Raw genomic sequence first — 57,671 nt, forward strand, 5'->3', positions numbered from 1 at the left:
CTCGGCGTCACGACCGTCGTTCTTGTTGCGCTTGACATAGGGCTTCACATACGCCGGCGGCATCAGCCGCACCTCATGGCCATAGCGGCTGATGACGCGGGCCCAATGATGAGCGCTGCCGCAAGCCTCCATGCCCACCAGGCAAGGCGGCAACTGCGCGAAAAACCTCTCGACCGCGGCTCGCTTAAGCTGGCGCCTTACCACCACAGCTCCCGACGCATCAACCCCATGAACCTGAAAAACGTTCTTCGCCAGATCCAAACCAATTGTGCTAATCTTCGACATGGACGGCTCCCTTTGTCTGGTTCGACTCAACATCACCAGTCTGGCACATCGATGCCGTTCGGGGGCCGTCCACCCCATCATTGCGAGGAGCCCTTGCGACGAAGCAATCCAGACTGCCGCTGCGAAAAGACTCTGGATGCTTCGCTGAGCCTGTCATCGGACCGCGCTTCGCGCGGGCCCGTGGCTCGCAATGACGGAGAATGCGGCGCTCTCACAGGCCGCGCTTCGCGCGGCATCAGTCCCCTACCGCGCCATCTTGATCTGCCGCACGACCGGGATCGTGGGCAGCGAGCCGGTGTGGTCCGTCTCGTCCTTGGCCTGCGGCGCGCTAGGTGCGCGGGCGGTGGCGTCGGGGAAGCGCTGCTTCATCTCCCGCAGGAAGCCGTCGAGCGTATCAACGCTGGCGGCAAGCTTGGCGATCTCGGCGAACTCGGCGCTCGAGGCCGCGGCGGGCTTGCTGGCGATATCGAAGGCGAGACGGTCGGCGCTCTCGCTCATCAGCGGGGCGTATTTCTCGCGGAAGCGCGACAGGCCGATCGAATCGTCGGCGAGCGCGTAGCCGACTGCGGCACGGATGATGTCGCTCTTCTCGACCGCATTGAGCGGCTTGAAGTCACGGAAGCGCTCGCCGTAATAGAGCTCGATCTGCTCGGCGGATTCGCGCCAGCGCCGCGCGGCCCAGAAGATATCGGAGCGCAGGCGCAGCACTTCGCGCCCGGAGACATTGGAGACGATGTCGAGCGCGAGATCGTGACGGCCGACGTCGCTCTGCGCCCGCCCTTCGAGGAGGAGGCGCTGCTGCCTGAGCTCACCGGCGAGATCGCTGATGCGGCTCGCGCGCAGCGCGGTGATCGCCATGTCGGGCTTGCGGTTGGCGAGATAGATCATGGCAAGGCGCGCGGCGACCTGGGCGCGGGCGGCGCCTTCGAGGCGGTGATCGACCTGGTATTGCAGAAGCTCGGCGGCCTGGTCGAGCAGATCGACCGAGGCGAGACGATCGGCGAGACGGCGGATCAGCTCGTCGCCGCGGCGGCCGATCGGTGTGAGCTCGCGGAACTCGTAGAACATCCCGAGCGCCTCGACCGGCGGCAGATCGTCGCCCTTTGGTCCTAAGAAGATCTGCGTGAACAGGTCGGAGGCGAGATCCTGCGCCTGGCGCGAGGCTTCCGCGTTCGGCTGGAGCTTCGTCGCGGTGCGCGCCGCCGTGAGCGCGTCCCGGTAGCGCCCGTTCTCGGCATAGAGCTGCGACAGCATCTGCAGCGTCTTGACCTCGATCGCATCGCCGCGCCAGGTCATCGATAGCGTCTCGAGCTCGCGCAGCGCTTCTTCCTTGCCGATCTCGTCACGCTTCTGGCGCAGCGCGACCTCGAGCTGCTTGGCCTCGGCCGCTGCCGGTCGGTCGCTCGAGGCAACCGCGTATTTGTAGTCGTCGAGCGCATCCTTGTCGTGGCCGAGTGCCTCGGCGAGCCGGCCCCGCAGCACGGCGAAGCCGGGCGCAGCTTCGGGCGAGACGCCGACCACCTCGAGCTCGCTGCGGCGCTTGGAGGCGCCGGCATAGTCCTTCACCTCGAGCGCGGCGCGCATCGCGTCCATCGTCACGATGCGCTGGATGTCGAGCGGCAGCGAGGCGATGGCGAACTCGACGTTCTTGAATTTCTCGCGCGCGTCCGCCCATTTGCCCTGGCGCGCATAGGCGAGCGCCTTCCAGAGCTGGGAATCGTGGCTGTTGCCGATCACGGGACTGGCGAGGTCCTTCAGGCCCTGCGCCGGCCGGCCGATCAGGATGCTCGCGATTGCATGCATGATCAGCGCGCCGCTCTCCTCCTTGTTGAGGGGATCGCTCAGCATCAGGTCCGTCACGGCCTTGGCTTCGTGATACATGGCCCGCGACATGTAGAACTGCGCGAGGTCGAGCCGCGGCAGCGAGCGCAGCCCGGGCTCGACCGCCGAGATCGCCGTCGTCAGCTCGCTCTGGCGGGTCCAGAAATTCTCCGACTGGCCCTTGCGCCAGCCTTCAGGACTGAAGATCGGGCGCACCGCGGTCGGGGCGCGCTCGGCCGAGATGTCCACCGGCGACAGCGTCAGCCCGCCCTTTTTGCCCAGAATGACCTTGTCGGCGCCGACCTCGACGCCGACCTCGTCGGAGTTCGGCCGGATCGCGATGCCGTGCGCGGATTCCAGCAGCGAGAGATCGACGAGGTCCTGCCGCTTGATGAAACCGCGCACCGGCCGCTGCGCGGTGACGACATAGAGCGTATCGCCGGCATCAGGGTCGGTGAGCTTGTGGAGCAGGCCCGGATTGGCGAAGGGGATCGCGATGTTGGCAAGCGCAGGATCGGTGATGTTGCGCGACATCATCAGCGGCAGCGGCGTCGCCTGGATCTTGTCGGCGAGCGTCAATAGCCAGTTGGTCTCCTTGCCGACCTCCTCGCTCGTCAGCGAGTAGACCAGCGGACGGGTGAGGCGGATGCGAACCGCCTGCCCCTTGTCGAGCGGCACGCAACCGACCTCGCCAATCATCGCCCCGCCCTTGCTGCGGATCGGCTCGACATCGATCGGCCTCAGTGTATCGAACACCAGCCAGACCGTATCGCCGCGGCGGAACGCCGCCGCAGGCGTTGCGACCTGAAGCGGGAACGTGACGCGCAGGCCGTCGCTGTCACGGCGCACATCGACGCCGGCAATACCGGGCTGCACTGCCGCCGGCGCCTGCGCAGCAGCAGCTTTCGGAGCTTCCTTGACGGATTCCTTGGCCGGCTCTTTCGCAGCTTCCTTTACAACCTCTTTCGGTGCTTCGGCAGGGGCGGCTTCGGCAACGTGCGGCGCCGGCTTCGAGGCTTCCATGGGCGCTGCAGGAGCGTGCGCAGCCTCAGTCGCGTGCACCGGTTTCGGCCCTTCGACCGTCGGCATCGCGGCGAGCGCTTCCGGCTTCACCTCGGGCTTGACGTCGGGCTTTGCCTCTATTCTGGCTTCAGGCGCGATCGTCTCGGACGTCGGCGGCGCGATCTCGCGATGAGCGTCCTTCGGCTTCTCGGCCGCCGGCTTTTCAGGCGCAGGCGCAGGTCCGTGAGGTGCGGGCTTGACCTGCGCGATCGCCGCCTCGGGGGTCGCCGCCGCTCTGCCCCTGTCCGGCTGGAAGGCGATGTCGACGATATAGTTCTTCTCGTCGCGGAACGAGTGCACGTCGGAATCGCCGATCAGAGCGATCTCGACACTGGTCTGGTCGATGTCGGCCTTCTGCTTGATCGAGGCGACGTTCGGCGGCGCAGCAACGACCGCATCCGCCAGATCGAAATTGAGGTTGGCGTTGAACGCGAGCGTGAGCTTCTGCTCGTTGAGCACGGAGGACACGCCGACGCCGTCGGGCATCTCGAACACGAAGCGGACGAAGGTCGGCTGCACCGAGGCGCGAACGCGGATCTGCGGACGCTTCTTGGCCTCGGCCGCGGCGCGCTGGGCGCGCAGCGCACGTTCGGCGACGCGCGCGCGCTCGGCCAGCTCCTTGACCACCTCCATCGGCAGGCTCGGCGGCGGCCCCTTCCAACCCTCCGGCAACAGGTCGATGAAGGTGCGCTCGCCGGCATTCATGGTGTTGACGGTGACCCGGCGCGCCAGCGACAGGCGGATGGCGCCGCCATCGGGATCGCGCCGGGCGGAGTTGACGTAGTCGGGCGCGCCTTCCGGAACGCGGTCGACGGGAACGTCGACGGACCGGTCGAAACGGATCACGAGAATGGAGCCGGCCGTCGTCACCTCGGAGGGAACGTCCTCGCCGAGCTTGATCACGAGACGGGCAAAACCGCCACCGGCCGAAAAGCTCGCTTCGCCCCTGACAGGATCGGCCGCCCGGGCGGGCGCAGCGAAACCGATCAGCAGGCAGGCCGCGAGCACCGCGTTGCGGATATGACGCGACAGCCCCAGCGCCAGGGCGCGGGCTCGCGATACAAATCCAGCGGCAGCCTTTCGCGCCATTGGCGGCATTTCTTCCGGTCTGACAATCCATGCCGGCAATCGCGCCGGCCGGTGCCGTCGACTGTAGGTCTCGCCAATTAAGGACTTGTTAATGCTATATCTTGATTTGCTCTGGAGAGAGCACGCCTCGTCAAATCGAGCGTGGGCGGTCCGCCAGCTTTGGATTTGAGACGCAGGCGGTTAAGGAATTGTTCACACCTGCACAACTGCGCTGCCGCCACCAGTCAATCGTTCGAGGGCACTCCATAGCGGGCAAAGTCCTCGCGGACTCCAGCGTCGATTCTTCTTGCCGCCGAAATATCGCTATCGCCGCCAGCTCTGTCGCCGAGCTTGAGTCTGGCAACCCCGCGGCCGTAGAGCGCGCTCGCAAGCTTGGGCATGAACCGCAGCGCCGAGTTGTAATCATCGATCGCCGCGGAGAGTTGCCCCATTTTCAGCTTTATCAGAGCTCGCGAATCGTATGTTGCGGCGTTGTTTGCTTCGAATCGAAGCGCTCTGTTGCAGTCTTCCAGCGCAGCCTGCAAAGCCCCGAGGACGGCCCGGGCCCAACAGCGTCCGCTCCACATCGCCTCGAGATTCGGATCGAGGCGAATTGCCTCGTCATAGTCCTGCGCTGCACGGTCGTACGCATTCCTCTTCAGGTAGGCCGCCGCACGGTTGGCAAAAGCAGCGGCATAGTTCGGGTTGAGCTTGAGCGCCTCCTCAAAAGCGCCAAGGGCCAGGTCGTACGCGCCCGTTCTTAGATAGGCCACGCCGAGGTTGTTGAAGGCTTTCGCATAATTCGGGTTAAGCCTGGTCGCTTCAACGAAATCCTTGATCGCGCGTTCATAGTTGTTTTTGGCGCTGTAGGCATTGCCCCTGTTGTTGTGGGCGACAGCGAAGCCGTTCGCGGTCCCATCGCCCGCATCGATAAAGGCCGTGCAAGCATCGATCCGAGCTTCGGGCGACACGCGGTCTGAGCCGTTACACAGTTCAACATTCTTCAGGGAGCTGCCCTTCTTCGGCTTCTGCGCCCAGCCCGACGAACCGGACAGCACAAGAATAACAATGAGCATCACGGCCTTGATGAAACTGGCTCTTGCGGTCATTTCCACACCAGGCGTCCGACTCCGACAGCGAGCGAAGCGCTAATCCTGATCTCTCTGCCCGGCCGGCGCTGCGCGCGCATTACGCGGCCTCGGGCCAAGCAAAGTTCTCAGCATCCCCGACAGATGTTGAGCCTGCGATTGCTGCTTCGATCAGGCTCCGGCGCCGCGGATGTCGCCGGCTTCTTCAGGAGCTTACTTTTGCCCTCTTCGATCAGGGTCGAAAACTTGACCGACCCATCATCCGAAATCTCGATATGCGGCGTCGTGCCTCGGATTCCCAGCGTGGCGACGGGGGTCTCGACCTTCATGTCGCCGGTCTTTGCGACACTGCCAGCAACGAACGTGAACGTGCCCCTGGCGAGATTGAACAGGGTTGCATTGGAATTGCCGGCCGGCTCATACACATAATGATCCAACACCATACGGGCGTTGCTCGATAGATTGAACGAGCTGCCGTCGGTGAAGTTGATTCCCACTCGGCCATCGGCCCCGGTCAACACCACATCACCGAGATATACAGGATCACCGGTGTTGGCCCGGCCGGGCTCACTCGAGACATTCGCCTGAACGACCACTGCGCTCGCATGCTCGATGGTGACCGAGCCTGTGGCCACCACCACCTTTCCAATCGGTTTCGATGACGAGGTAGCAAGGGCGGGCTTGGCGGAATCGATTTGCCCTCGAGCCGCACTCGGCAAGAAATTGGCAAGCGCCAAAACAAGGCCGGTTGCCAAAGCGACCATCGTAGGTTTGCACATGATCCCCCCTTTCTGAGAAGATCTTGTCGGCATCGGCGGCGCATTGAAGCCGCGAACTCAGCACAACAAATATAATTGTTGTTTAATTCGTTTAATTAACTTAATTTATATCCAATATTGCGAAAGCGCCACCAATTTAAATCGTTTGTCAATGCAATCACTTTGGCGGGAGGGGCATGTCGGGAATGACAGTACGGCATCGCCGTCCCCGAGAATGCGTCTCTCTCTAGAGCGGATTTGATTCTTTCGGCGGGCAAGCCTCGGCTGCCAGCGCCTAGGATATCTGTCCCTTGGCGAGGGTCGCCCTGACAAGATCATGGCAGCACGCCGAGCCTGAATCGATCACCCAGGCGAGGTCGAGCCATGTTAGTTGCATCCGGCATCGAGGTTGGTAACGGGCCCGCCGTGGCCCTGCCCGTCGAAATCATCGGCCATATTCATAAAGTGATCGGTTGCGGTACGCTTACGCGAGCGACCGGCATCGCCACACAGGCGGCAGCTGGTGCGCTTGTCTACCGGGGCGACGCGCTGGAGACCGATGCCGACGGACAGATCACAATTGGCTTCCTCGACGGTACTTTCTTCAACATCGCCTGCGGCACTCGCGTCGTGCTGAGCGAGTTCGCCTTCGACGTCGAAGGCATGTCACCTGCAGCCTTGTTCGAGGTGACCCGAGGGAGCTTCAGTTTCGTACCAGGCCGGCTCGTAGAAACCGGGTCATTCCAGCTGGATACGCCCATCGCAGCCATTCGCGCCCGGAGCCACGCGGGCGGCTTCGGGATGCTGACGCTTGCAGCATTGACCTTCTCGACCGCGCACAATGCCGAGGCCGCGGATCCTGATGTCACATTCTTGGATGACGATTCCATCACTTACAAGGACCTCGCGCACGGTGCATTTGAGCTCGTGACCAAGGAACCGATCCCGCGCCACATCATCGTCGAGGATCCGGGCGAGACGATCGTCCTCAAGAAGGTGGGATCCACCATCAGCGTCAATCAGGTCGCGAACACGGCCGCTCGCATGGACGAGTTGCGCGCCGCGCAACAGGATGTGCTCGCCAATCTCACACAAGGGCAAGGGCCGCATGGCTCGAGCACCCCTCCCTTCGTCAAATCCCAGCCGCTGCAGCCGATCAACTTCGTTCCGCCTGATACGCCGGAGCTGCAGACTTTGCCGACTGTGTTGCCCTTCGCCACTCTGGAGCCTGTGGGACGTCTACCGCCGACGCTCAGCACCGGGGCTGGGCCAGCTGAACGCGACACGGTGGTGTTTGACACATTCACTGCGACAACAGGAACTTTCAGTGCCAGTAGCACCAACGGCGGCGGCCAGCTGACTTTCGGCGTCATCGGGGCGAACGCCGCTCAGACGGTCCTGGATGGGGTGACGTACGATCTGTCGAAGACAAGCCCCTACGGGATACTCTACGTCAACAGCACAAGCGGCGCCTATACGTTCGTGCCTAACGACGCTGCGATCAACGCGCTGAAGGCGCCCACGACTGACGGTTTCGTTATCACGGTCTCTGATGGATTCACCTCGGTCAATCAGACGTTCACGGTCACCATTAACGGTGTCAACGACGCTGCAGTCATCTCCGGCACCACGACCGGTTCGATCATCGAGGCTGGCGGAATCGCGAATGGAACGCCCGGCACGCCGATTGCGACCGGCACCCTTTCCGATACCGACGTCGACGATCCGCCCAACACGTTCACGGCCGTGAGCTCGCCAACGACGAGCGCCGGCGGCTATGGCACTTTCACGATGACGGCGGCCGGCGTGTGGGTCTACACCTTGGACAACGCCAACGTCGCTGTGCAAGCGCTCAATGCCGGCGAGACGCTGATCGACAGCTTTACGGTGACCACGATCGGAGGCACCGCCCAGGTAGTGACGATCACCATCCACGGAGCCAGTGACGCGGCGGTCATTTCCGGCACGACGACCGGCGCAGTGATCGAGGCTGGCGGCATCGCCAATGCAAATCCCGGCACGCCCACCGCGACCGGCACGCTCACCGACACCGATGTCGACACGACCGCAAATGCTTTCACGGCAGTCGGCTCGCCAACAGCGAGCGCAGCCGGCTACGGCAACTTCACCATGACGGCAGCGGGCGTGTGGACCTACACGCTCGACAACACCAACGACGCGGTGCAGGCGCTCAATGCCGGCCAGACACTGACCGACACGTTCACAGTGACCACGCTGGACGGATCCGCCCAAGTGGTGACGATCACCATCCACGGCAGCAACGATGCTGCCGTCATTTCCGGCACCACGGCCGGTTCGGTGACCGAGGCCGGAGGCGTTGCCAACGCCACACCCGGCACGCCGAGTGCAACAGGCACGCTCGTTGCCATCGACGTCGACAATACGTCCAATACCTTCACAGCTGTGAGTTCGCCCAAGGCAAGCACGAATGGGTATGGCACCTTTACGATAACCGCCGCCGGCGTGTGGACCTATACGCTCGACAACGCCAACGGCGCGGTGCAGGCCCTCAATGTCGGCGGCGCGCTCACCGACAGTTTCTCTGTCACAACCCTCGACGGCACGCCGCAGGTGGTGACGATCACTATTCAGGGCAGCAACGACGCGGCTATCATTTCCGGCACCACGACCGGCTCAGTGACCGAGGCAGGAACTTTCTCACCCGGCATTCCGATCGCGACCGGCACGCTCACCGATACAGACGTCGACAACGCGCCGAACACGTTCACCGCAGTCTCCTCGCCTGCTCCGAGCGACGATGGATATGGCACGTTCACCATGACGGCGGCCGGCGTATGGACTTACACCCTCGACAACAACAACAGCGTGGTTCAGGCGCTCGAGGTCGGCGACACGTTGACCGACACTTTCACCGTAACTGCCATGGACGGTACCACGCAGGCGGTGACCGTCGCGATCCATGGGGCCAGTGACGCAGACCCGAATGACTTTGATTATCTGGCCACCGGATCTGTCGTGATCTCCGATCCACCCAACGTGTATGGGACGCCGGGGCCCGAAACCATCGCGGGCGGCGGCGACACAGGTCAGATCATCTACGCGGGGGCCAGCGATGATACCGTCAATGGCACCGGCAAAGCGGACGTTCTCTATAGCGGCTCCGGCAATGACACGATCAAAGGTAACGACGGCGATGACGCCATCTACGGGGGCTCGGGCAACGATACAATCAACGGCAATAACGGCGGCGACACCATAACTGGTGGATTTGGTGCGGACCAACTCACCGGCAGCAATGGGAAGGACCGTTTCGCTTATTTGTTCGTAGCCGATTCCAACGCAAGCCAGTTCGACACCATCACCGATTTCGCATCGGGGTCCGACAAGATCGACTTGACCGCTCTTGGCGCGCTTGGGTTCGTCATCTTGGCCTTGAGCTCAACCAGCACGGCCGTGCCGGCACATACGATCGCCTGGCTCTATGACAGCGCGGCGAATGAAACCATCGTGTACGTCAATCCAACGGACCAGACCCTGCACATCGGCGATTCCGGTCTGCTCGAAATCCATTTGCAGGGGATCGCAACCATCGACGCGTCAGACTTCCTCGTGGCGCCGGTTGCGGCACCTGTGATGGCGGCTGCCAGCGAACCGCTCGACCTCACCGCAACCGCGCAGAGTGACGCGACCGCCGTGATGATCGCCACTTCCGAGGTCTCGTCCGATTCCGCAAGCGGCGACGGCACGCTATCCGCCCATGGGAGTTCCACAATCCCCTCAAGTGAGGCGACCTACAGCCTGCATTGGAGCTGGGACCAGATCGGACCGACCGAATATTCCAGCCTCTCCAGTTCAGACGACGTGCAAACGCACCTGACCGAACCGCCCCGCAATGACGCATTAGCTCCCGCAGCCAGCGGACTGTCTACGATCTTGCACCACATGGCCGCACCGACGGAGGTCACTTTTATCTTCGATCAGATCGATGTGGCCGACACAGGGACTATCATTGGCAAGAATGGCGAGCTCGCCGGAAGTGCCCACATGCCTGATGTTGCTCTTGCAGCACTGGACATGGCCCACAACCCCGCTGAACAGCACGCCGGGCTTGCGCTGGGGAGCGTTGCCGGGAATCATGGCGCCGCGAGGTCGGAAAACGCTGACAATGCCGCTCTTGCTCACGGCCACACCGGCCATGACGGCGTAGGCACGACGCCCAACCCGAGCCTGCTGAAATCGGCTGGCGGCGTCAATCATTCGCCCTCAAGTAAAGCGGCCGACGAGCAGCATGATCCGCACCATGCACCGTCTGGGTCGGCGCCTGCCGATCCCCAGCAGCTCGGCGAATCATTCGAATTCAAGGATGACACTTCACACGGCCGGCGGTTACTGCCCAACGCAGAGCTCGATGATCTTTCTAACCCGGCCGATCATCACGACCACGCTGGAGGGGCCCACGGATCCGAGCTGGTGGCTATGCCTGAACTGTCCCCGCCAAATGTTGATCCAACTGACCGGGCAGGTACAGCTCACGGCCACGTGCTGCACGATCTGATCGTGTGACGCCCAACTGCGTCTTCAGTGCTGTTTTCCGCTGCCATCCGGCGCGGAGGAGTTCTGTTGATCGGGAGAAGATTCATCATCGTTGCCGTCGTCTCCTTCGGGCGGCGCTGCATGCTGATGGCTTAGCGCCGATATCCAGGCGGACGTCATCGCCGCTATGAGGACCCGGTTGACGGCCTCAATTACGCGTTCTGCTGCGGACGAGTAGTTCATGGCCTCCTGCTCCCGCGCTGCTGATTGCGAATGGCCCAAGCCTACGACGATCCCTCGAGTGCCACTGTCCGCTGCTTCACACCCGCGCGCGTCAACTCACCGCAGTCTCAGAAGATGCCGCGTGCGGCAGCTGCAGCCGCGACGGGAGCTTGATGTGCTGCATTGATGAGTTGCTGAGCGCGCGCACTCACAACCTTGGGGGCGTTGCGCTTCGCACGCGACTCTGAATCAGATGTGATCTCGGCGATGCGAATCGATTGGTTAGCTTTGGGGGTAATCAATGAGCGGAGAAGCCGGTTGCATTGTGTGTAGCAGGGCAAGAGCGGTCGTAGCGATCGTTCCGATCGCCAGAGGATATGCCCTGAAAGTATATGAATGCTCCTGTTGTCATAGCACGCTGCAGCTCGTGACTCGCGTCACGAAGGCCGCGCTGATCAAGCAGCAGCTCAATACTCTTCCTCGCGTTGAGAAGCAGTTGCGCCCGCCTGTTCGCAGGGTGCAACAGGCGCTTGCAAACTAACCAAGCAAGGGCGTCTCGCTGGGCTGCAGTCGGACAACCGCGCGAACGCAGGTTGCAAGGCACGCTTCGCCTCGCGCCCTCAATTCGGCTTTTGCGTCGGCTTGCCGTCGATCTTGGGCAGATCGCCGGCCGAGGCGGACTGATCTCCGCCGCCATTGGCCCGCCGGGCCATCTCGACGGTGAGCCGCTCGGCCGCCTCGGGCGACATCAGTCCGAGGATGTCCGACATCTTGCGCGGCGCGATGGCCGAGGCGATCTCGATCAGCACGCCCATCTCGAGCCGGTCGAACACCCGCGCGGCATCCTTCGGCTTCATGCCCTCATACATGGTGACGAGGCCCTTCATGCGCTGGGCTTCGGCCGCCTTCTGCTCGGCCTGGGTTGCGGAGATGCGGGTCTCCACCGCCTTCATCTCCTCGACCTTGTTCTCGATGCGCTTCTCGGCCGACTTCAGCAGGCTCTCGCGAATGTCGATCTCGCGCTGGCGGGCCTCGATCTCCTGGCGGCGCGCCTGCAATCGCTCGAGGATCGCGCGCTCGGCGGCCGAGACCTGCGGCTGGGCCTCGTCCATCTTGATCACGGTGCCTTCGGGCTTGCTTTCGGGAGCAGCCGGCTTCGGCGCCTCCTTGGGCGCGCCATGAGTCGATCCGGTGATGTCAGGATCCTCGCGACCGGTTGGGAAGTTCAGATTCTCCTGCGCCCAGGATTTCTTGGCTTGGTTCGGCTTGTAGTCGAACACATAGCCGCCATTGATCGCGAGGCCCGCGACCTTCAGCGTGGCGAGACCTGCGACGGCCACCAGAACGACGGGGATGACGCGGATGTTACGAAAGGACTTCATACCCCTGACTTCATGCGGCAAGGCCGTTGGATCGCCGGCGCTCGGAGAAAGCTTCAGCCGCCGCCGCGACCGCCTTCGCCGTCGTAGGCTTGGCCGCGGGGACGGCAACCGTTTCCTGATTGGTGACGGGACGCGCGGCGATCGCGATCTTGGACAGGCGCCGCACCACGTTGTCGGCCTCGCCGAGCTGCTTGTGGAGCTGGTCAGACATTTGCGTCGCTGCTGCGAGCTGGCTGCCGAGGTTCTCGTTGATGTCGCGCACGGCGAGCTTCAGTCCGCCGATCGCGCGCTCGGCGATTTCAGTCGCGGTGATCAGCTCGCCGATTACCGCCTTCAGCGAATGCTCGTCCGCCTTCAGCCGCGTCAGCCGCTTGTTGAGCATGACGCAATAGACGATCGTCAGCATCAGCAGGATAGCCACCAGCGACTCGATCGCCATTCCCAGGGAGTGGTTCATGGGGCCTCTATCATCTTGTTCTGCTCGTCAACCTTCTCGAACATCGCAAGTGTCGTACTTGGCTTGCGCAGGGGTTTCGTCACCCGGATCGCGACCCGGTCGCCGACCCGGCCCATCCGTCCTTCGGTCAGGGTGACGCTGCCGCAGCGCACCGACACGTTGGCATCCGCGCGCATCTCAAGCGGCAGCGTGTCGCCGACCTTGAGCCGCATCAGCTGCTTAAGCGGAATGTCGGCCTCGTAGAGCACGGCGTCGACGGCGATCTCGGCCTGCACGATCTCGGTGGCGAAATGCCCCTCCCACACCGGGTCGCGGCCGAACTTTTCGCCCATGAACATCTGGAGCAGGACGCCCCGGATCGGTTCGATGGTCGCGTAAGGCAGCAACAGCTCGATGTTGCCGCCGCGGTCTTCCATGTCGATGCGCAGGCGCACTAGGATCGCGGCGTTGGCGGGACGGCTGATCGCGGCGAAACGCGGATTGGTCTCGAGCCGGTCGATCGTGAAGGTCACCGGGGAGAGTGGCCGGAACGCCTGCTCGGCATCGGCCAGCACCACCTCGACAAGCCGCTTGACCAGCTCGGTCTCGATCGTGGTATAGGGCCGCCCCTCGATGCGGAGCTGGCTGGTGCCGCGGCGGCCGCCGAGCAGCACGTCGATCATCGAGTAGATCAGGTTGGAATCGACCGTCGCCATGCCGAAGTTTTCCCACTCCTCGGCCTTGAACACCGAGAGCACGGCCGGCAGCGGGATCGAGTTCATGTAGTCGCCGAAGCGCACCGAGGTGATGCGATCGAGCGAGACTTCGACGTTGTCGGAGGTGAAATTGCGCAAGCTCGTCGTCAACAGCCGCACCAGGCGGTCGAAGACGATTTCGAGCATCGGCAGACGCTCGTAGGAAACCATCGCCGAATCGATGATCGCGCGAATGCCGGAATGATCGTCGAGCGTGACATCGCCGACGGTGAAGCCGAGGAGATTGTCGATCTCCTCCTGCGACAGCACCCGCTCGCCGGAGTTCTTGCCGCTGCCGAGATCGCGGCTGCCGTCCTCGACCATCGCCGCCCATTGCAGGGCCATGGTCTCGGAAAGTTCGTTCTCGGCGGCAGCCTTGGCGGCCTCCGCCGGATCCTCCGAATCGAGCGAGGCCTCCCATTGGGCGGCAATCGCATCCTGGTCCATCTGCTCGGTGCCGGCCATGGCGCTAGCTCATTCCCCTCACTGCACCACGACTTCCTTGAACAGCACCGCGCTGACCTGGATCGGGGCGACCGCCGCGTTGACGCGCTTGGTCAGTTCCTCCTTGAGGCGGAAGATGCCGGCGGAGCCGTTGAGGTCGGAGGGGCGAAGCTCGCGCACATAGGTCTGGAAGATGTCGGTGACGCGCGGCATCGTCGGCTTGATCGCCTCGATCTGCTTTTCTTCCTTCAGCTCCAGGACGATCTTCAACCGCAGATATTGCACGCGCTCGCCGGGCGCGCCGGCGAGGTTGACCATCATGTCGGGAACGTCGACGAAAGCCGGCGGCTTCGGCGGCGGCGCCGCCTCGGCATGGTGCTCGTCGTCGCCATGACGGAAGAAGAAGAACCAGGTCGCAGCACCGCCGCCGAGGACGGCGAGCAGGCCGACGGCCATGATGATAAGCTTGAGCTTGTTCTTCGGCGGAGCCGCTTCCGCGCCGTCAGCGGCTGCGCCGCCTTCCGCTTCATTCTCTGCCATGATCGCCGCGCCCGGATCTCTCAAAGGGGTCGAAAGAGCGAAGCCTCAGACAGTGACGCGATACAAATGCCCCAGCGCGATGCGCTCCTCTTCATGGCAAACGCTACGGTAATAATGGTTAACGGAACCTTTCGATTGGGCGTCCGCTAGGAAAAATCTGCCGGGCAAACATGGCTAACAGAACCTTTCTGCCGCCCTCCCGCATCTCTCAAATTTCACCAAGTGCTTTAAATTACACGACTTTTAGAGTTGGCACGGCTTTCGCTGAGAAAGGGCCGAGACCCGACGGTTTGGGAGAACCAGACGGTCTCGTTCACGGGGTCCGCCAAGGCGCTTGGGAGAGCGAGGTGGCAGATCTCACTCAGGGGAGAATTCCGATGCAGAACGCGCTTCTGATCGGCTTGTCACGGCAGATGACGTTGGAACGGCAGATGGATGTCATCGCCAACAATGTCGCCAATGCCAATACCAACGGCTTCAAGGCCGACCATTCGCTGTTCGAGGAGTACCTCAACTCGAACGCGCGTGAGGACAATTTCCTCGGCTCCGACCGCCGGGTCTCCTATGTGCAGGACCGCGGCACCTTCCGCGACGTCGGCCAGGGGCCGATGGAGCCGACCAACAACCCGCTCGACATGGCGATCGACGGCAACGCCTATTTCGCGGTGCAGGCCAATGGCGGCGAGCGTTACACCCGCGACGGCAAGTTCTCGCTCAACAGCACCGGCCAGCTCGTCACCTCCGACGGCAACCTCGTGCTGGGCACCGCCGGCCCGATCACCTTCCAGCCGACCGACCACGACATCAACGTTGCACCCGACGGCACCGTCACCGTGCTCGAGGGCACGGCGAAGACCGACTCCATCCGCGGCAAGATCCGCATGGCCTCGTTCGACGATCCGGCCAAGCTGACCAAGCTCGGCGCCAACCTCTATGACATCGGCTCCGCCGTCCAGCAGGCCGACACCAAATCCAGCGTGCGCCAGGGCTACGTCGAGAAGTCGAACGTCAATGCGGTCGGCGAGATGAGCCGCATGGTCGAAGTCATGCGCAGCTACACCGCCATCGCCAGCCTGCTCCAGCAGCAGAGCGACCTCCACAAATCGGCGATCGAAAAGCTCGCCGACGTTCCGGCCTGATTGAAGGAGAACTGACATGCAGGCGCTTCACACCGCAGCGACCGGAATGGCGGCACAGGAACTCAACGTTCAGGTGATCTCCAACAACATCGCCAACCTCCGCACCACCGGCTTCAAGAAGCAGACCGCGGCGTTTCAGGACCTGATCTACGAGCACGTCCGCCGCGTCGGCGCGCAGTCATCCGACCAGGGCACCATCCTGCCGGTGGGCGTCGACATCGGCGGCGGCGTCAAGACGGTCGGCACGCCGCGCAGCATGACGCAAGGCACGCTGTCGCAGACCGGTAACGATCTCGACCTCGCGGTCTCGGGCGACGGCTTCTTCAAGATCCTGATGCCCGACGGCACCTACCAGTACACCCGCGACGGCACCTTCCAGATGGACAATCAGGGCCGCATTGTCACCGCACAGGGCAACCCGGTGCAGCCGACGATCACGATCCCGAACAACGCCTCGGGCCTGACCGTCAACGTCCAGGGCCAGGTCTCGGTGACCCTGCCGGGCTCGTCGACCTCGACCATCCTCGGCCAGATCGGCCTAACTCGCTTTATCAATAAGGCCGGCCTCCAGCCCGTCGGCAGCAATCAGTTCACCGAGACACCCTCCTCCGGCCCGCCGCAGGACGGCACCGCGACGGCCGAAGGTTACGGCAATATCACGCAAGGCAGCCTCGAGCAGGCCAATGTCGACGTCGTCTCGGAAATGAGCGACCTGATCGCGGCCCAGCGCGCCTACGAAATGAACGCCAAGGTGATCAGCGCCGCCGACCAGATGATGCAATCGACGACGGCGCTGTTCCGCTGAGGTGATGACCATGATCCGGACCACCCTCGCCACGATCTTCGCTCTGCTCGCGCTGGCACTGCCGGCAGCGGCGGCCGACGATTTCATCGCAGCGCCGACGCTGCGCGCGAGCGTCACCGTGACCTCGGACGTGGTGCGGGTCGGCGATCTCATCGACAATGCAGGATCTGCCGCGCTGATCCCCGTCTACCGCTCGCCCGATCTCGGCACCACCGGCGCACTGCCGGTCGCGCAGGTGTTGTCGGTGCTCCGCGCAAAACAGGTGATCGGCGTCATGACCGGCGACATCAAGGAGGTCCAGGTCACCCGGCTCGCCCGCACGCTCGCCAGCAAGGACCTCGAAACCGCGGTCGCCTCCGCGCTCGAGCGCCGCTTCGGCCTTGGGGAAGCCGCCAACATCACCGTCACGTTCGACCGCGGCATCGCCGACATGCGGTTGGACGCCTCCAACACCGGCGCGCTCCAGCCGGTTGCAACCCGCTATGACGCCCGCAGCGCCCGTTTCGACGTCGCCTTCGAGATCAACAACGACAACAATCCGACGCCGACCAAGCTGCGCTTCACCGGCACCGCGATCGAGACGGTGGAAGTGGCCGTGCTGACGCGCGACATCGACCGCACCGAGCTCCTGAAATCCTCCGACGTCGCGCTGGAGCGCCGGCCGAAGGCCGAGGTCACCGGCGAGCCCGCCTCGCGCTATCGCACCGTCGGGATGCAGCTGCGCCGGCCGATGCGCGCCGGCATGCCGATCCGCGTCGCCGACATCGTCAAGCCCGACTTCGTGTTGCGCGATCAGACCGTGACAATCATCTACCAGGTGCCCGGCCTCCACCTCACCACGCGCGGCAAGGCGATCGAGAGCGGCGCCGAGGGAGACACCGTCAGCGTGCTCAATTTGCAATCCAAGCGTACGCTGACCGGAACCGTCACCGGCCGCGGCCAGGTCACCGTCCAGGCCGCCAGCCAGTCCGCACCGATGACGCCCGCGATCGAGCAGACCTCGTCGATCAAGCGTGACGACGTGCCGGCGGCCGCAGCCCTCGCCCAAAGTCTGGTCCAAGCCCCTGTGTCTCCGGCCCAGATCGCACAAGCCCAGATCCCGCAGGTTCGCGTCTCGCAAGCTCCAGCCAAGTCAGAGTAAGTTCATGTCTCCGTTCAGTTCGGCTTTCCACCTTCGTCGCATCGCGATCTCTGCCCTGCTGCTGGCGACTTGCGCCCTCGCAACCGGCTGCTCCTCGATCGACCGCCTGTCGCAGATCGGCGAGCAACCGAAATTGTCGGCGATCGACAATCCGACGACGCAGCCCGGCTACAAGCCGGTGCAGATGCCGATGCCGAAGCCGGAAGTCGCCTCCTACAATCCGAACTCGCTGTGGCGCAACGGCAGCCGCGCTTTCTTCAAGGACCAGCGCGCCCGCCAGGTCGGCGACCTCCTGACGGTGACCGTGAACATCACCGACAAGGCCAACCTCTCCAACGAGACCCAGCGCAGCCGCACCAGCAAAGAAGACTCTGGAATTACGGACTTCATCGGCAGCCAGACAGTCACGCAGCCGCTCAAGGTTCTCCCCGGACGTCTTCTCACCACTGACTCGACGTCCTCGGCCGACGGCAAGGGCTCGGTCAACCGCCAGGAAGCGTTGCAGACCAACGTCGCCGCGGTGGTCACGCAAGTGCTGCCGAACGGCAACCTCGTGGTCGAGGGCAAGCAGGAAATCCGTGTCAACTACGAGATCCGCGAGCTCGTGGTCGCCGGCATCGTTCGCCCCGAAGACATCCAGAGCGACAACACCATCGATTCCAGCAAGATCGCACAGGCCCGCATCGCCTATGGCGGCCGCGGCCAGATCATGGACGTGCAACAGCCGCGCTACGGCCAGCAGGTCATGGACGTGCTGCTGCCCTTCTAAGCTTCTTTAAGAGCTCCCACATCGTGTTCGCGAACCTAGGCGCGAACGACGATGTACGACGCGGCCTCCGGTAGCTCCCCTGCCGGAGGCCGCATGTATTTTGGAGGTGGATGCTAGCGGGCTGTGAGTCAGGTCGCGCCATAGAAACGACGTCGCTGCCTCAAACACCGTCGCAATGACGAGCTTGGCCGGGCGCTATCTACTCTCCCCCCTGTCATCGTCCGCGAAGGCGGACGAACGATCCAGTACTCCAAGGCCCCCGTTGCTAAATCGATGCGGCGCGGCGTACTGGATTCGCCGCCTTCGCGCGGAATGACAGCATAGAATGCCGTAGCCCCCTCACGTAAACTCCGCCTCCACCGTCCCCAATCCGTCCAGCTCCATGCGCACCTTGTCGCGGGCCTTCAGCCAGAGCGTCTTCACCAAGCTGCCGGTGAGCACGAGCTGTCCTGCATGCAGGCTCTTGCCTTCGGCGGCGAGATGGTTGGCGAGCCAGGCGAGTGCGTTGTGGGGATGACCGAGCACGTCGGCGCCGGTGCCTTGGCTCACCTCCTCGTCGTTGACGATGGCCCGACCCTTCACCGCGTTCAGATCCGGCACCGACGAGCGCGGAACCAGGGGTCCCAGCACGCAGCCGGCGGCGAAGAAATCGTCGGCGATCAGCGTCGGCGCCCCCATCGTCTCCCACTTTATGTAGCGATCGTCGACGATCTCGATCGCGGGATGGTAGGCGTCGACGGCCTCGCCGACCCATTCGGCCGTGAACGGCGCCTCGCCGGCGGCAAGGTCGCGCTTCAGCCGCACCGCGATCTCGCATTCGACGCCGACGCGGACATAGTTGGAGGCGGCGAGCTTGGCGCCGCTGTCATGGACGCCGTTCTGGAACACGCCGCCACCGCAAGGGTGCGGGATACCGATGTAATCCTGCATCACCTGGCTGGTGCAACCGATCTTGTAGCCGACGAGCGGCCCGACATGAGGCAGCAGGAGATCGTGCAGCGCGCGCTGGACCTGATAACCCTCGGCTTCGTCCGTGGGGGGGCGCTTCAGCGCCGCGAGCGGCGCATGGTTGCGGCGCGCGTGCGCGATCGCCTTTGCGGCTTCGAGAATCCTGTCCATCGGCGCCGCCTCCCACGCTACGCAACATTGCGGCTCAGTTCAGCATTCCCGTCCGCGCCTGACAAGCGCTGCTCGGCGCTGGGCCGGGCCGATTACGGAGGCTCCCGCCGCTTAAGAAAATATTGAGTTGGTTCGGGCCTTATGGAGCCGCGCGCCAGGCCCGCTCGCCCCACGCAGCACCGAGGCTCGGATTGCAGCGATGCGTGAAGCCGCTGCGGCGGCGCATCAAGATGCTGGTAGATCTCGTTGATGCGACTCGCAAAACCCTCCCCGCAGCTGAAGTGAATGTTGTTTCTCATGTGAACTCATGTGAGCTTGCAGGAATCGACGCTACCTCATTGATCCTGATTCATATTTCGCGATCATGAGACGGGCGCCTTGTCGTGGTGCCTGAACCAGCACCACGACAGGCCAACCGAAGCTGCTCGCCTCAGGCGTAGCCGAGCGCGATCCGGATCGCAATGGTCTACACCGTCCAGCCGATAGGGCTCGGCCGGAGGAAGGTCGGGCTGTGCCATGAAGCGTGGTGTCCGTCCGCGGTGCTTTTGCGCAGCGTGCACCAGGAAAGGATGGCACAGATAGACCGTGCCCGCCTCGCCCGTCGCAAGGGCGATCTCGCAATCGGCCCCCATGTCATCCAGCACCATCCGCGCACGACCCGCCTCTCCCGCCGGCGCGAGATAGCGCGCCATCGGCATGTGCGAGCCGCTCCTGATCCGCGTCGGCGCGTCGTGCTCGCCAACATCGGAGAACAGGAACAACATCAGCAGCGCGCGGCCGCGCGAGACAATATTGGCTCGCCACGCCGAATAGTCGTGCCGCTCGTTGGGGTCGCAGTCCTCGCCGGGAAAGCTGAGGTCGATGTGCCAGCCAGCATCGCCGGGATCGTCCGGATGTGGGAAGCGCACGGCAAAGGTGCCGCCGATATCCTTGCGCGCCCGCCAACGGCCGGCGCCGACCAGCTGGTCGAACGCGCGATGCAGCACCGGCATGTTGGCGATCTCTCGAAATGGCGGACCGCCATAGCCGGACAGCCGGATCACAGGGCGCGTCCAGGTCGACGGATCGTGTTCGCTGCACGGTAGATCGCGCCACAGGATGGCTCGTGCTTGCTCGGCGAGTGCGCGGGGAAAGGCGTTGTCGATCCGGACAAAGCCCTGTTCAATGAATTGCTGGATTTGCGCAGGCTCAAGGGCAAGCGCGTCATCTCGATCGCTCATGATTATTGTCTCTCAAAGCTGTCGCCAGCCATCCTTGGCCCGCGTCATGCGAAGCCCGGCCGGCTCATTTCGGTTCACTGGAGTCCCGCCAGGCGGCAGCCTGCGCGGTCGATCAGCGCTTCCGGCTGGAAGCAGGATCAGCCCAGGAAGAAAACCGAAGCGATATTGAGAGTGCGAATCATCATAGCGGCGCGAACCTACGCGCCGAACCAGCGACGTTCAAGCGACGCCCTGCGTCCCAAAAACAAAGAGCCGCAACTCTGCGGCTCGGGCTCTATTCGTCGCGATAGACCTTCTCGCGCTTCTCGTGGCGCTCCTGCGCCTCCACCGAGAGCGTCGCGATGGGCCGAGCCTCGAGCCGCTTCAACGAGATCGGCTCGCCGGTTTCCTCGCAATAGCCGTAGGTGTTGTCCTCGATGCGCTGAAGCGCGGCGTCGATCTTGGCGATCAACTTACGCTGGCGGTCGCGGGCGCGGAGTTCGATGGCACGGTCGGTTTCAGACGAAGCCCGATCGGCGAGATCGGGGTGGTTCACGTTCTCCTCCTGCAGGGCTTGCAGGGTGAGCTTGGACTCTTTGAGGATCTCATCCTTCCAGGCGAGGAGCTTCAGACGAAAGTACTCCTTCTGCCGGTCGTTCATGAAAGGCTCTTTGTCGGTCGGACGGTAGTTTTTCAACTTTTCCAAAGGGCGGCCTATCTGTCTAAGCAACGACTCGCAAACGGAACGGGGTCCGTCGAGCGGGGCGTTATATAGCGGCCTCCTGTGACAGACAATATTTCCCTGCCGCCTCGGTCGCCGCCCCCAAGCCCTTGCACAGGAAGGTTTATCCGCAAAGGCCCGGGGGCGGCTGACAGCTCAGTAGCCGACCGTGAAACGCTGCCTCGGATGGGCCGGCCGCTCGATCTCGTCCGCGAGCGCAATGGCGTAGTCGGCGAAGGTGATCCAGCTCTTTCCGTTCGCATCTGCGAGAAGCTGGTCGCTCCCGAGCCGGAACTTGCCCGTCCGCTCGCCCTCGACGAACAGCGCCGACGGCGAGATGAAGGTCCAGTTCAGGGTCTTTTCCTGCCGCAACAGGTCCAGGAAGGCCCCGCCCTTTTCCGCCTCCGCCTTGTACTGGGCGGGAAAGTTGGGAGTCGTCACCAGTTTCACGCCCGGCGCCACTTCCAGGCTGCCGGCGCCACCGACAACGAGGTAGCGGCCAACCTTGGAGTCCTTCGCAGCGCCGATCAGCCTGAGCGGGTCGGTGGCCAGGAAATGCACGGAACTCACGGCGACGTCGTGCCCAGCCCACAGCTTGGCAAGGCCGGCCTGATCGAGCACGTCGCCCTTGGCGGGCGTGACGTTCGGCAGGGCCGCGATCTTTTCGGGGTTGCGAGCAATGGCGGTGACGCTATGGCCGCGACGAGACAATTCCCTGGTGATTTCCGATCCGGCCCGGCCCGAGGCGCCGGCAACTGCGATTTTCATGGAGGCTCCTTTGCTTGGTTAGTAACTAGTAGCGACTAGATATCGCAAAGAATGCTGGTGTTAAGAGAGCACCTTGTGCTTACCTGATAACGCTGGAGTAACCGCCAAGCATATTCGCAAAGCACCAGGAAGGAATCCGAGGACTCGACGATGAAGCCAGACGTCTATGCAGCGAACTGTCCAACGCGCCAGATCCTCGATCGCGTCGGCGACAAATGGGCGGTGCTGATCCTCTTGCTGCTGCGCGAGCAGCCGATGCGTTTCAATCAGTTGCGCCGCAGGATTGAAGGCATTTCACAGAAGATGCTGAGTCAGGTTCTCAAATCGCTCGAACGCGACGGCCTGATCAGGCGCCGCGCCATCCCGACGGTGCCTGTCACGGTGGAATATTCGATCACGCAGCTCGGGCTGACGCTGGCGGCGGCGGTCGATCCCCTGCGCGATTGGGCCGAGCAGAATCTGAAGGACGTGCTCGCCGCCCAGCGCCGCTACGACGCACAACAGAAGGAGGAAGCGGCGGCCTAGGCGCTCTCGCAGGAGCGCGCTCTGCACCCCAACCTCTTTTGCTAGAGTGTTACGACGACCGATTGAATCCGCCCAATACGCCGCGGCTTCTTGGGTCAACAACGTCTGTCTCTGGAATACTGGATCGCCCGCTTCGCAGGCGATGATAGCCTGCCTGACTTACGCCCGGCCGGCCTTCGCCAGTTCGACCTCCACCCGCAGCTCGATCTCCGAGAGCACGGAATCCAGTCCGGGATCGCCCGACGACGATTTCAGGTTCGCCGCCGCGTCGCGCAGCCGCATCACGGTCGAGGCGTCGAGATTGCCGGACAGGAGCCCCATCTTGAGGTCGTCGAGCACGTCGAGCGCAGTCTTGCCGCGGGCGACCGAGCGCTTGCGGCGCGCGACCGGATCTTCTTCGACGCCTTGCAGTGCAAGCAACGCATCGATGTTGGCGGCGGCTTTCGGCGCGGCAGCGCTCCGCGTCTCCTGCGCCGACGAGGTGTCGGGCAGGACAAAGGTGCCGGAACCCGTCCGCCGGGCCTGGGTGGCCGGCGTTCCAAGCGTGGTGCCGTTCGGTCCGTAGATGCGCATCGCAGCAATCCGGGTGATCGATGCCTCACCTTCGCCGTCCTACGGTTAACGGCGCGTAAACGGCTCGGCAAAATCTGCCGACGGGCGGCAGTTTCGCTCCTCAAGGCGAACGCCGGCTGACACCGTCGGAACAGATTTATTCAACCTATTCAGCCACCTACCCTGCTGCCCTCGCTTGGCACGGCGCTCGCAAGGAAAGCGCCGGACCAGCTCGTCATGGGAGTGTCGCAGACGGTCCTTTGATTTGAGGAGCCCTTTTTAGGGAACCTTTGGGGAGCAGAGGATGCCAGGCGTTCGTTGGGTGAGGATTGTTGGGGTGGCCTGTGCCGCGCTGTCGGCGCTGGCGCTCTCGGTCACGCCTGCGAGCGCGACATCGCGCATCAAGGACCTCGCCAATATCGAGGGCGTGCGGCAGAACCAGCTCATCGGCTACGGCCTCGTCGTCGGCCTCAACGGCACCGGCGACACGCTCAACAACATCCCCTTCACCAAGCAATCGCTGCAGGCGATGCTCGAGCGCATGGGCGTCAACATCCGCGGCGCCACCATCCGCACCGGCAACGTCGCCGCTGTGATGGTGACGGGCAATTTGCCGGCGTTCGCCACCCAGGGCACGCGCATGGACGTCACCGTCTCCGCGCTCGGCGACGCCAAGAACCTCCAGGGCGGCACCCTGCTTGTCACCCCCCTGCTCGGCGCCGACGGCAACGTCTATGCGGTTGCGCAGGGCTCGCTCGCGATCTCCGGCTTCCAGGCTGAGGGCGAAGCGGCGAAAATCGTGCGCGGCGTGCCGACCGTCGGGCGCATTGCCAACGGCGCCATCATCGAGCGCGAGATCGAGTTCGCGCTCAATCGCCTGCCGAACGTGCGCCTAGCGCTGCGCAATGCCGACTTCACCACGGCCAAACGCATCGCGGCCGCCGTCAACGACTATCTCGGCGTCAAGACCGCCGAGCCGATCGACCCCTCGACGGTGCAGCTGTCGATCCCGCTGGAGTTCAAGGGCAACGTCGTCGCCTTTCTCACGGAGATCGAGCAGCTCCAGGTCGATCCCGATCTCGCTGCCAAGATCGTCATCGACGAGCGCAGCGGCATCATCGTGATGGGCCGCGACGTCCGCGTCGCCACGGTTGCGGTGGCGCAGGGCAACCTCACCGTGACGATCTCCGAGAGCCCCCAGGTGAGCCAGCCCAACCCGTTGTCGCGCGGGCGGACTGTGGTTGCGCCGCGCAGCAGCGTCACCGTCACCGAGGACGGGAAAAAACTGGCCGTCGTCAAGGACGGCGTATCGCTCCAGCAGCTCGTCGACGGCCTCAATGGCCTCGGCATCGGCCCCCGCGACATGATCAGCATCCTTCAGGCGATCAAGGCCGCCGGCGCGATCGAAGCCGACATCGAGGTGATGTGATGCAGACCGGCACGATCAACGCCCCGCGCGTCGCCAACGCTTCGGCCTTCTCGGTCGAGAGCCGCAACGGCCGGCCGGATTTCGAGTTCGCGAGCGCCTTGCAAAAAGTCTCACCGCAACAGCAGGCCAAGGCGCAGAAGACCGCCACCGATTTCGAGGCGATGTTCCTCAACAGCATGTTCTCGCAAATGACCTCCGGCCTGAAGGGCGAAGGCCCATTCGGCGACACGCCTGGAACCGGCGTGTGGCGCTCGATGCTGACGGAGCAATATTCGAAGAACTTCGCCAAGGCCGGCGGCGTCGGCGTCGCCACCGAAGTCTACCGCACCCTGATCATGCAACAGGCGAAAACGATCCGCACGGCATAAGGTCAAACGAGATGAACCATTCCCACGCCTCACGTCAGCCGATGCAAGCGCAGCGCCCGAACCCCGTGCATGGCAGCGCCGAGGCACGCAAGATCGGCGAGAACCTGATGGATGCAATGAGCGCCCTGCTCGGACTGATCGAGCGCGAGACCGAGCTCGTCCGCGCCGGCAACGTCCGCGAGGCGATGACGCTCGAGGGCAAGAAGCAAGAGTTGTCGCGCAACTATGTCGGCGCCGTCAGCCAGCTGAAAGCGAACCAGGCCCAACTCGCCAAATCCGCGCCCGAGTTGCTCTCGACGTTGCATCGCCACCACGATGCGTTCCGCGCCATGCTTCAGGTCAACCTCACCGTGCTCGCCACCGCACACGCGGTGTCCGAGAGCGTTGTGCGCGGCGTCAATGCCGAGATCCAGAAGCGCAACGTGCCGAACACCTATACGGCTGCGGGTCGTCGCGCGGCCCCCGGCCCGCGTCACATCACGCCGCTCGCGGTCAGCCGCTCGCTCTGAGCGCCCGGAAGAACAAGAGACAATTTTATGAAAAACCGCGCGGCGATGTCGTCGCCCGGTTAGGCACGTTTGCTTACCAGGTATTCAGTCCTGGTGTTCCATGCTTGCGCAATGAGAGGGGTTGGGATTTGACTCAATACTAGGCAACCAGGAGGCTGCCAATGAGTACAGATTTCAGCATCCGGCCGGTGGGGATCCCGGCCCCCGTGCAGATCGTACCGACGTCCAACGCGGCGGCGAACGAGGCTGTGCAAACTGATCTTCCGGTGCGGCAGACGGTCGCCGCCAGCGACACGGGCGTGCCCGTGCGCAATGATCCGCCAAGCCACGAGAACGTCTCGCGCCAAGTCGTGTTCGACCAGGCGGCCGCATCCTTCGTCTTCCAGGTCGTCAACGACAAGACCGACGCGGTGGTCAACCAGTTCCCCGACGAAGCGATGCTGCGCCGGCGGGCCTATTTCCATGCGCTGGATCTGAAGTCCGAACCCTCGCGCCCGCTCAGCACCGACCGCAGCGCCTGACGATCGAGCGTCGAGCGGCGTAACGGCAATATCGAGATAGGTCTGGCTTGCCGCATAGGTCGGCGTGACCTTGGCCCGCACTCGACAGAATGCTCGACTGACGCAGGCGGCTTGCTGTCACGGCCTTCCGGACAGACCAGCTGCGATATTGCGGTTGATCTCGATCAGCGGACGGAAGTGATCGAACTGCGGGCTCATCTGCAGCGCGGCGGTCTGGCTCAGCACGAACACGCTGATGTTGGCGATCTTCTGCCGCACGTCGATCGGCTGCGGATTGTTGTCGCGCATCGCCTCGCTCAAGAAGATGGTCCAGAGCTTGCGGTTAAACATCAGGGCCTGCATGGTCTGCTCGCTGAGCGGATCGGCGTTGTTCACCGCATCCTGAAGCTTGTTCGCGGCCTTGAGCAAGGTTTGCGCCTCGATGTCGCGAGGAGATGCAGTGGTCGTTGCAACACGCGCGTAGGCCGAGGCAGCGGAAGTCGACATCAATCACACCCTGGAGGTTACCTAGCGCGTTGAACGCGCTTAAGGATTTCTTTCCCGACCCTAGGCAGCACCGCTTAAGATTTTGCTTACGTGACGAGTGGAAGGACTCCGGATTATTACGGTCGCGGAGTCCTTCGTCGCCGCAAGGCTAGATGCGCGCACGGATGCTGTAAACACGCCTCGCACGACGCGCATCAATCTCGGCTAATCCTTCCTTAGCGATCTCCATAAAAACGGCGGAGCGTGAGCCCCGCCGTGATGTTCAATTCAGTATCTTGCATCGTGAAATTAGCGGAGCAGCTGGAGCACGCTCTGCTGCGACTGGTTCGCCAGCGACAGCGCGGAGACCGCGATCGACTGCCGGGTCGACAGCGCCTGGCTGTTGGCCGCTTCCTCGTTGGTATCGGCGAGCGTCAGGTTGGACGAGCCGGTCTGGAGCACGTTGATCAGGTTCTTGGAGAAGTCCTGACGCACCTGCACGATCGAGAGGTTCGAGCCGAGCGCAGAGCCCTCCGAGCGCAACGTGCTCGAGGCCGCGTTGAGGCTCGCGAGCACCCTGTTGGTGGCGCCGTTGTCGATGAAATCGACGCCGTTGACGAGGTTGCTGAGACCGAGGCCCGCCGCGTTGAACACCACGCCATTGATGCCGAGCGTCGAGCTGCCGGTCTCATTGAAGATCAGCTTCAGCGTGTCGCCGTTGAGCAGGTTGACGCCGTTGAAGGAGGCGTCCTGCGACGTCGTGTCGATCTGCGCCAGGATGTTGTTGAACTGGTTGACGAGGTTCGAGCGCGCGGTCTGCGCGACCGGATCCTGGATCGGCGGCTGGGCCGTCGTAAAGGCAACCGTACCGGTGATCGTACCACCGACGACGCCGCCGGCCGTCACCGAGCCGAGCGTCGAAGACGCGTATTCGTTCACGGTGGTGATCGTGAGCACGCCGTTGGCGTCGATTGTCGCCGTGAGGTGATTCGCCTGAAGCTGCGAGTTCAGCTGATCGAGTGTCTTGACGGTGCCGTTGGTGCCGTCGCCGAAGGTGACGTTGACCGCCGTGCCGCCGTTGAAGGAGGTAAACGTCAGGGTCTTGCCCGAGATGCTGCCTACTCCCGGCGCGCGTCCCGCGGTGAAGGCCGTGCCGGTGCCGGTGGGACCGGTCAGACCGAACGAGGACAGCGCGTTGCCGGTTCCAGTGATCGACAGATCCGCCGTGGTGCCGGTGCTGAGCTTGAGAGCGCCATTCACGACCGAGGACAGCGACGAACCGCTCGCCGCAACCACGGCGCCGCCGCTGACGATGCCGGCCCCCGAAGCCAGATCGATCGCGTTCAACGAATCCTGAACGTTTCCGCCCTGGAGATACACGACGGAGTTGCCGTTGTTGTCCGTCACGATGTTGCCGATCTTGGTGGAGCCTGTCGGCGCGGCAGCAGGAGCGGCCGCATTCTTGAACGTGACCGTCTTGCCATCCACATTGAGCGTGGAGCCGTCCTGAACGAGAGTGCCGAGCGTCGCCGAAGTCGTCAGGCGCGCCTTGGTCACATTGACATTGCCGGACCCGGTCGCGGTTGTCAGACCGAGCGCCTTGAGGAAGTCGGCCTTGCCGGTGATGCTGAGGTCGGCGCCGGTACCAGTGGTGAGCGTGAGAACACCAGAGGTGATGGAGGCGTTGGCGCCGGACGAGCTCGACAGCGTCGCGGTGCCGCCCGTGATGGCAGCCTTTTGCACGCCGCTTGCAAGGTCGATCGCATCCATCACGTCCTGGACGGTTGCGGCCGGAGCGGCGTTTGTCCCGAGATAGACAGTCGAGTTGCCATTGCCGTCGGTGACGACGTTGTTGTTCTTGCCGGACCCGGCAGGAACGTTGGCCACCGCGGGCGCAGCGCCGGCCCTGAATGTGATGGTCTTGCCGTCCACGACGAGCACATCACCATCCGACGGAGCACCGTTCGCCGCGATAGTGCTCGCGCTGGGCGTGCCGAGCAGCGTCAGACCCGCAGCAAGGCTGGCGGCGGTGCCGGCACCATCAGGAGCAGCCGAACCGACCAGCGACTGCGAGATGCCGCCGAGCGTGGTCGTGGTGGTCGCCGGTGTCGTGCCGCCAGCGGTACCGTTGGTGACCACATTGCCGGTTGCCGTTGCGTATGTATAGCTCGTGGTGCCGCGCAGATCAGCCGGCGTCGCGCCAGGGATCGTGGTCGAGATGTTCGACTTGGTCGAGTAGCCGACTGTGGTCTGGAGCGCCTGGTTGGCGATCGACTTGGCGCTGTCGATCAGCTTTTGCAGCGAGGTGATGCCGGTGTTGGCGGCCTGCAGCACCTGCACACCGTTGTTGATGCCGTCGAGGAGATTGCTGATGTCGCTCGCCCGGTTGTCCAACCCCTGCGCGGTAAAGAAGTTGGTCGGGTTGTCGAGCGCGGTGTTGACCTTTTTCCCGGTCGAAAGGCGCTGCTGCGTCGTGGACAGCAGGTCGGCCGTCGACTGCAGCGACAACAGGTTCTGGCGAACCGACGCCGAGAGAACGATGTTGGACATTGGCGGGTCTTCCTTTTGAACCGGATACGAATCGTGGCTCGCCGATCTGGAAAGCGGGCTTTTGTCCAGTTTTAGGGGCTGTCCTTTAAAGTAAGGTTAACGCCGGTTTAAGGGACAAGGTTAATGCCGGGTTAGCGCCCCTCCCGGCTCGGAGCACGGGTTCGATCGAGCCCTTGCACGAACGAAAAAAGCGGCGGGGCCGAAGCCCCGCCGCCGGTTTTAGTTCCGTGATTTCAGTCGCTTATTAGCGAAGCAGCTGGAGCACGCTCTGCTGCGACTGGTTGGCGAGCGACAGCGCCGAGACTGCGATCGACTGGCGGGTCGACAGCGCCTGGCTGTTGGCCGCTTCCTCGTTGGTATCGGCCAGCGTCAGGTTGGACGAGCCGGTCTGGAGCACGTTGATCAGGTTCTTGTTGAAGTCCTGACGCACCTGCACGACCGAGAGGTTCGAACCGAGCGTCGAGGCTTCCGAACGCAGCGTGCTCGAGGCTGCGTTCAGCTTGGCCAGGACCCTGTTGGTCGCGGAGTTGTCGATGAAATCGACACCCTGCACCAGGCCAGCCAAACCCAGACCCTTCGAGTTGAAGGTCACGCCGGTGATGTTCAGGCTCGATTTACCGGTCTCGTCGAACACCAGCTTGAGTTGATCGCCGTTCAAGAGGTTCACGCCGTTGAAGGAGGAGTCCACCGACGTCGTGTCGATCTGCGACATGATGTTGTTGTACTGGGCAACCAGGTTCGAGCGGGTGGCCTGGGCAACTGCGTCGACGATCGGGGTCGTCGCGTTCGTCCAAGTCAAGGCTGTCGTGATCGTGCCGCCGATCGCACCGCCCGCGATGACGGATCCGATCGTCGAGGACGCATAGTCGTTGGTCGCAGACACAGTGAGCAAGCCGTTGGCATCGATCGTGGCCGTCAGGTTGTTGGCCTGAAGCTGCGTGTTGAGCTGATCGAGCGTCTTGACCGTGCCGCCGGTACCATCACCGAACGTGACGTTGACCGCCGTGCCGCCATTGAAGGAGGAGAAGGTCAAGGTCTTGCCCGAGATGCCACCCGACGCCGCGGCGCGGCTCGCCGCGAAGGCAGTGCCGGTGCCGGTGGAGCCAGTCAGCCCGAGCGCGGACAGCGCATTCTTGGTGCCGGTGATCGACAGGTCCGCGTTCGCACCGGTCGAGAGGTTGAGCGCACCGGCCACGATCGACGAGTTCTTGGCGCCTGCGGTCGTCTGCAGAGCACCGGAAGCACCCGCCGTCTTGACGGTCTGCACACCGGTCGCGAGATCGATGGCATTCAGAATGTCGTTGACGTTGCCGGCCTGAAGGTAAACGGTCGAGTTGCCGTTTCCATCCGTGACCAAATTGCCGACCTGGGTGGAACCCGTTGCGACGGTGGTGGGCGTCTTCGCGTTCGAGAACGTGATCGTCTTACCGTCCACGTTCAGCGTCGATCCGTCCTGGATCAGGGTCCCGAGCGTGGTCGAAGCGGTCGAACGCGCCTGGGTGACGGTGACCTGGCCGCTGCCGGCCGCGCCCGTCAGGCCGAGGGCCTTCAGAAGGTCGGACCGGCCGGTGATGCTGAGGTCAGCGCCGGTACCCGTGTTCAGGGTAACCTTGCCGGCGGCGATGCTGTTAGCAGTGCCGCCGCCGCTCAGGGTAGCAGCGCCACTGGCGATCGAGACCGTCTGAGCTCCGCTGGCAATGTCGATGGCATTCAGCAGGTCCTGCGCAGTACCCGTCGCAGCCGTAGCGCCAAGATAGACGGTCGAGTTACCGTTACCGTCCGTGAGGACATTGCCGACGGTGCCGGATCCCGACGGGATATTCGTCCCGGTCGGAACGTCCGCGGCCTTGAAAGTGATCGTGTGGCCATCGACGGTCAGCGTTTCGCCATCGGTAGGTGCCGCGTTGGCAGCGATGGTCGTCGCACCGGCGGTACCGGCCAGCTTCAAGGCGCCGCTGAAGGCGGTCGTACCGTCGCCGGCAACTGCAGCCGAGCCGGTCAGCGCAGCCGAGACACCGCCGAGCGTCGTCGTTCCGCTCGCAACGGTCGCGCCGCCGGCAGCGCCGGAGAACAGCACGTTGGAGAGCGCGGTCGTGCTGGTGTAGGTCGTGGTGCCGCGCAGGTCGGACGAGGTCGCACCCGCGATCGTGGTCGAGACGTTGGACTTGGTCGAATAGCCGACCGTGGTCTGCAGCGCCTGGTTGGCGATCGACTTCGCGGAGTCCAGCAGCTTCTGCAGCGAGGTGATGCCGGTGTTGGCGGCCTGCAGCACCTGCACGCCGTTGGCGATGCCATCGAGCAGGTTGTTGATGTCGCTGGCGCGGTTGTCGAGCGACTGGGCGGTGAAGAAGTTGGTGGGGTTGTCGAGCGCCGAGTTCACCTTCTTGCCGGTCGACAAACGCGACTGGGTGGTGGCGAGGAGGTCGGCGGTGGACTGGAGGGAGAGCAGGTTCTGACGAACCGACGCAGAGAGAACAATACCGGACATAACTCTTACCCTTCTGGTTTACGCATCTTCGTTCGATCGCTTCGGATCGAGTGACGGGCACAGCCTGCGCGGTCATGGCTAACAAAGGGTGAAACGAGCCTTGCCCACATAAGCGTCGGTTCACCATAAACTGGCGAGCGGCGCCACGCGGTCGGGCAATCAGACTGAAATCGTTGGCGATTCTCTGCGCTTACGCTCCATTAACCATAACCGACGGTTACAGAGCGCTGTGTTTCGAAGCCGAACGCCAACAAAGAAAGCGGCGGAGCCGAAGCCCCGCCGCCATGACTTGATTGCGATGTCAGCCGCTATTAGCGAAGCAGCTGGAGCACGCTCTGCTGCGACTGGTTGGCGAGCGACAGCGCCGAGACCGCGATCGACTGGCGGGTCGACAGCGCCTGGCTGTTGGCCGCCTCCTCGTTGGTATCGGCCAGCGTCAGGTTGGACGAACCGGTCTGGAGCACGTTGATCAGGTTCTTGTTGAAATCCTGACGCACCTGCACGACCGAGAGGTTCGAACCGAGCGTCGAGGCTTCCGAACGCAGCGTGCTCGACGCCGTGTTCAGCTTGGTCAGCACCTTGTTGGTCGCGGCGTTGTCGATGAAGTCGGTGCCCTGCACCAGACCAGCCAGACCCAGACCCTTCGAGTTGAAGGTCACGCCGGTGATGCTGAGGTTGGACTTGCCGGTCTCGTCGAACACCAGCTTGAGCTGATCGCCGTTGAGCAGGTTGACACCGTTGAACGACGCGTCCAGCGACGTCGTGTCGATCTGAGTCATGATGTTGTTGTACTGGGACACCAGGTTGGTACGGGTGGCCTGGGCAACAGCATCAGCAACCGGCGCGGTCGCGTTCGACCAAGTCAGAGTCGAAGTGATCGTGCCGCCGATCGTGCCACCAGCGGCGGCAGATCCGATCGTCGACGACGCATAGTCGTTGGTCGCAGACACAGTGAGCAGGCCGTTGGCATCGATCGTGGCCGTCAGGTTGTTGGCCTGAAGCTGCGTGTTGAGCTGATCGAGCGTCTTGACCGTGCCGCCGGTACCATCACCGAACGTGACGTTGACCGCCGTGCCGCCATTGAAGGAGGAGAAGGTCAAGGTCTTGCCCGAGATGCCACCCGACGCCGCGGACCGGCTCGCCGTGAAGGCGGTGCCCGTGCCGGTGGAGCCAGTCAGCCCGAGCGCGGACAGCGCATTCTTGGTGCCGGTGATCGACAGGTCCGCGTTCGCACCGGTCGAGAGGTTGAGCGCACCGGCCACGATCGACGAGTTCTTGGCGCCTGCGGTCGTCTGCAGAGCACCGGAAGCACCCGCCGTCTTGACGGTCTGCACACCGGTCGCGAGATCGATGGCATTCAGAATGTCGTTGACGTTGCCGGCCTGAAGGTAAACGGTCGAGTTGCCGTTTCCATCCGTGACCAAATTGCCGACCTGGGTGGAACCCGTTGCGACGGTGGTGGGCGTCTTCGCGTTCGAGAACGTGATCGTCTTACCGTCCACGTTCAGCGTCGATCCGTCCTGGATCAGGGTCCCGAGCGTGGTCGAAGCGGTCGAACGCGCCTGGGTGACGGTGACCTGGCCGCTGCCGGCCGCGCCCGTCAGGCCGAGGGCCTTCAGAAGGTCGGACCGGCCGGTGATGCTGAGGTCAGCGCCGGTACCCGTGTTCAGGGTAACCTTGCCGGCGGCGATGCTGTTAGCAGTGCCGCCGCCGCTCAGGGTAGCAGCGCCACTGGCGATCGAGACCGTCTGAGCTCCGCTGGCAATGTCGATGGCATTCAGCAGGTCCTGCGCAGTACCCGTCGCAGCCGTAGCGCCAAGATAGACGGTCGAGTTACCGTTACCGTCCGTGAGGACATTGCCGACGGTGCCGGATCCCGACGGGATATTCGTCCCGGTCGGAACGTCCGCGGCCTTGAAAGTGATCGTGTGGCCATCGACGGTCAGCGTTTCGCCATCGGTAGGTGCCGCGTTGGCAGCGATGGTCGTCGCACCGGCGGTACCGGCCAGCTTCAAGGCGCCGCTGAAGGCGGTCGTACCGTCGCCGGCAACTGCAGCCGAGCCGGTCAGCGCAGCCGAGACACCGCCGAGCGTCGTCGTTCCGCTCGCAACGGTCGCGCCGCCGGCAGCGCCGGAGAACAGCACGTTGGAGAGCGCGGTCGTGCTGGTGTAGGTCGTGGTGCCGCGCAGGTCGGACGAGGTCGCACCCGCGATCGTGGTCGAGACGTTGGACTTGGTCGAATAGCCGACCGTGGTCTGCAGCGCCTGGTTGGCGATCGACTTCGCGGAGTCCAGCAGCTTCTGCAGCGAGGTGATGCCGGTGTTGGCGGCCTGCAGCACCTGCACGCCGTTGGCGATGCCATCGAGCAGGTTGTTGATGTCGCTGGCGCGGTTGTCGAGCGACTGGGCGGTGAAGAAGTTGGTGGGGTTGTCGAGCGCCGAGTTCACCTTCTTGCCGGTCGACAAACGCGACTGGGTGGTGGCGAGGAGGTCGGCGGTGGACTGGAGGGAGAGCAGGTTCTGACGAACCGAGGAGGAGAGAACGATACCGGACATACTGTTACCTTTCTGGTAGCTACGCGTCCTGTCTGACCGAGATTGATCAAACGACCGGCGGACGGTGCCTCCGAGCCTCTAACAATCCGTGAAATGAAACCTCGGGTTTGTCCGCGTCGCGCGCAAAATGCCCTCGGGCGAACTTTCAAACCTCGTCCTTGTCATCGCGCACAGTATTGACATCATTCGGCTTTTTCGCGCAGAGGTCGGTGTTTACGACCCGTTAACCACATTCGGCAAGGATTGGACCCAATCAGAGCCGGCAGCCGCCATTGACTGGGCGCGCGCGCCACTCGGTTACAAAAGCGTTGATGGAGAACAGGCATGGCCCTCAAGGTCGAGCTCAGACCGCACGAACGCATCATCGTCGGTAACTGCGTGATTACCAACACCGACCAGCGCGCCCGCCTCCTAATCGATGGCGACAACGTGCCGATCCTGCGCGAGCGCGACATCCTCACGCCGGAGACCGCAAATACGCCCGCCAAGCTGGTCTATCTGGCGGTGCAGCTCATGTACATCTCGCCGGATCCGCAGACCCAGCACGGCACCTATTTCAACCTCGTCCGCGACATCGTCACCGCGGTGCCGAGCGCCTGGCCGATCATCGAGGGCATCAACAACAACATCATGAGCGGCGATCTCTATCGGGCACTGAAGGAAGCCCGCAAGCTGATCGCCTACGAAGACAAGCTGCGTGAGCAGTTCGAGGCCACCCATCCCAAGGACGAGGTCAAGGGCGAGGTCAGCTCGGCCGCCTGAGCGCTTCGCAACATCTGAAGCAAAAACGCCCCGGACCAGGTCCGGGGCGTTTTGTTTTGAAGGTTCCTGATGCTACTGCGCCGTGAGCGGCGGCGCCTCCACCTCGATCACGCCGCCACTGCGCCGAGCGCCGAACTCCAGCACGGCCGCGACCAGCGCATCGATGTCCCTCTCATCGGTGCGGTGATTGACGATCGCGGCACGGATCGCAAACCTGCCATCAAGCGTCGTGCTCGACGGTGCCGCGACGCCCGACTCCTGGATGTCGGCGACGATCTCGCGATTGACCGCGTCATCGGCGCGATAGCGGAAGCAGACGATGTTGAGATTGACCGGCGCCAGCAATTCCAGCCGCGGCTCGGCCAGGATGCGCGCCTCCAAATATTTTGCGAGCGCGCAGCTTCGCGCGATCACCGCACCGAGCCGATCGGTGCCGAACGTCTTCAGAGTGAACCAGGTCTTCAGCGCACGGAAGCCGCGCGACAGATCAGGTCCGAGATCGCAGGGCCAGACCGCACCCGCCGCAAGTCCCCTCGCCTCCCGGCGCAGATAGGCCGCGGGCTGCGCAAACGCCTGCCGATGCTGCTCGCCGTCGCGCACCAGCAGGAAGCCGGCGTCATAAGGCACTTGTCCCCATTTGTGGAAGTCGAGCGCAATGGAATCCGCGAGCTCGATGCCGCCAAGCAGCGGTGCGAGCTCGGGTGACATGATCGCGAGCGCTCCGAAAGCACCGTCAACGTGAAACCAGATCCCCTCCTCGCGGCACAGCTCCGCGACGGCCTTGAGATCGTCGATCGCGCCGACATCGACCGTGCCGGCCGATGCGACCACCAGGAACGGCTTGAATCCGACTTCGCGATCAACAGCGATCTGCGCGCGCAGCGCGGCAACATCGATGCGATGATCGGCATCGACACCGATCTTGCGTAGCGCGTCCGTACCGAGCCCGGCAATGTCCATCGCCCGCGGGATGCAGCCATGTGCGGCGTGCGACGTATAGGCCGTGAGCAGCGCGCCGTCATTGCCGATACCATGCTGGCGCGCGAGCGCGCCGAGCGCGTTCGTACGTGCCACTAGCACCGCCATCAGATTGGCCATCGACGTGCCCGTGACGAAGATGCCGCTCGCGTCGTCCGGAAACGCGAACAGGCGGCGCATCCACGCGACGATCTGGCGCTCAACCTCGATCGGCATGTGGTCGCGTCCGCCAAGATTGGCATTGAGGCCGGCTGCGAGCATCTCCGCGAGCATGCCGACCGCCGTGCCACCACCATGGACCCAGCCCATGAAGCCCGGATGGACGTTGCCGGTCGCATAGGGCGCGACATGCTCGGCAAAATCGCGATAGACATCGGGGAGGCCGCTCGCCTGGCGCGGCACGTCGGCCTTGAATGCCGCGCGGACCTCGTCGGGGATCGGCTGCCAGACCGGACGCGCCCGAATGTTGGCGACGCCGTCGATCGCCTCGTCCAGCATGCGATGGGCCAGCGCGCGAAACTCGCTCCAGTCCTGCGGATCGAGTGATGTGTGGGTGACCGAGCCGGGCGTGTTGCGGATGATCTCGTTCATGCTGCGCTCTCCTTGCCCGCGCATGCATGCCGCGACAGCATCGCCGTGAACGCCGCAAATATCTTGCGCATCTGCGGCGGCTTGTAGGGAAACACGACCGGCGAATCCATGTTGTGCACGACGGCGGTGTTGTCGGCTTCGAAGACCAGGAGCTCACGGTCCTGGTTCTCGGCGCAATCGACGATGAAATAGTCGAGCCCGACGCGTCTGCTCATCTCCTCGAGCGCGCTCCTGTGGCGCACCGCGAAGGTGTGGTCGAAGTCGAGCATGAAGATGGCCTCCTCGGCCCGCTTCTCCTCGCTGAATGCCATGTAGGCGTTGAGATACCAGATGTCCCAGCGATCGGCGATCGCCATGTGGCAAGCGTAAGGCTTGCCGTCGATCATGGCGAGGCGATATTTGCGATAGAGCCCGTCGGGGCTGACATAGTCGACGAAGCGTGCGACGAAGAAGTCCTCCTCCTGCCGTTCGCCGAGATAGGCCGATAGCGCCGCCGCATCAGCGAGCTTGGCGAGCCCGACGCCGGCATGCGAGCCGCGCGGTCGCGCGATCATCGGAAAGTGCAATTCTTCCGCGATGGAATTGCAGGCGATCCGCCCCAGCGCGAGCTCCGACAATTGCGCGCGCGTGGCGTGGACGGTCGCGGGAATGTCGAGGCCGGGCACACCCGTCAGCAGCCGGTACAGCTTGTCGCGATCGAGGTTGCCGATGAGATCGGGGCGATTGAGCAGCGGCCGCGGCCAATGTGGCGCGGCCTTCTCGATCAGCGCGAGCGCGTCCCGGCATTCCTCGGAATCGGATGCAACCACGATGGCGACGTCGTGCTCGGGCAAGTTCTCCGGCAGACCGACGCCCTTGACCACATAGAGCGTCAACAGCTCGATGTCGGACCCTTCGAGCAGGAAGTCGATCGGCGTGTTGCCGCCCATGTCGATGTCGGCTGCAAGCGCGAGCACGCGCAAGCCCGGCTTCGGGGCAGCGCTGGGCGTACGAAACAACTGATGGAAGGTCAGCACCTCCGACTGGATCGCAAGCCCTGCCTCCTTGTCGCCAAGAAGCTGGACGATCAGCGACAGATCCAGGCCTTCGCCCGCCTGCGCCGTCCCCTCTCTGATCCGGACCACGAGCTGGTCGCGCAACGGCTGCAAATCGACACCTTCGAAAGCCTGGCGCGTCAGCTGCGCAAAGCCGATACGGTCGGCGTACGCGCCGGCGCTCATCCCGAAAGGCTCACGCCGCATGGGCCGCCGCCGCTGTGGGCGCCGGCGCGAATTGCGAGGCGATATCGCCGTGGAACACCGACGGTCCAACGTGATCGAGCGAACTCTGGATGTCGGCCCAGATCTCGCCGCCGATGTCGGTCCAGCGCTTGCAGAAGGCGAAGTCCTCGGACAGATACGTTCCGGTCGCTGGATCGATCATGCATTCGAACAGCGCGAACCGGTTCAGGCTCGCCGCCAGCGTATCGTGCGAATGCTCGCGGAAGAATTGCAAGTTGGCGTAGTCGGGGTGGCGGCACATCGCTTCCAGCACGTGGCGCCGGATCATCAGGAAGCCGGTGCCGGCATAGCGCACGCGGGTGAAGCCGTTGACGACCACGATGCACTCGGGATCCTCGATCTCCAGCACGTAATCGAGCGCAGCCGGCGGCACGTCAGCGCGGCCGGCCTCAATTGCGCGCTTCGCCTTGTCCCAGTTGACCCGCTTGATCGGATAGCAGCCGGCCACGAGGTCGGCGCCGCATTCGATCAGCCGGAACACCTGCTCCGGCTTGAAGCCGATGTCGGCATCGATGAAAAGGAAATGCGTCGCCTTGGGATCATCCAGGAACAGTGCGACCAGATTGGCCCGCGCGCGCGTGATCAGCGCGTCGCCGTCGCGCAAATGCACCTTGAGCTCGAGATTGGACATGCCGTGGACGGCGCGCTGGAGCGCGAAGATCGAGCTCGCATAGATGCTCGACACCTGCCCGCCGAAGCATGGCGTGGCCACCACCAGTTGCATCTTGTCTGCCATCCCCAGCTCCGCCCCCGCTCCAATCCTCACCAAGAGGTAAAGAGGCATGGTTAACGGCGTCTTAACGCGTCCTTACAGGAACTTGACGAGCGAGAGCTGCGCCAGGTTCGAGGTCACCTGGTAGGACGCCTGGAGCGCATTCTGCAGCGCCAGGATCTCGCTCGCGACCTGGTCCGGCGAGGCTGATTCCGCCTGGTCGATGATGGTCTGGAGCTGCGCCTTGGCCTGGGTCTGGCGCGTGGACGCATCCTTCATCGTGTTCTGGGCCATCGCGATGTCAGTCTGGATGTCCTCGATGCGCTGCTGCCCGGGCTGCTGGGTCAGCGCCTGCGTCACCCGCAGGCTCAGCGCGGAAACCTGCCCGCCCGAATATTGGCCGGTTGGCGAGGTCGAGAAGGTCCCGAACACCGCGATCGCCTGCAATTGCCGGCGGATCGCATCCTCATTCGCCTGGGCGCCATATTGCACCGTCACGGCATCGTCGACCCGCGCCATCGCGGTTGAGCGCGGCGAGCCCGGCCCGTCGTCGCCCAAGTACCATTTCACTGTATTGGCCGAGCCGTTCACCAGCGTGGTCGCCGAACTCGCCGGCGACGAGCCGACGCGCAGCGGCGGTTGCGTGGCGGTCACGGGCGTCGAATTGAAACCGAGCGAACTCAGCGCGCCCGTATTCGAGCTCGTGATGCTGAGGCTCGCCGCATCGTCGGTGTTGATCGTGATCGAGCCGCCATGGACGGTCGAGGGCTTCGACGTCCCCGTGATCTGGTCGATCCTGCTCAAGAGGGTCTGGATGCTATCGGTGACGTTGAGCTGGTTGCCGGTCGCGCCGGAAGCGACAAAGGTCAGCGTGGTGCCGTTGACGGTGATGGTGTCGCCGGCGACGAAGCCCGGCGAGATCGAGTCCGAGGGGCTCGCGCCGGACAGTGCCGTCGCGCCGGAGACAGGGGCCGGCGGCGTCGCCTGGTTATTGACGGGCGCGCCGATTGCAGAGCTCGCGCTGTTGAAGAAGTTGTCGCCGGCGACGACCGCGGATGCCGCCACCAGCGAGGTGTTGGCGAGCTTGGTGATCGCGGTGTTCAGCGCCGTGTTGAGGTTCGCGGCCGTGTTGTTCGGATTGACGGGGACGCTTGCATCGATCGCGAAGTTGCCGAGCGGGGTCGGCGTCGCCGTCGAGGCGGTCAGGTCGATCTGCTCGGTCGTGCCGTCCGGCAGGGTGAACTGGACGCTCAGCTTGTCGCCGTTGTTCGGGTTGACGCCGTTGAGATCGACCGAGAACGACACCGGCGAGCCGCTCGGGCCGGTGACGGTCGCACCGGTCAACGTCGAGGAGACCGACTTGATCTTGAGCCCGAACGGTGACCCGGCGGCGTCTTCCGCGACTTGCACCGAACTCGGCGTCGGCTGCGTCTGCACCAGACGGCCCATGCCGTTGGCGCCGAGGTCGGCGGCTTGGCGCTCCGCCATGACGGTCTTGAACCCCGCCTGCGTCGTGGTGCCGTTGATGATGTCGCCGGCATCGGCGACCGATTGGGTGTTGACGGCCGTTCCGGAGAACAGATAGCGGCTGCCGGTCTGCGTGTTGAGAACGCCGACCATTGAGCCGAACTGGGCGGCCGCGGTGTTCTGCGCGACCGTCTGGCCGTTGACGTTGAGATCCTGCGCGGTAGAGGCCGAGCCCGTCTGCACCGTGCTGCGGATCTTCGTCAGCGACTGCAGGGCGGTATTGGCGAGGTTGATGCTGACATTGACGTTGGTGATCGTGTCGGTATAGGCGGCGATGTTGGAGAGCTGCGCGCGCCCGGCGATCGCAAAACCCTCGTTGGTGCCCATGCCGGAATAGTTCTGCGACAGCTTGCCGGTCGAAAGCTGCGTCGACAGGTCGGTGAGCTGCTGATTGATGTTGCGGATCTGCGAGCCCAGAACCGACGACGAGTAGTTGATGCTGCTGATCGACATGTTTCAGAGCCCTGTTACTTGTTAGCCTTGAGCCTGGAGCAACGTGTTCATCATGCTCTGCACCACCGACATGACGTGGGCGTTGGCGGCATAGGCATTCTGAAGCTGGATCAGGTTCGACATCTCCGAGTCCAGGTTGACGCTGGAGGTCGAGTTGAATTTGGCCTGGAGCGTCGAGACCACGACGCTCTGGCCCTGCTGGAGCTGGGTCGCCTGGGTCGCGGCATTGGCCTGCACGCTCAGGAACTGCTGGAGGTAATTCGAAACGCTGCCGGTGAAGGGCTGGTTCGCCGAGCCGAGCCCGCTCTGCGGCGAATAGGAGAACACCGCATTGGTGAGCTGGGAGTAGAGATAGTCCGAACGCGTGGTATCGCCCGCGGGCGTCACCGGCGAGGTGTTGTAGACCGACAGCCGGGTCGGATCGGAAACCAGCTGCGTGTTCACGGCGATGCGCCCGGCAAGGCCGGTCATCTGCGAACCCGACGCGGTGATCGCGCCGGTGTAGAGCGCCTGGCCGCCGTCGGTGAACAGCGGCAGTTGCGGGTTGCCCGAGGTCAGCGACGAGATCGTCTTGGTGGTCGAGGCCGAATTGACCTTGGCAAGGCCGGTGTTGTCGTCGGCTAGCCGCAGCGTCGTGGCCGTCGCCGGCGACGGGGCGGCGGCGAACGACAGATGCGTGGCTGATAGCGCGGTGTTGAGCGCAGAGGCGATCGCGCCCATGCCGCCGGCGAAGTTGATGCCGATCCGCATCGGATTGGCATTCGTCGCGTTCTGCAGCGGCAACGCGGCCGGATCAGTCACGTTGACCAGCGTAATCTGGCGCTGCGTGTTGGTGGTCGTGTCCGTGTAGGCGATGTTGACGGTGTTGCCCGGCGCCGCACCGGCGAGGTCGAGATCGAATCCGGCCGGCGGACCGGAGACCGTGCTGCCGGCCGTGGTTTTGTCGGACAGCGCGCTCGACATCGTGGCGGCGAGCTGGTCGATCTGGTTCTGCGCCTGCACCAGCGTCTGGTCGCGCAGCTTCAGGTCAGCCGCGATCTGGCCGGAAGACACCACGTTGTTGGCGACGACGTCGAGCTGCGAGCCGTTCGGCAGCTTGATGTTGAACGCGCCGACGCCAGACTTGGCCGGATCGATGTTGTAGAGCGAGGTCGCCGACAGCGCGCCGGCGGACGCAAAGGAGAATTCCGAGGCGAGCCCGGCGCCGACGAGCTGAATCCCGGTCGTGGTGTAGATGTTGGCCTGGTTCGAGCCGTCGGTGGTGACGCGGACGTCGACATATTTCGACAGCGTGTTGATGGCCTGGTCGCGCTGGTCCATCAGCGTCGCCGCCGAGGGATCGTTGGCCGACAGGCCCTGGAGCCTGGTGTTGATATCGGCGATCTGCCGCATCGCCGCGTTGGCGGCTTGCGCCGAAGTGCCGAGATCCTGCTCGACATTGGAGCGCAGCGACTGGATGCCTTTGGTCGTGACGTTGAGCTGCTGTGCCAGCGCCTGGGCCGCGCCGAGGGCCACGGTCTGCGCCGACGACGCGCCCGAGCTTGTCGACAGCGCCTGCAGCGCCGTGGTGAAATTGTTCAGCGCAGTTTCGAGCGTGCCGGAATTGCCGGGCGTGCCATAGACATTCTGAAGCTGCTTCAGGATGTTGGCCATCTGGTCGGCGTAGCCGCTGCCGCCGGTCTCGGTCCGTAGCTGGTTCAGCACGTAGCTGTCGAGCTCGCGGCTGACACCGGTGGTCATCGCCGTCGAGCCGAAGTCGCCGGTCGTTACCTCGATCTGGTTCGGCGTCTGGACGACGTAACCCGGCGTCTGCGAATTTGCGACGTTCGAGGAGACGATCGAGAGCGCGGCCTGGTTGGCACGCAGACCGCTCATCGCACTGGCGAGGGCCGAACTCAAACCCATGTTACTAGCCGCCTTTGGTTAGGTTACGCGCTGATCAGCGCAACACGTTCAAAAGGTCCTGCACCATCGAATTCGCGGTCGTGATCACCTTGGTGTTGGCCGAATAGGCCTGCTGGGTCACGATCAGCTTGGTGAATTCGTCGGCGATGTCGGTGTTGGATCCCTCCAGCGACGAGCCGCTGATGGTGCCCGAAGCGCCATCGATGGCGTCTCCCGACTGTTCAGTCGCGGCATAAGCGCCGCCGTCGAGCGCCTTCAGATAGTTTGTGCCGTTGAAATGCGATAGCTGGACCTGAGCGAGGTTGAGGTTCTGGCCGTTCGAGAAGGTTCCGACCACGATGCCATTGTTGTTGACGGCAACCGAGCGGAGCTGACCGGCGGAATAGCCGTTCTGGGTGATGGTGTTGATGGTCACCGCGCCGCTCGTGCTGGCATATTGCGTTAGCCCGCCCGAGGAGATGTTGAAGGCGACGGAGCCGAGCGACTGGCCGCTCACGCTGACATTGTTGATGGTGATGCCCGAGCCGCTCGGCGAGGTCAGCGAGCCGTCCGAGGCAAAAGTGAAGGCCTGGCCGGTATTGACCCAGCCGACCGTCGTGCCGGTCGCATTCGGGTCGGTCTGGTAGAACAGGTTCCAGGTATCGGAATGGCCCGCGCCCAACGAAGCGCTGTCGGTCTTGGCCCAGCGCAATTGCAGATTCACCGGCGTGCCGGCGGCGTTGTAGGCGGTCACGGCACCGCCGCTGATCGATTCCTGGGTGAAGGTGGCGATGTCGTTGCCGATCACACCGCCGGTGCCGGCGGTGCCGCCGCCGTCGCGATTCTTGGTGATGGTCGAGGTGAAGCCGAGCGCGGCAAAGGCCGCGCTGTTCGAGCTCGACACTGTGAGATTAGAGACGGTGCCGGTATTCAGCGTGATCACGCCACCGCTGCTCACCGACGACCCCGACCCGCCGGAGAGTGCATCGATCTTGCCGAGCAGGGTCGTGATGTTGTCGGTGATGTTGATCTGGTTCGGGCCCGAGGCACCCGAGGCGACGAAGGTCAGCGTCTGACCGTTGACGGTGATCGTGTCGGCGGGCGGGCCTGCGGAAAAACCCGACGAGAGCACTTGGGCGCCGCCGGCGGTCGCCGTGCCGCTCAGCACCGTTGAGCCCGAGATCGCGGGCGAGGACAGCACGTTTCCGCCGCGCGTCACGCTGCTGATGCCGAGCGCGGTGGCTGCCGTGCCGCTGCCCACCGCCACGTCGGTGCCGGTACCGCTGGAGATCACGATGTTGCCGCTGGCGGAGAGGGACGCCGTGACACCGGCGCCGCCGGCGGTCTGGATCGCGTTCAGGATGTCCGCCACCGTAGCCGTCGTACCCGCACCGAGACCGATCGTGGTGTTGCTGCCGACCGTCGAGACCGTCGTGCCGGCGTTGAAGGTGACCGTGTTGCCGTTAATGGTCAGCGTCTGGCCGCTCAGCGCGGTGAGAATGCTAGAGGCGAGATGCGTACCTACCGTGTTGTCGAGGGACGTGGTGGTCGAAGCCACGGCGGACGAATTGTTCTGAAGCGCAACCGTACCCGTGCCCGTGGTCGACGAGTAGGGCGAGCGGACGTTGCCGGTCGCCGCCGCGCCGGAGACCTTTGCGTTGGCATAGGGTGCGGGCGGTGTGCCGACGGGCAACGGATTGGCGGCGAAGTCGGATGGGTTCAGTCCACCAGCGGCCAGCAGCGTGCCCGTCGCCGCCGTCGTGCTCGCCACCGTGTTCGGCTGCGTCGGCAGGTTCGCGGCGTACTGGATCGAGGTGGTCGCCTGCGCCGGAATGAAATTGTTCTGGAATTGCAGGACGGTCGCCACGTTGCCCTGCGGATTGCCCGTCTTCGGGTCGACCGTGACGCCCATCAGGTAATAACCGGCGCCATTGACCAGATTGCCGTTGGCATTGAGCTGGAAGTCGCCACGCCTGGTGTAGTAGGTGACGCCGCTGAACACCGGTACGTTGTCGACGACGCCGGTCGCCTTCTGGATCGAGAAGAAACCGTCGCCGGTGATTGCCATGTTGGTGGCGACGGTGGACGACGAGATCGTTCCCTGCGTCGTGATGGTGGCCTTGGCGTTGGCCGTCACGCCGCCTGCGACCTGCTTGCTCGGCACGGACGAGTCGGGAATGAGATCGACGAAGCTGGTGCCGATGCCCTTGTAACCGGTGGTCGATGAGTTCGCGATGTTGCCGGAAATGTTCTGAAGCGCGAACGACTGCGCCTGCAGGCCACCCACCGAGGTGTTCATTGCATCGAAGATACCCATAACTTTGTCTCCAAATCCGATCCCGGCGGCCGGTCGAGCCTGGCCGCAGTCGGAGGAGACAGTCGCAAAGGCTATGCCAATGCAGGTATCTTCAGGAAATCAACGACTTAAATGAACATGCCCCAGTCGGATGACCGGGGCACAATTGCCGGGCCGGCAACAATTGCCGGGATGCCATAGCGTTTTCGAGCGAAGTGGCTACCGGTTCGCGTGAAGAAGACGCCTCAAAAAAAGCCCTACGTCGCCGACGCCGCCGCGGGATGGAAGACCAGCCCGAAACCGTCGATGCAGTAGCGCAGACCGGTTGGTTTCGGACCATCGTCGAAGACGTGGCCGAGATGGCCGCCGCAGCGGCGGCAATGCACTTCGGTGCGGACCATGCCGTAAGCACGGTCCTCTGTCTTGCCGACATTGCCCTCGATCGGCTGGTAGAAGCTCGGCCAACCGGTGCCGCTCTCGAACTTGGTGTCGGAGCTAAACAGCGGCAGGTCGCAGCCGGCGCAGGCGAAAATGCCCTTGCGATGCTCCTTGAGCAGTGGGCTGGAGCCGGGCCGCTCGGTGCCGTGATTGCGCAGGATCTCATATTGCTGCGGCGTGAGCTGGGCACGCCATTCGGCCTCCGTCTTCACGATCTCGAACTTTTCCGCGGCCTTCTCGCCAGCCTCGGCCGGCGATGCCCTCAGCCAGCGGAAGGCCGAAAGGCCGAACAGCCCGGCGGCAGTCGATAGCAGGATGCGGCGATCAAACATCTCATTCTCCGTGCGGGAGCGTTCACGCCCTGAGATACGGGCTTCTGACGGCCGATGTTACACTTCCGGGCGGAATTATTCTCGGGTCTATTGCGAGACGCTGTCCTCCTGCGGGGCTGGTTCCGCGGCCTGGGCCGCAGCTCGTGGCGGCGGTGCCGGCCGTGGCCGGACCCCGGGCGGCGGACGGCGCGGACCGGTGCCAGCCGCCCGGTTGGCTTCGGCGAGGCGCGCCTCGCGTTTCCCGTCCTTGACCCGCGCCCGCTCGCGGTAGCGGGCGAGCGAGCCGGCGGCCGCGGAACTCGCCCTGCCCCAGAGCCCGACCAATTGGCCGGCGACCCGTCCGGTCATCCCTCCCGCCCAGACCAGCTCGAAGGGCGAAAACAGGCGCCAGCGTTCATCACCCCGCAGGATGCTGCGCGCGATCAACTGTCCGGCCATGGCCGAGGTGTTCATGCCCTTGCGGCCGAACCCGCTCGCCACCCACAGGCCTTTGCGCAGTTGGCCGATCTGCGGCATGCCGTGCACCGTCTGGCCGGTGGCGCCGCCGAACATATCGGTGATCTCGACATTGCCGAGCTGGGGAAAGATCGTGCGGATCCGCCGCCTGACCGCGCCGGCGAAGCGCTGCGGACGCGCCGCCCAGGTGGTCTGCGGGTTCTCCCACATCAGCCGGTCGCCGTCGACGATACGAAAATGGTCGATGCCGCCGGAGTCCATCACCGATCCCTTGAAGGCGGTGATCTCGTGCACGCGCTCGCCAAGCGGCGCGGTGATGCCGGCATAGCGCCAGACCGGAAGCAACGTCTCCGACAAACGCCGCAGGGGCGCGCCGAGATGGATGTTGCCGGCGAGCACGATATGGCTCGCGCGCAGCCGCGCCGAGGGCGTGACGATGCGCTTGCGGATGCCGGAATGATCGATGCTGACGACCGGGGTATCCTCGAAGATGCTGGCGCCTGCCCGCCGCGCCAGTGCCGCAAGGCCGTGCACATATTTGCGGCCGTCGACCTGGAACGCGCGGGGATAATGGATGCCGTGGAAGTATCGATCGGTCTTGAGCACCGCTCGGACGCGATCGACCTGCCAGCCCTCGACCTCGGTATCGAAATCCTCGTGCAGCATCTGCAGCCGGCTGATCAGCCGGTCGCCGTCATCGACATTCGACACTTCCAGCGCGCCCTCGCGGAGGCCGATCCCCGGCATGTTCTCTTCGGTGGCGTTGGCGCGGACGAACTCGGCGCCCTGCTTCGACAGCGTCCACAATTCGCGCGCGTCCTCAAGACCGACGCGCTCGATCAGATCCGCGAGCGACAGTGCAAAGCCCGGCATCACGGTGCCGAGCTGGTTGCCGGAGGCGTTCCAACCGATATGGCGGCCCTCGAGCACCGCGACACTGGCCCCGAGCCGGGCCGCCTCCAGCGCGACCGAGAGGCCGGCAAGCCCCGCCCCGATCACGCAGATGTCGGCATCGAGATCGAACGTCAGCCGCGTCCGCTCGCGAAAGCCGGCTTCTTCCTGGGACACGCTTGTGAAAGTCTCGCTCATGTCGTTTCTTAACGGAGCCATCAGGCGCTTGTCACCTTGTCCTCAACCCGCGCCTGTAGATTATCGTGGACGCGTAATGATTCGAGAATGCCATGCGCCGTTTGATGCTGCTGCGTCACGCGAAGACCGAGACCGACGCACCGAGCGGCCGTGACCAGGATCGCCGGCTCGACGACCGCGGCCACAGGGATGCTGCGCAGATGGGCGACTGGATCGCCGCCCATCCGCCCTTCCCCGAGACCGTGCTGGTGTCGCATGCCGTCCGGGCCCGGCAGACCTGGGACATCGCCTGGGAGGCAATGAAGGACCGCGTCGCTGCGCCGCAGGTCGAGGTCCTGCCGGAACTTTATGGCGCCGATCCCGCGCAGATCCTGGACGCCATTCGCACTGCAACCGCCCCGGCCGACCCAAAGCAATTGCTGCTGGTCGGCCACAATCCCGGCATGCACGAGGTCGCGCTCATGCTTATGGGCGGCGGCGATCCGGCCGGCGCGCGGGCACTCGGCGACAACCTGCCTACCGCGGGGCTTGCGATCTTCGACTTTGACGTCAAGGATTGGGGTGACGTGGCCTACCGCCGCGGCAAACTGGTGCTGTTGGTCAGCCCCAAGCTGCTTCGATCGGGATGATCGCGCGACGTACCGCCAAGACGTGCTGACCGAAAGATTGGAGGCGCAGATGTTCAAGTCCATCCTCGTGCCCATTGACCTCGCTGACACCGATCTCGCCAAGCCGGCGATCGCAACCGCGGCGACGTTGTCGCAAACCTGGGGCGGCGTTGTACGCCTGCTCAACGTGCTGCCGATGACGCCGGTGATGCTGGCCGAATACGTGCCGGCCGATTTCGACGAGCAGCAGCGCCAGACCTCGGAAGAAGCGCTCGCCATCGTCGCGCGGGAGTCCGGGATCGAACCCTCCCGCATCTCCAGCGTGGTGCGCCAGGGCGGCATCTACCACGAGATCCTGGAGGAAGCGGTGCACATGAAAGCCGACCTGATCGTGATGACCTCGCACAGGCCGGCGATGCGCACCTATTTCCTCGGCTCCAACGCCGGGCACGTCGTGCGCTACGCCAAATGCTCGGTGCTGGTGGTCAGGCACTGAGCTCGGAGCAATGTCGTGAAGCAATGGTGGCGGAGATGGACCTATGAGGTCCCGCTTGCGGTCGGCGACGCACTATGGGAGGTGCTGGTCGTGCGGCTGGCCGCGCTGCTGGACAGACTGACGGTGCGGAAGTTGATCGCCTCCATCCCCGTCGCGATCATTGTGCTGGCCTACTATCACAGAATCCCGATTCCGCCGGAGCTGATGCTGGTCGGCGACTTCCTCGCTTATGTCGACATTTTCTCGGTGCTGTTCCTGGTAGGTATGCTGAGCCGCGTCACGACGGTCATGTTCTTCGTCAAACAAGCGGCAGTACGCGTCGCCCAGCTCACCGGCGGTGTCGTCGCACATATGCAACGTCTCGATATCCGGCATCGACGTGAACGGGGCGCCTGGTCGAGACCACACCGCAAATCCGACCGGCCCGAGCACGACCTCACGGCCTTTGAGCGCGACCGGGCTCAGATCCAGCAACGGGCGGTTTTGCGAGAACCGCCCGTTTGCACATTCTGGCAGATTTCCCAGACACAAGAGCGCGACATAAGCCGTTCCAACCATCCGCGCAGGGAAGGCCGGGATGTCTCCGGTTGCCCTGTTGTCCGCTATGCATGAAGCACACGCAACCTGCTCTTGGCATGGCGGTTCATGGAAGCCAACCGGCTCCCGGTCTTCCCCCCGTCTTCCCTGCCCCTCTTTCAATTATGAGGGCAAGGCACCGAAGCAAAGCTCGGGCGAACAAGCCGCGAGGATGCGAAGGTGTGTCTGCCACCACACACTCGCTGTCATCGCCCGGCTCGACCGAGCGATCCGGTACGCCGAGACGGCAGTGATTGAACAGAGACGCCGCGGCGTACTGATTCCCCGCCGGGGCCTGTCATCGGGCTCGCCGAAGGCGAGACCCGGTCGCGGGGAATGACCGCGTCACCTGGAGAATCAGGCCGCCGCCTCTTGATCGTCATCGCGAGGAGCCCTTGCGACGCAGCGCGTCCGGGACACGCGAAGGGCGAACGCCGTCACCCACCCTTCGCCATTGTCATCGTCTCACAAATACCGCGTCAGCTCGGCCTTGAACTGCCCGTAGACGGCGTCCTCGATCTGGCTGCGCGTGATGCCGATATCGCGCAGGGCGCGGTCGTCGAGTTGGTTCAGCGTCTTGACGGCGGAGCGGCGCTCGAGGCGGTCGAACAGCGCATAGGTGGCGGCGACGAGCGTGCTGAAAAATCCGCGTGATGAGGAGGGGCGTAAACTCCGCTCGGCAGTTTGCGAGATCGTGGTCATTGTTCTTCTCCGGCATGCTGTCCCGCGCGGCGAAGCCGATGCCGTTGGCGCAGACGCTTCGAGCGCTTGCACCTCATTTGCCGCGGGATTGCTCTCGCTCTCCTCGGCTCGCGGAACTTGATGGAACTTAAATGCTTCAGTACACTAATCGGAGCAAGTAAAACATTGCTCTCGGTGCAATAATGTCCAAGTTCGAGTACGTGAAGCTCGCCGATGCCATTGCGGCCGATATCACTAACGGCACGTTAAGGCCTGGCGACCGGCTGCCGCCGCAGCGCAATTTTGCTTATGACCGCGGCATCGCGGTCTCGACCGCGAGCCGGGTTTACACCGAATTGCTCCGTCGCGGGCTCGTCGTCGGTGAGGTCGGCCGCGGTACCTTCATCTCCGGCGATGTCAGGCGCGAAGTCGAGACGATCAGGGAGCCCGTGGACGCGCGCATCAATTTCGAGGTCAATTATCCGCTGCTGCCGCAGCAATGGGCGATGATCGCCAAGAGCCTTGCAGGGCTCGAGCGCGTCGACGCGCTCGAATCCGCGCTGCGCGTCTCGACCAGCACCGGCACCAAGAGCGCGCGCGTTGCGGCCGCCGCCTACCTCGCACGCAAGGATTTCGCGCCGCAGGCCGAGCAGATTTTCTTTACCGCCAACGGCAAGCAGTCACTCGCGGCCGCGCTCGCAGCGCTCGTCCCCACCGGGGGCCGCTGCGGTGTCGAGGCGCTGACATATCCTTACGTGAAGAGCATCGCCGCGCGGCTCGGCGTGACGCTGGTCCCGATCCCGATGGACGAGCACGGCGCGCGGCCCGACGCCATCCAGAAAGCGCATCGCGAAGCCCACCTGTCGGCGCTGTATTTCCAGCCCATCATCCAGAACCCGCTCGGCGTTACCATGAACGCAACGCGGCGCGCCGATATCATGCGCATCGCCGAGAAGCTCGATCTCACCATCATCGAGGACGCCGTCTACGGCTTCCTCGCCGACGACACGCCGCTCGCAGCGCTCGGGCCCGACCGCTGTATCGTGCTCGACAGCCTGTCCAAGAAGGTCGCGCCCGGCCTTGCGCTCGGCATCCTGGTCGCGCCGCCGCATCTGCGCGAGAGCGTGATGAGCGCGATCCGCACCGGCGGCTGGATCGCCTCCGGCCACGCGCTGGCGTCCGGGCAGCGGCTGATGGCCGACGGCACCGTCTCCGAGCTGACAAGGCTGAAGCGCATCGACGCCGCACGCCGCCAGCAGACCGCAGCGAGGCTCTTGGCCGGCTACCAGCTCGCCGCCGATCCGCGCGCCTATCATCTTTGGCTGACGCTGCCACCGCATTGGCGTTCGCAGACCTTCGTCGCCGCGGCAGCCCGGCGCGGCATCGCGCTGACGCCGTCCTCGACCTTCGCGATTGCTCATGGTCATGCACCGAATGCGGTGCGGCTCGCGCTCGCGCCGCCCTCGCCCGAGCAGCTCGATTCCGGCCTGCGCACGATCGTTTCGCTGCTCGGCACCAAGGAAGAGGATTTTGACTCGACGGAGTAGCGATCTATCTATGGCAGCAAGGACCGGGGTAGTTGATCGAAGCTGTAGCTCCGCGGCCGGTTGCGCCGGACGAAGCCGCCGACCCGCCAGGCGAACAGCGCGGCAAAGCCGAGAATGAACAGCGCGCCCGCGAACTCGCCGATCATCAGCGCGCGGATCAACAGCACCGCCATCGCCACCGTCAGCACCGCAAGGAAGACCAGCACCGCCGCATAGGCCATGCGGCCGAGGCCCGCGCTCAGCGTCGCCCGGCTGCCGGCCTTGGCCATGCGTGCATGCAGCGCGACGATGAACTGGCGAAAACCGCTGTCCTGCGGCGCCATCAGCGCGGCCGTTTGCCAGCTCGTCGACAGGATCGCGATGCGCCGACCATCGGCGTGGCTGACGTCGGCGCGAAAGCGGTGCTGCTGCATCGACACTGGGCGGAACGACAGCCGGATCGCGCTGATCTCGTCATAGCGCCACAGCGCGGAGCGCCCGGCGATGTGCCAGGACAGGCCCTCGTCCGTCAGCTCGAAACGGTGGGCCGAACCGATCAGCGAGGCCTTATAGGCATAGCTCGTGACTGCGTCAGCATCCGAAACCTGCATCTCGACATCGATCCCGTCCTCGCGATCCCGTCAGCGATCCGCTTGCGCGAACGCCCTCGCCCATCCTACAAGCGGGGCATGGCTGAGACGACCTTTTTTCCGCGCCGCCTGATTCTCGGCGCTGCCCTGATCTCCGGCGTGCTGCTCGCGCTCGCGGTGCATATGCTGGGCGCGCGCTACGGGCTCGACCTCGGCGGTCTCTGGCGCGCCGACACGCATGAGTTCATCCCGGCCGGCGCGGCGATCGCATGGTGGCTGATCGCCACCGTCGGCTTTTCCGGCGGCTATTTCACGGCATCATTGATGCAGAGCGCCGTCTCCGGCCAGATCCCGCAACGGATGCGCCAATTCCTGATCGCAGTCGGCGTGCTGCTGCTCGCGGGCGCGGGCCAGGCGGCCTCAGCACCGAGCCCGATCCCAACGGTCTCGGGTGTCCTGACCGGGCTCGCTGCGCTGTGCCTCGGCGCTGTGATGGCATTTTGCGGCGCGCATTTTGCGTTGCGCCGCGGCTAGGCCATCACGCCGACGCGAGTAGCCGCGGCCGATCCAGCATGATCGCGATATCGGAAGCAGGCCGCGGCTTGCTGAACAGATAGCCTTGCGCCTGGGTACAGCCTTCACGCCGGAGCAGCTCGAGCTGCGCGTCATTCTCGACACCTTCCGCCGTGGTGACGATACCGAGGCTGCGGCCGAGGCCGGTCACAGCGCGGATGATCGCCATGGAATCCTCGCGCGTCGCCAGCTCCGACACGAACGAACGATCGATCTTGATCTTGTCGAACGGGAAGCTGCGCAAATAGCTCAGGGACGAATAGCCGGTGCCGAAATCGTCGAGCGAGATCCGCACGCCCATCGCGCGCAGCTCGTGCAGGGTCGTCAGCGTCGCCTCGCTGTTCTGGAGCAGCACCGATTCGGTGATCTCGAGCTCGAGGCGGCGCGCATCAAGTCCCGAGAGGGCCAGCGCCTCGGTCACCGATGCGATCAGGTTCGGGCTCTTGAACTGCACCGGCGACAAGTTGACGGCGACGTCGACATCGTCGGGCCAGGTCGCCGCGTCGGTGCAGGCGGAGCGCAGCACGAACTCGCCGAGCTGAACGATGAGCCCGGTCTCCTCGGCCAGCGGGATGAAGCTGATCGGTGCGATCAGCCCGCGCTGCGGGTGATTCCAGCGCAGCAGCGCCTCGAAGGCGACGACGCGGCCGCTCGCGACGTCACGGATCGGCTGATAATACGCCACGAACTCGTCACGTTGCAGCGCCGCGCGCAGATCCATTTCAAGGAGGCGCCGCGCCTGCGCGCGCGCATCCATGCCGGTCTCGAAGAAGCGATAGGTGCCACGGCCGTCCGCCTTGGCGCGGTAGAGCGCGAGGTCTGCGTTCTTCAGGAGCTCGTCCGGATGGCTGCCATCCTGCGGCGATAGCGAGATGCCGATCGAGACGCCGATCACGATCTGGTGGTCGTCGATCTCGTAAGGCGCCGAGATCACCTCGACCAGGCGCCCGGCAAGCGATCTCGCAGCGGTTTCCTCGGAACGTCCGATCTGGACCACCGCAAACTCGTCGCCGCCGAGCCGCGCCACGGTGTCGTGCTCGCCGACGGTGGCCTTCAGCCTGCGGCCGACTTCCTTTAGCAGCGCATCGCCGATGGGGTGGCCGAGCGAGTCGTTGATGTCCTTGAAGTGATCGAGATCGAGACAAAGCACCGCGAGCTGCTCGCCCGACCTGGTCCGGCGCAGCCCATGCTCGAGCTGTTCGTGGAACAGCACGCGGTTCGGCAGGCTGGTCAGCGCATCATGGCGCGCCATGTGCGAGATCTTGGCCTGCGCCTCCAGCCATTCGGTGATGTCCTCGAAAGTGGCGACCCAGCCGCCGCCCTGCATCGGCTGGTTGACCACCCGGATAGAGCGGCCGAACCGGTTGACGACGTCGGTCGTGGTGCGTCCCTCCCGCGCGTCGGCGACGAGGCGGGCGAAGAATTGATCCGCGTCGCCCTGCCACTGGCCCTTCGCCTGCTCTTCCCTAAGCACGTCGACCAAAAGGCGGCCGGTGAGCAGGATGTCGGTGCGACGGAGCATCGCGGCATAGCGCTCGTTGAAGAGGATGATCTTGCCGTTGGCGTCGAACATGCACAGTCCTTGCGACATGTTCTCGAGCGCGCTGTCCAGCACGATCTGCTGGCGCCCCAATTCGCCCTTGGCGCGGCGGTCGAGCAGCGCGGCCACGAGCGCAATCGCGATGATCGCAACCGCAGCGCTGGCGGTGAGGAAGGACAGCGAGGCCGGCGGGATGGAGAGCCCGCTGATCGCGCGGGTCGGGTCTGGCGTCAGCAGCACCGCGCCCATCGCGGTGAAATGATGCGCGACAATGGCAAGCGTCAGCAGCGCAGTCGCGCTCAGCGCATGGGAGAGGTCGTCGCGCCGCGCGGCGATGAACAATGCGAAGCCCGCAAAGACGATTCCGAACAGCACCGAGGCGGCAACCGTGCTTCCGATCCAGGCCACCTGCGCCGGAATCTCCAGCGCCGCCATGCCGGTGTAGTGCATCGCCGCGACACCAGAGCCGACAATCGCGCCGCCGAGGGCGATCCACGCCGGGCGCGAGGACGATACCGCGATGCTCAGCCCCACGAAGGTCACGGAGATCGCAAGGATCAAGGAGAGGAGCGTCACCGGGATGTTGTAGGCGCCGGCACCGCCCGGCCCGTAGGCGAGCATCGCGATGAAATGCGTCGCCCAGATGCCGCATCCGCTGACGACGGCATCCAGGGCGATCCAGACCAGACGTCCGGGGCCCTGCGTCGCGCGTGCGCGCTGGAACAGGCTGATTGCCGCCGCGCTGGCGAGCAGACACACCGCAGCGCCAAGCGCGACCAGTCGCCAATCGTGCTCGTCGGTGAGACAGAAGAGAACTTGATACATCGCCGGCCCCTATCGACCGGCACTTGAGCCGACAGAGATGGACGATTGGTAACTGGCTACAAACCTGCTCCGGGAATGGTGAATGGGAGATGTGTGCGTTCGCTCAATTGTTCATCCTCGCGCCGGCGCACCGACACCGATCACGGCGGCGGCAATCAGCAAGACCGCCGCCGAGATGACCAGCGACAGATGCAGCCCGGTCATGAACGCACGGTCCGACGCCACCAGCGAACCGAACAGGGCAACGCCGAGCACACTGCCGGTCTGCCGCGTCGCGTTCAGGACGCCGGCTGCGATGCCGGAGCGCGCCTTCTCGACGCTGCCGAGCAGCGTTGACGTCAGCGGCGGCACCAGTAGGCCGAGCCCGCCGCTGATCGCGATCGTCTGCGCGCAGATCGCCCAATAGCTGGTCCCGGCTTCGATCCAGAGCAGGCCGAGACAGCCGAGTGCCGATATGCAGGCGCCGAGGACGATGGTCGGGCACGAGCCGATGCGCTCGGCTAGGCGCGGCGCTAGCAGATTGACCGGCAGAACCGCCGCCATCATCGGCACGAAGGCAAGCCCGGTCCACCACGCGGACAGCCCGTTGATCCTCTGGAAATACAGGCTGAGCACGAAGATCAGGCCGTAGATCGCGATGTTCACCAGCAGTCCCACGAGTGAGGTCAGCGTGAACAGCCGCTGGCCGAACAACGACAGCGGCAGCATCGGCTGCGCCGCGCGGCTCTCACGCCAGACAAAGAGCACGGCGAGAATGGCGGCTCCGACAAAGGCTGCGATCACGGCCGGATGGTCCCAGCCGAGCGCCCCGCCTTCGATGATTGCTCCGGCAAGCGCGCCCAGCGCACCGATTGCAGCCAGCTGTCCAAGCAGATCGATCTCCCGCGAGCGCGCCCGCGTGGTCTCGCTGGCATAGCGCCAGCTCAGCCACAGGCCGGCGAGCCCGATCGGCAGATTGACCAGGAAGATCGCGCGCCAGCCGACCAGCGTGATCAACGCGCCGCCGACAAACGGGCCGGCGGTGAGTGCAAGACTTGCTCCGGCGGCCCAGACCGCGACGGCGCGGCCGCGCTCGCGGTCGTCCGCATAGGCATGATTGAGCAGCGCAAGAGAATTCGGCACCAGGATCGCCGCCGCCAGGCCCTGAACCAGCCGTGCTGCGATCAGCACGACCGCATTGGGCGACAGCGCACAGGCGAGCGAGGCCGCGGTGAAGATGGCGAAGCCCGCCATGAAGACGCGCTTGGCGCCGATCCGGTCACCCAGCGCACCGGCCGTGAGGATGAAGGCGGCAAACGCGATGGTGTAGGCGCTGACCACCCATTGCAACTCGGCGACCCCGCCGCCGAGCGCCCTCCCCATTGCATCGAGCGCGGTGTTGACGATGGTGACGTCGAGCTGCACCACGCCATAGCCGAGGCTCATGGCGGCAAGCGTGAGGGAGGTTGCAAGATGCGAGCGGGCCCGCGGCGCAGCACTCGCGTTGTCAAAGGTTTGGTGTTTGATAATGCTTGCTCGCATGCTGCCACCTCGCTTGCAGCCCCATGCGAAATATACCCGTCCGGCGTGCCGCCATGTTTCGACAATGGCCGAATGATGGATGCTGATGCGCCCGGCCGCCACGCGTAAAGTACATCGCCCGTCTTGTGCGCAGTGGCGCACTGGGATGAGGACGGAAATAAGAAGACGCCGCGCGGACCATCGCGCGGCGTCTTCATCTTAGCTCCGTCTTGCCTCAGCTCGCCGCGCGCAGATTCACCTTGCTCTCGGCGAGTGTCGTCAGCTTCTTGTCGGTCGCCTTTTCCTCCTCAAGCGTCTTGGCAAGCACCGCCGCGCAATCATTGCGGCCGAGCTGCTTGGCCCAGGCGATCAGGCTGCCGTAGCGGGCGATCTCGTAATGCTCAGCGGCTTGGGCCGCATTGATCAGCGCCGCGTCGAGCACGGCCTTGTCGGCAACTTCGCCCGCCGTCTCGTCGGCTTCCTCGATGATGCCGTCGATCGCCGGGCAGTCGATCGCCTTCACGGCGACGCCGTGCATCTTGAACACTTCCTCGAGACGCGCCACGTGCTGCTTGGTTTCTTCAAGGTGCGTCAAAAAGCCCTGTTTCAGCTGCGGATCGGTGGCCTTGCTGGCCATTTTCGGCAGCGCCTTGGTGAGCTGCTGCTCGGCGTAATACACATCCTGGAGCTGGTGCACGAACAGGTCGTTCATGGTTTTGATGTCTTTTGTGAACAGTCCCATCGTTCCGGTCCTCTCGGTTTCGGGAACACGGCGGCATCGGCCTGCAGAAGGCCGCCTGTTCCGCCATGTCCGGTTGCTGATGGGGCCTAACGAGCACGCGGCACCGACGTTCCAAGACACCCTCCGCCTGCGCTGGAACAATGCCGACGGCGCCAGGATTGAAACCGTCCTCCTCAAATACGAATGCGCTTTCCGAACCGCACGTCGCGACTCATATGCTTAACGCGCGTCGGATGTGAACCACATATGACAAATGACAAAGTGGCTGGTCCAACGCAGAACCTATTGTTGTCAAGGGCTGCACAAGCCGCTGTTTTTGCCTTAAATGAGCTGGATCATGCCAAGCGATCGACGCCTGCCCTTTGGCCGTCATCGTACCCGCACTGGCCAATGCCTGGCCGGATCGGTCTTGCCCCCCGCCGGGAGGATGAATGCACGGACTGCTGCCCGCGCTGAAACGCGGCTTCAACAGATGGATTGGCTGGCGACGGCTCGGCATTGCCGCGAGCGTCTTCATCATCGCCTTCGCAATCACCACGCTGGTGCGGACCCTCAAGGGCATCGATACCGGAGTTATCTTGACGGCGTTGACCGAGATTCCTCGCGGGAATATCGGGCTGGCGGCGATCTGCGTTTTGTTTGCGTTCTGCACGCTGACATTCTACGACTTTTTCGCACTGCGAACGATCGGCAAGAAGCACGTGCCCTATCGCATCGCGGCGCTCTCCAGCTTCACGTCCTATTCGATCGGCCACAACATCGGCGCTACCGTCTTCACCGGCGGAGCGATCCGCTTCCGGATCTATTCGGATTACGGGCTGAACGCGATCGACGTCGCCAAAATCTGCTTCCTGTCGGGCCTGACCTTCTGGCTCGGTAACATCTTCGTGCTCTCGATCGGCATGGCCATCCATCCGGGTGCGGCGTCGTCGATGGATCAGCTGCCGTCGTCGATCAACCGGTTGATCGCGCTCGGCGGCCTCGCCTCGATCGGCGCTTATCTGGTCTGGCTCTGCATGGGTGAGAAGCGGCGCGAGCTCGGCCAGAAGGGCTGGAAGGTGGTGCTGCCCTCGGCGCCCCTGACGCTGGTGCAGATCCTGATCGGCGTGATCGATCTCGGCTTCTGCGCCACGGCGATGTACCTGCTGATGCCGGCCAATCCACCGATCGACTTCATGTCGCTCGCCGTTGTGTTCATCCTGGCAACGCTGCTCGGC

At 64.1% G+C, this 57,671-nt stretch carries 47 protein-coding genes and 1 pseudogene (1 of these 48 running past the window's edge); 17 read left to right on the plus strand and 31 right to left on the minus strand.

The features are described from left to right. From IVB12_RS14875 to IVB12_RS14890, 4 genes and pseudogenes are all read right to left on the minus strand, one after another. Positions 1 to 285, minus strand: a pseudogene (locus IVB12_RS14875) (IS110 family transposase); the annotation flags it as partial. A 243-nt stretch (positions 286 to 528) separates the two neighbouring features. Beyond that, complete coding sequence (locus tag IVB12_RS14880) at positions 529 to 4,257, minus strand: tetratricopeptide repeat protein (protein ID WP_247300071.1); 3,729 nt, start codon at positions 4,255 to 4,257, stop codon at positions 529 to 531. A gap of 224 nt (positions 4,258 to 4,481) precedes the next feature. Beyond that, positions 4,482 to 5,345 carry a tetratricopeptide repeat protein gene (locus tag IVB12_RS14885; RefSeq protein WP_247300220.1) on the minus strand — a complete coding sequence of 288 codons (864 nt, stop codon included), beginning with the start codon at positions 5,343 to 5,345 and terminating at the stop codon, positions 4,482 to 4,484. Between the two features lie 107 nt (positions 5,346 to 5,452). Continuing rightward, positions 5,453 to 6,088 (minus strand): FecR family protein, encoded by a 636-nt coding sequence (locus IVB12_RS14890; RefSeq protein ID WP_247300222.1) that lies wholly within the window; start codon positions 6,086 to 6,088, stop codon positions 5,453 to 5,455. A 378-nt stretch (positions 6,089 to 6,466) separates the two neighbouring features. On the opposite strand from IVB12_RS14890, the gene IVB12_RS14895 reads away from it, so the two are divergent. Further along, positions 6,467 to 10,627, plus strand: coding sequence for a VCBS domain-containing protein (locus tag IVB12_RS14895; RefSeq protein ID WP_247300073.1), 4,161 nt, complete (start codon positions 6,467 to 6,469; stop codon positions 10,625 to 10,627). A 15-nt stretch (positions 10,628 to 10,642) separates the two neighbouring features. Here the strand turns inward: IVB12_RS14895 and IVB12_RS14900 are convergent, their stop codons facing one another. The 5 genes from IVB12_RS14900 to fliL all read right to left on the minus strand — a co-directional run bounded on the left by IVB12_RS14900 (position 10,643) and on the right by fliL (position 14,376). Beyond that, positions 10,643 to 10,840, minus strand: coding sequence for a hypothetical protein (locus IVB12_RS14900; protein ID WP_247300075.1), 198 nt, complete (start codon positions 10,838 to 10,840; stop codon positions 10,643 to 10,645). Positions 10,841 to 11,439: 599 nt separating this feature from the next. Further along, positions 11,440 to 12,201, minus strand: a complete 762-nt coding sequence (locus IVB12_RS14905; RefSeq protein ID WP_247278067.1) for a flagellar protein FlbB — start codon at positions 12,199 to 12,201, stop codon at positions 11,440 to 11,442. Positions 12,202 to 12,211: 10 nt separating this feature from the next. Continuing rightward, complete coding sequence (locus IVB12_RS14910; RefSeq protein WP_247300077.1) at positions 12,212 to 12,658, minus strand: DUF6468 domain-containing protein; 447 nt, start codon at positions 12,656 to 12,658, stop codon at positions 12,212 to 12,214. Further along, positions 12,655 to 13,857, minus strand: coding sequence for a flagellar motor switch protein FliM (fliM, locus tag IVB12_RS14915; RefSeq protein ID WP_247278069.1), 1,203 nt, complete (start codon positions 13,855 to 13,857; stop codon positions 12,655 to 12,657). Before fliM ends, IVB12_RS14910 begins: the two co-directional genes overlap by 4 nt. Positions 13,858 to 13,875: 18 nt before the next feature. Then, on the minus strand, positions 13,876 to 14,376 hold the full coding sequence (fliL, locus tag IVB12_RS14920) for a flagellar basal body-associated protein FliL (protein ID WP_247278070.1): 501 nt from the start codon (positions 14,374 to 14,376) through the stop codon (positions 13,876 to 13,878). Positions 14,377 to 14,753: 377 nt separating this feature from the next. Between fliL and flgF the strand changes: the two genes are divergently transcribed. Genes flgF through flgH form a run of 4 tightly spaced genes read left to right on the plus strand, consistent with a single transcriptional unit; the run spans position 14,754 to position 18,230 of the window. Further along, on the plus strand, positions 14,754 to 15,515 hold the full coding sequence (gene flgF, locus IVB12_RS14925) for a flagellar basal-body rod protein FlgF (protein WP_247278071.1): 762 nt from the start codon (positions 14,754 to 14,756) through the stop codon (positions 15,513 to 15,515). 16 nt (positions 15,516 to 15,531) lie between these two features. Continuing rightward, entirely contained in the window at positions 15,532 to 16,320 is a 789-nt protein-coding gene (gene flgG / locus IVB12_RS14930; protein WP_247278072.1) for a flagellar basal-body rod protein FlgG, read from the plus strand. Between the two features lie 10 nt (positions 16,321 to 16,330). Next, a complete protein-coding gene (gene flgA, locus IVB12_RS14935; protein ID WP_247300079.1) occupies positions 16,331 to 17,461 on the plus strand; it encodes a flagellar basal body P-ring formation chaperone FlgA in 1,131 nt (376 codons plus the stop codon). 4 nt (positions 17,462 to 17,465) lie between these two features. After that, positions 17,466 to 18,230, plus strand: coding sequence for a flagellar basal body L-ring protein FlgH (gene flgH / locus IVB12_RS14940; RefSeq protein WP_247300082.1), 765 nt, complete (start codon positions 17,466 to 17,468; stop codon positions 18,228 to 18,230). 339 nt (positions 18,231 to 18,569) lie between these two features. Here flgH and IVB12_RS14945 read toward each other — a convergent pair whose 3' ends face one another. The 4 genes from IVB12_RS14945 to IVB12_RS14960 form a co-directional block, all read right to left on the minus strand. Beyond that, positions 18,570 to 19,349, minus strand: coding sequence for a fumarylacetoacetate hydrolase family protein (locus IVB12_RS14945; RefSeq protein WP_247300092.1), 780 nt, complete (start codon positions 19,347 to 19,349; stop codon positions 18,570 to 18,572). Between the two features lie 362 nt (positions 19,350 to 19,711). After that, positions 19,712 to 20,569 (minus strand): phytanoyl-CoA dioxygenase, encoded by an 858-nt coding sequence (locus IVB12_RS14950; protein ID WP_247300094.1) that lies wholly within the window; start codon positions 20,567 to 20,569, stop codon positions 19,712 to 19,714. A gap of 274 nt (positions 20,570 to 20,843) precedes the next feature. Further along, positions 20,844 to 21,209, minus strand: a complete 366-nt coding sequence (gene dksA, locus IVB12_RS14955) for an RNA polymerase-binding protein DksA (RefSeq protein ID WP_085966600.1) — start codon at positions 21,207 to 21,209, stop codon at positions 20,844 to 20,846. A 216-nt stretch (positions 21,210 to 21,425) separates the two neighbouring features. Further along, positions 21,426 to 22,037: an NAD(P)-dependent oxidoreductase gene (locus IVB12_RS14960; protein WP_247300096.1), complete on the minus strand. Its 612-nt coding sequence runs from the start codon at positions 22,035 to 22,037 to the stop codon at positions 21,426 to 21,428. 150 nt (positions 22,038 to 22,187) lie between these two features. Here IVB12_RS14960 and IVB12_RS14965 point away from each other — a divergent pair, with 150 nt between their 5' ends. After that, complete coding sequence (locus IVB12_RS14965) at positions 22,188 to 22,562, plus strand: helix-turn-helix domain-containing protein (RefSeq protein WP_247300098.1); 375 nt, start codon at positions 22,188 to 22,190, stop codon at positions 22,560 to 22,562. Between the two features lie 159 nt (positions 22,563 to 22,721). On the opposite strand, the gene IVB12_RS14970 is transcribed toward IVB12_RS14965, so the two are convergent. Next, a complete protein-coding gene (locus IVB12_RS14970; RefSeq protein ID WP_247300101.1) occupies positions 22,722 to 23,135 on the minus strand; it encodes a flagellar assembly protein FliX in 414 nt (137 codons plus the stop codon). 283 nt (positions 23,136 to 23,418) lie between these two features. Here IVB12_RS14970 and IVB12_RS14975 point away from each other — a divergent pair, with 283 nt between their 5' ends. The 4 genes from IVB12_RS14975 to IVB12_RS14990 all read left to right on the plus strand — a co-directional run bounded on the left by IVB12_RS14975 (position 23,419) and on the right by IVB12_RS14990 (position 25,941). Next, positions 23,419 to 24,543: a flagellar basal body P-ring protein FlgI gene (locus tag IVB12_RS14975; protein ID WP_247300102.1), complete on the plus strand. Its 1,125-nt coding sequence runs from the start codon at positions 23,419 to 23,421 to the stop codon at positions 24,541 to 24,543. Next, positions 24,543 to 24,911: a flagellar assembly peptidoglycan hydrolase FlgJ gene (flgJ, locus tag IVB12_RS14980; RefSeq protein ID WP_247278669.1), complete on the plus strand. Its 369-nt coding sequence runs from the start codon at positions 24,543 to 24,545 to the stop codon at positions 24,909 to 24,911. The genes IVB12_RS14975 and flgJ overlap by 1 nt, the downstream gene beginning before the upstream one ends. A gap of 11 nt (positions 24,912 to 24,922) precedes the next feature. Further along, the gene (locus tag IVB12_RS14985) at positions 24,923 to 25,420 is read left to right on the plus strand and encodes a hypothetical protein (RefSeq protein WP_247300105.1); all 498 of its coding nucleotides are present in this window, start codon (positions 24,923 to 24,925) and stop codon (positions 25,418 to 25,420) included. Positions 25,421 to 25,581: 161 nt separating this feature from the next. After that, positions 25,582 to 25,941 carry a hypothetical protein gene (locus tag IVB12_RS14990; protein ID WP_247300107.1) on the plus strand — a complete coding sequence of 120 codons (360 nt, stop codon included), beginning with the start codon at positions 25,582 to 25,584 and terminating at the stop codon, positions 25,939 to 25,941. A gap of 117 nt (positions 25,942 to 26,058) precedes the next feature. Here the strand turns inward: IVB12_RS14990 and flaF are convergent, their stop codons facing one another. The 4 genes from flaF to IVB12_RS15010 all read right to left on the minus strand — a co-directional run bounded on the left by flaF (position 26,059) and on the right by IVB12_RS15010 (position 33,999). Further along, positions 26,059 to 26,427 (minus strand): flagellar biosynthesis regulator FlaF, encoded by a 369-nt coding sequence (gene flaF, locus IVB12_RS14995; RefSeq protein WP_247300109.1) that lies wholly within the window; start codon positions 26,425 to 26,427, stop codon positions 26,059 to 26,061. Between the two features lie 288 nt (positions 26,428 to 26,715). Continuing rightward, positions 26,716 to 28,956: a DUF1522 domain-containing protein gene (locus IVB12_RS15000; protein WP_247300111.1), complete on the minus strand. Its 2,241-nt coding sequence runs from the start codon at positions 28,954 to 28,956 to the stop codon at positions 26,716 to 26,718. 244 nt (positions 28,957 to 29,200) lie between these two features. After that, positions 29,201 to 31,444 carry a DUF1522 domain-containing protein gene (locus IVB12_RS15005; protein WP_247300113.1) on the minus strand — a complete coding sequence of 748 codons (2,244 nt, stop codon included), beginning with the start codon at positions 31,442 to 31,444 and terminating at the stop codon, positions 29,201 to 29,203. A gap of 311 nt (positions 31,445 to 31,755) precedes the next feature. Then, the gene (locus tag IVB12_RS15010) at positions 31,756 to 33,999 is read right to left on the minus strand and encodes a DUF1522 domain-containing protein (RefSeq protein ID WP_247300115.1); all 2,244 of its coding nucleotides are present in this window, start codon (positions 33,997 to 33,999) and stop codon (positions 31,756 to 31,758) included. Positions 34,000 to 34,323: 324 nt separating this feature from the next. On the opposite strand from IVB12_RS15010, the gene flbT reads away from it, so the two are divergent. Then, a complete protein-coding gene (gene flbT, locus IVB12_RS15015) occupies positions 34,324 to 34,761 on the plus strand; it encodes a flagellar biosynthesis repressor FlbT (protein ID WP_247300117.1) in 438 nt (145 codons plus the stop codon). A gap of 72 nt (positions 34,762 to 34,833) precedes the next feature. Here flbT and IVB12_RS15020 read toward each other — a convergent pair whose 3' ends face one another. The 8 genes from IVB12_RS15020 to IVB12_RS15055 all read right to left on the minus strand — a co-directional run bounded on the left by IVB12_RS15020 (position 34,834) and on the right by IVB12_RS15055 (position 46,797). Beyond that, positions 34,834 to 36,330 carry an aspartate aminotransferase family protein gene (locus tag IVB12_RS15020; RefSeq protein ID WP_247300119.1) on the minus strand — a complete coding sequence of 499 codons (1,497 nt, stop codon included), beginning with the start codon at positions 36,328 to 36,330 and terminating at the stop codon, positions 34,834 to 34,836. After that, the gene (locus tag IVB12_RS15025; RefSeq protein WP_247300121.1) at positions 36,327 to 37,550 is read right to left on the minus strand and encodes a hypothetical protein; all 1,224 of its coding nucleotides are present in this window, start codon (positions 37,548 to 37,550) and stop codon (positions 36,327 to 36,329) included. The genes IVB12_RS15020 and IVB12_RS15025 overlap by 4 nt, the downstream gene beginning before the upstream one ends. A gap of 10 nt (positions 37,551 to 37,560) precedes the next feature. Beyond that, the gene (locus IVB12_RS15030) at positions 37,561 to 38,346 is read right to left on the minus strand and encodes a hypothetical protein (protein ID WP_247300123.1); all 786 of its coding nucleotides are present in this window, start codon (positions 38,344 to 38,346) and stop codon (positions 37,561 to 37,563) included. Positions 38,347 to 38,418: 72 nt separating this feature from the next. Then, entirely contained in the window at positions 38,419 to 40,302 is a 1,884-nt protein-coding gene (locus tag IVB12_RS15035; RefSeq protein WP_247300124.1) for a flagellar protein, read from the minus strand. A gap of 21 nt (positions 40,303 to 40,323) precedes the next feature. Then, positions 40,324 to 42,207 carry a flagellar hook-associated protein FlgK gene (gene flgK, locus IVB12_RS15040; protein ID WP_247300126.1) on the minus strand — a complete coding sequence of 628 codons (1,884 nt, stop codon included), beginning with the start codon at positions 42,205 to 42,207 and terminating at the stop codon, positions 40,324 to 40,326. Between the two features lie 34 nt (positions 42,208 to 42,241). Next, positions 42,242 to 44,503, minus strand: a complete 2,262-nt coding sequence (locus tag IVB12_RS15045) for a flagellar hook-basal body complex protein (protein ID WP_247300128.1) — start codon at positions 44,501 to 44,503, stop codon at positions 42,242 to 42,244. 236 nt (positions 44,504 to 44,739) lie between these two features. Then, a complete protein-coding gene (gene msrB / locus IVB12_RS15050; RefSeq protein WP_247278681.1) occupies positions 44,740 to 45,252 on the minus strand; it encodes a peptide-methionine (R)-S-oxide reductase MsrB in 513 nt (170 codons plus the stop codon). Positions 45,253 to 45,339: 87 nt separating this feature from the next. Continuing rightward, a complete protein-coding gene (locus IVB12_RS15055; protein WP_247300130.1) occupies positions 45,340 to 46,797 on the minus strand; it encodes an FAD-binding oxidoreductase in 1,458 nt (485 codons plus the stop codon). A 92-nt stretch (positions 46,798 to 46,889) separates the two neighbouring features. Between IVB12_RS15055 and IVB12_RS15060 the strand changes: the two genes are divergently transcribed. From IVB12_RS15060 to IVB12_RS15070, 3 genes are read left to right on the plus strand one after another with little or no spacing between them, the layout of a single operon-like run. Beyond that, entirely contained in the window at positions 46,890 to 47,426 is a 537-nt protein-coding gene (locus IVB12_RS15060; RefSeq protein WP_247300133.1) for a histidine phosphatase family protein, read from the plus strand. Between the two features lie 49 nt (positions 47,427 to 47,475). Beyond that, a complete protein-coding gene (locus IVB12_RS15065) occupies positions 47,476 to 47,901 on the plus strand; it encodes a universal stress protein (RefSeq protein ID WP_247278684.1) in 426 nt (141 codons plus the stop codon). Positions 47,902 to 47,916: 15 nt separating this feature from the next. Further along, a complete protein-coding gene (locus IVB12_RS15070) occupies positions 47,917 to 48,513 on the plus strand; it encodes a hypothetical protein (protein WP_247300135.1) in 597 nt (198 codons plus the stop codon). Between the two features lie 429 nt (positions 48,514 to 48,942). Here IVB12_RS15070 and IVB12_RS15075 read toward each other — a convergent pair whose 3' ends face one another. Then, entirely contained in the window at positions 48,943 to 49,179 is a 237-nt protein-coding gene (locus IVB12_RS15075; protein ID WP_247300137.1) for a DUF1127 domain-containing protein, read from the minus strand. A 182-nt stretch (positions 49,180 to 49,361) separates the two neighbouring features. On the opposite strand from IVB12_RS15075, the gene IVB12_RS15080 reads away from it, so the two are divergent. Continuing rightward, positions 49,362 to 50,705: a PLP-dependent aminotransferase family protein gene (locus tag IVB12_RS15080; protein ID WP_247300138.1), complete on the plus strand. Its 1,344-nt coding sequence runs from the start codon at positions 49,362 to 49,364 to the stop codon at positions 50,703 to 50,705. Between the two features lie 8 nt (positions 50,706 to 50,713). On the opposite strand, the gene IVB12_RS15085 is transcribed toward IVB12_RS15080, so the two are convergent. Beyond that, a complete protein-coding gene (locus tag IVB12_RS15085; protein WP_247278688.1) occupies positions 50,714 to 51,295 on the minus strand; it encodes a hypothetical protein in 582 nt (193 codons plus the stop codon). A gap of 78 nt (positions 51,296 to 51,373) precedes the next feature. On the opposite strand from IVB12_RS15085, the gene IVB12_RS15090 reads away from it, so the two are divergent. Then, positions 51,374 to 51,808, plus strand: coding sequence for a hypothetical protein (locus IVB12_RS15090; protein ID WP_247300140.1), 435 nt, complete (start codon positions 51,374 to 51,376; stop codon positions 51,806 to 51,808). A gap of 4 nt (positions 51,809 to 51,812) precedes the next feature. On the opposite strand, the gene IVB12_RS15095 is transcribed toward IVB12_RS15090, so the two are convergent. The 3 genes from IVB12_RS15095 to IVB12_RS15105 form a co-directional block, all read right to left on the minus strand. After that, positions 51,813 to 54,212: an EAL domain-containing protein gene (locus tag IVB12_RS15095; RefSeq protein WP_247300142.1), complete on the minus strand. Its 2,400-nt coding sequence runs from the start codon at positions 54,210 to 54,212 to the stop codon at positions 51,813 to 51,815. A 111-nt stretch (positions 54,213 to 54,323) separates the two neighbouring features. Then, positions 54,324 to 55,733 (minus strand): MFS transporter, encoded by a 1,410-nt coding sequence (locus IVB12_RS15100; RefSeq protein WP_247278691.1) that lies wholly within the window; start codon positions 55,731 to 55,733, stop codon positions 54,324 to 54,326. 214 nt (positions 55,734 to 55,947) lie between these two features. Beyond that, entirely contained in the window at positions 55,948 to 56,454 is a 507-nt protein-coding gene (locus IVB12_RS15105) for a ferritin-like domain-containing protein (protein WP_247278692.1), read from the minus strand. 431 nt (positions 56,455 to 56,885) lie between these two features. On the opposite strand from IVB12_RS15105, the gene IVB12_RS15110 reads away from it, so the two are divergent. Continuing rightward, positions 56,886 to 57,671: the 5' portion of a YbhN family protein gene (locus IVB12_RS15110; protein WP_247278693.1), read on the plus strand. The gene runs 297 nt beyond the window's last position; the window shows 786 of its 1,083 coding nt (coding positions 1–786); the start codon lies at positions 56,886 to 56,888; the stop codon falls past the right edge of the window.

Origin of the sequence: Bradyrhizobium sp. 179 (assembly GCF_023073535.1) — a bacterium.
GTDB lineage: Bacteria > Pseudomonadota > Alphaproteobacteria > Rhizobiales > Xanthobacteraceae > Bradyrhizobium.

Coding starts and splice junctions, on each gene's coding strand:
- IVB12_RS14880 (WP_247300071.1), bottom strand. CDS start 4,257: ATGGCGCGAAAGGCTGCCGCTGGATTTGTATCGCGAGCCCGCGCCCTG.
- IVB12_RS14885 (WP_247300220.1), bottom strand. CDS start 5,345: ATGACCGCAAGAGCCAGTTTCATCAAGGCCGTGATGCTCATTGTTATT.
- IVB12_RS14890 (WP_247300222.1), bottom strand. CDS start 6,088: ATGGTCGCTTTGGCAACCGGCCTTGTTTTGGCGCTTGCCAATTTCTTG.
- IVB12_RS14895 (WP_247300073.1), top strand. CDS start 6,467: ATGTTAGTTGCATCCGGCATCGAGGTTGGTAACGGGCCCGCCGTGGCC.
- IVB12_RS14900 (WP_247300075.1), bottom strand. CDS start 10,840: ATGAACTACTCGTCCGCAGCAGAACGCGTAATTGAGGCCGTCAACCGG.
- IVB12_RS14905 (WP_247278067.1), bottom strand. CDS start 12,201: ATGAAGTCCTTTCGTAACATCCGCGTCATCCCCGTCGTTCTGGTGGCC.
- IVB12_RS14910 (WP_247300077.1), bottom strand. CDS start 12,658: ATGAACCACTCCCTGGGAATGGCGATCGAGTCGCTGGTGGCTATCCTG.
- fliM (WP_247278069.1), bottom strand. CDS start 13,857: ATGGCCGGCACCGAGCAGATGGACCAGGATGCGATTGCCGCCCAATGG.
- fliL (WP_247278070.1), bottom strand. CDS start 14,376: ATGGCAGAGAATGAAGCGGAAGGCGGCGCAGCCGCTGACGGCGCGGAA.
- flgF (WP_247278071.1), top strand. CDS start 14,754: ATGCAGAACGCGCTTCTGATCGGCTTGTCACGGCAGATGACGTTGGAA.
- flgG (WP_247278072.1), top strand. CDS start 15,532: ATGCAGGCGCTTCACACCGCAGCGACCGGAATGGCGGCACAGGAACTC.
- flgA (WP_247300079.1), top strand. CDS start 16,331: ATGATCCGGACCACCCTCGCCACGATCTTCGCTCTGCTCGCGCTGGCA.
- flgH (WP_247300082.1), top strand. CDS start 17,466: ATGTCTCCGTTCAGTTCGGCTTTCCACCTTCGTCGCATCGCGATCTCT.
- IVB12_RS14945 (WP_247300092.1), bottom strand. CDS start 19,349: ATGGACAGGATTCTCGAAGCCGCAAAGGCGATCGCGCACGCGCGCCGC.
- IVB12_RS14950 (WP_247300094.1), bottom strand. CDS start 20,569: ATGAGCGATCGAGATGACGCGCTTGCCCTTGAGCCTGCGCAAATCCAG.
- dksA (WP_085966600.1), bottom strand. CDS start 21,209: ATGAACGACCGGCAGAAGGAGTACTTTCGTCTGAAGCTCCTCGCCTGG.
- IVB12_RS14960 (WP_247300096.1), bottom strand. CDS start 22,037: ATGAAAATCGCAGTTGCCGGCGCCTCGGGCCGGGCCGGATCGGAAATC.
- IVB12_RS14965 (WP_247300098.1), top strand. CDS start 22,188: ATGAAGCCAGACGTCTATGCAGCGAACTGTCCAACGCGCCAGATCCTC.
- IVB12_RS14970 (WP_247300101.1), bottom strand. CDS start 23,135: ATGCGCATCTACGGACCGAACGGCACCACGCTTGGAACGCCGGCCACC.
- IVB12_RS14975 (WP_247300102.1), top strand. CDS start 23,419: ATGCCAGGCGTTCGTTGGGTGAGGATTGTTGGGGTGGCCTGTGCCGCG.
- flgJ (WP_247278669.1), top strand. CDS start 24,543: ATGCAGACCGGCACGATCAACGCCCCGCGCGTCGCCAACGCTTCGGCC.
- IVB12_RS14985 (WP_247300105.1), top strand. CDS start 24,923: ATGAACCATTCCCACGCCTCACGTCAGCCGATGCAAGCGCAGCGCCCG.
- IVB12_RS14990 (WP_247300107.1), top strand. CDS start 25,582: ATGAGTACAGATTTCAGCATCCGGCCGGTGGGGATCCCGGCCCCCGTG.
- flaF (WP_247300109.1), bottom strand. CDS start 26,427: ATGTCGACTTCCGCTGCCTCGGCCTACGCGCGTGTTGCAACGACCACT.
- IVB12_RS15000 (WP_247300111.1), bottom strand. CDS start 28,956: ATGTCCAACATCGTTCTCTCGGCGTCGGTTCGCCAGAACCTGTTGTCG.
- IVB12_RS15005 (WP_247300113.1), bottom strand. CDS start 31,444: ATGTCCGGTATTGTTCTCTCTGCGTCGGTTCGTCAGAACCTGCTCTCC.
- IVB12_RS15010 (WP_247300115.1), bottom strand. CDS start 33,999: ATGTCCGGTATCGTTCTCTCCTCCTCGGTTCGTCAGAACCTGCTCTCC.
- flbT (WP_247300117.1), top strand. CDS start 34,324: ATGGCCCTCAAGGTCGAGCTCAGACCGCACGAACGCATCATCGTCGGT.
- IVB12_RS15020 (WP_247300119.1), bottom strand. CDS start 36,330: ATGAACGAGATCATCCGCAACACGCCCGGCTCGGTCACCCACACATCA.
- IVB12_RS15025 (WP_247300121.1), bottom strand. CDS start 37,550: ATGAGCGCCGGCGCGTACGCCGACCGTATCGGCTTTGCGCAGCTGACG.
- IVB12_RS15030 (WP_247300123.1), bottom strand. CDS start 38,346: ATGGCAGACAAGATGCAACTGGTGGTGGCCACGCCATGCTTCGGCGGG.
- IVB12_RS15035 (WP_247300124.1), bottom strand. CDS start 40,302: ATGTCGATCAGCAGCATCAACTACTCGTCGTCGGTTCTGGGCTCGCAG.
- flgK (WP_247300126.1), bottom strand. CDS start 42,207: ATGGGTTTGAGTTCGGCCCTCGCCAGTGCGATGAGCGGTCTGCGTGCC.
- IVB12_RS15045 (WP_247300128.1), bottom strand. CDS start 44,503: ATGGGTATCTTCGATGCAATGAACACCTCGGTGGGTGGCCTGCAGGCG.
- msrB (WP_247278681.1), bottom strand. CDS start 45,252: ATGTTTGATCGCCGCATCCTGCTATCGACTGCCGCCGGGCTGTTCGGC.
- IVB12_RS15055 (WP_247300130.1), bottom strand. CDS start 46,797: ATGAGCGAGACTTTCACAAGCGTGTCCCAGGAAGAAGCCGGCTTTCGC.
- IVB12_RS15060 (WP_247300133.1), top strand. CDS start 46,890: ATGCGCCGTTTGATGCTGCTGCGTCACGCGAAGACCGAGACCGACGCA.
- IVB12_RS15065 (WP_247278684.1), top strand. CDS start 47,476: ATGTTCAAGTCCATCCTCGTGCCCATTGACCTCGCTGACACCGATCTC.
- IVB12_RS15075 (WP_247300137.1), bottom strand. CDS start 49,179: ATGACCACGATCTCGCAAACTGCCGAGCGGAGTTTACGCCCCTCCTCA.
- IVB12_RS15080 (WP_247300138.1), top strand. CDS start 49,362: ATGTCCAAGTTCGAGTACGTGAAGCTCGCCGATGCCATTGCGGCCGAT.
- IVB12_RS15085 (WP_247278688.1), bottom strand. CDS start 51,295: ATGCAGGTTTCGGATGCTGACGCAGTCACGAGCTATGCCTATAAGGCC.
- IVB12_RS15090 (WP_247300140.1), top strand. CDS start 51,374: ATGGCTGAGACGACCTTTTTTCCGCGCCGCCTGATTCTCGGCGCTGCC.
- IVB12_RS15095 (WP_247300142.1), bottom strand. CDS start 54,212: ATGTATCAAGTTCTCTTCTGTCTCACCGACGAGCACGATTGGCGACTG.
- IVB12_RS15100 (WP_247278691.1), bottom strand. CDS start 55,733: ATGCGAGCAAGCATTATCAAACACCAAACCTTTGACAACGCGAGTGCT.
- IVB12_RS15105 (WP_247278692.1), bottom strand. CDS start 56,454: ATGGGACTGTTCACAAAAGACATCAAAACCATGAACGACCTGTTCGTG.